The sequence below is a fragment of the Bradyrhizobium sp. SZCCT0231 genome (assembly GCF_018130245.1).
Taxonomy (GTDB): Bacteria; Pseudomonadota; Alphaproteobacteria; order Rhizobiales; family Xanthobacteraceae; genus Bradyrhizobium; species Bradyrhizobium japonicum_F.
The window spans coordinates 281,189-338,859 of sequence record NZ_JAFCKP010000001.1 but is presented as its reverse complement, the minus strand read 5'-3'; the positions used below and the strand labels follow the sequence as shown (position 1 = coordinate 338,859).

Annotated in this window: 46 protein-coding genes and 1 pseudogene (2 of these 47 running past the window's edge); 13 read left to right on the top strand and 34 right to left on the bottom strand. The window is 64.5% G+C overall.

What is annotated here, in order from left to right; translation table 11 throughout:
* From JQ566_RS01560 to JQ566_RS01535, 6 genes are all read right to left on the bottom strand, one after another.
* Window positions 1–1,579, bottom strand: the 5' portion of a protein-coding gene (locus tag JQ566_RS01560; RefSeq protein WP_212368671.1) for a sensor histidine kinase. Its footprint begins 467 nt before the window's first position; only the first 1,579 of its 2,046 coding nucleotides appear in the window; its start codon is at window positions 1,577–1,579; its stop codon lies beyond the left edge, outside the window.
* Window positions 1,580–1,709: 130 nt separating this feature from the next.
* The gene (locus JQ566_RS01555) at window positions 1,710–4,805 is read right to left on the bottom strand and encodes a MexW/MexI family multidrug efflux RND transporter permease subunit (protein ID WP_212368669.1); all 3,096 of its coding nucleotides are present in this window, start codon (window positions 4,803–4,805) and stop codon (window positions 1,710–1,712) included.
* A gap of 69 nt (window positions 4,806–4,874) precedes the next feature.
* Window positions 4,875–6,068, bottom strand: coding sequence for an efflux RND transporter periplasmic adaptor subunit (locus JQ566_RS01550; RefSeq protein WP_212368667.1), 1,194 nt, complete (start codon window positions 6,066–6,068; stop codon window positions 4,875–4,877).
* A gap of 1 nt (window position 6,069) precedes the next feature.
* Entirely contained in the window at window positions 6,070–6,771 is a 702-nt protein-coding gene (locus tag JQ566_RS01545) for a TetR/AcrR family transcriptional regulator (protein ID WP_212368664.1), read from the bottom strand.
* 137 nt (window positions 6,772–6,908) lie between these two features.
* Window positions 6,909–7,499, bottom strand: a complete 591-nt coding sequence (locus tag JQ566_RS01540; RefSeq protein WP_212368661.1) for a thiamine pyrophosphate-dependent enzyme — start codon at window positions 7,497–7,499, stop codon at window positions 6,909–6,911.
* Window positions 7,496–8,038, bottom strand: a complete 543-nt coding sequence (locus tag JQ566_RS01535) for a phosphonopyruvate decarboxylase (RefSeq protein WP_212368659.1) — start codon at window positions 8,036–8,038, stop codon at window positions 7,496–7,498. Before JQ566_RS01535 ends, JQ566_RS01540 begins: the two co-directional genes overlap by 4 nt.
* Before the next feature lie 105 nt (window positions 8,039–8,143).
* Here JQ566_RS01535 and JQ566_RS01530 point away from each other — a divergent pair, with 105 nt between their 5' ends.
* From JQ566_RS01530 to JQ566_RS01510, 5 genes are all read left to right on the top strand, one after another.
* A complete protein-coding gene (locus tag JQ566_RS01530; RefSeq protein WP_212368657.1) occupies window positions 8,144–9,376 on the top strand; it encodes a cytochrome P450 in 1,233 nt (410 codons plus the stop codon).
* A 226-nt stretch (window positions 9,377–9,602) separates the two neighbouring features.
* Window positions 9,603–10,817: an ornithine--oxo-acid transaminase gene (rocD, locus tag JQ566_RS01525; RefSeq protein WP_212368654.1), complete on the top strand. Its 1,215-nt coding sequence runs from the start codon at window positions 9,603–9,605 to the stop codon at window positions 10,815–10,817.
* Window positions 10,818–10,995: 178 nt separating this feature from the next.
* Entirely contained in the window at window positions 10,996–12,225 is a 1,230-nt protein-coding gene (locus JQ566_RS01520) for a fructose-1,6-bisphosphatase (protein WP_283814313.1), read from the top strand.
* Between the two features lie 90 nt (window positions 12,226–12,315).
* Window positions 12,316–13,503, top strand: a complete 1,188-nt coding sequence (locus tag JQ566_RS01515; RefSeq protein ID WP_249139158.1) for a 6-phosphofructokinase — start codon at window positions 12,316–12,318, stop codon at window positions 13,501–13,503.
* A gap of 645 nt (window positions 13,504–14,148) precedes the next feature.
* The gene (locus JQ566_RS01510) at window positions 14,149–15,675 is read left to right on the top strand and encodes a Spy/CpxP family protein refolding chaperone (RefSeq protein WP_349643296.1); all 1,527 of its coding nucleotides are present in this window, start codon (window positions 14,149–14,151) and stop codon (window positions 15,673–15,675) included.
* A 234-nt stretch (window positions 15,676–15,909) separates the two neighbouring features.
* Here the strand turns inward: JQ566_RS01510 and JQ566_RS01505 are convergent, their stop codons facing one another.
* From JQ566_RS01505 to JQ566_RS01480, 6 genes are all read right to left on the bottom strand, one after another.
* The gene (locus JQ566_RS01505) at window positions 15,910–16,362 is read right to left on the bottom strand and encodes a cupin domain-containing protein (protein WP_212368646.1); all 453 of its coding nucleotides are present in this window, start codon (window positions 16,360–16,362) and stop codon (window positions 15,910–15,912) included.
* A gap of 203 nt (window positions 16,363–16,565) precedes the next feature.
* Window positions 16,566–17,765 carry an MBL fold metallo-hydrolase gene (locus tag JQ566_RS01500; protein ID WP_212368644.1) on the bottom strand — a complete coding sequence of 400 codons (1,200 nt, stop codon included), beginning with the start codon at window positions 17,763–17,765 and terminating at the stop codon, window positions 16,566–16,568.
* Between the two features lie 228 nt (window positions 17,766–17,993).
* Complete coding sequence (locus JQ566_RS01495) at window positions 17,994–18,419, bottom strand: hypothetical protein (protein ID WP_212368642.1); 426 nt, start codon at window positions 18,417–18,419, stop codon at window positions 17,994–17,996.
* 248 nt (window positions 18,420–18,667) lie between these two features.
* On the bottom strand, window positions 18,668–20,134 hold the full coding sequence (locus JQ566_RS01490) for a DUF1254 domain-containing protein (protein WP_212368640.1): 1,467 nt from the start codon (window positions 20,132–20,134) through the stop codon (window positions 18,668–18,670).
* Between the two features lie 301 nt (window positions 20,135–20,435).
* Window positions 20,436–21,266: a nucleoside phosphorylase gene (locus tag JQ566_RS01485; RefSeq protein WP_212368639.1), complete on the bottom strand. Its 831-nt coding sequence runs from the start codon at window positions 21,264–21,266 to the stop codon at window positions 20,436–20,438.
* Between the two features lie 21 nt (window positions 21,267–21,287).
* Window positions 21,288–21,956, bottom strand: coding sequence for an ArsR/SmtB family transcription factor (locus JQ566_RS01480; protein ID WP_212368637.1), 669 nt, complete (start codon window positions 21,954–21,956; stop codon window positions 21,288–21,290).
* Window positions 21,957–22,028: 72 nt separating this feature from the next.
* Between JQ566_RS01480 and JQ566_RS01475 the strand changes: the two genes are divergently transcribed.
* Entirely contained in the window at window positions 22,029–22,769 is a 741-nt protein-coding gene (locus JQ566_RS01475) for an MBL fold metallo-hydrolase (RefSeq protein WP_212368635.1), read from the top strand.
* A gap of 4 nt (window positions 22,770–22,773) precedes the next feature.
* Window positions 22,774–24,066, top strand: a complete 1,293-nt coding sequence (locus JQ566_RS01470; RefSeq protein ID WP_212368634.1) for an MFS transporter — start codon at window positions 22,774–22,776, stop codon at window positions 24,064–24,066.
* A 130-nt stretch (window positions 24,067–24,196) separates the two neighbouring features.
* On the opposite strand, the gene JQ566_RS01465 is transcribed toward JQ566_RS01470, so the two are convergent.
* Window positions 24,197–24,433: a hypothetical protein gene (locus JQ566_RS01465; protein ID WP_212368633.1), complete on the bottom strand. Its 237-nt coding sequence runs from the start codon at window positions 24,431–24,433 to the stop codon at window positions 24,197–24,199.
* An 801-nt stretch (window positions 24,434–25,234) separates the two neighbouring features.
* On the opposite strand from JQ566_RS01465, the gene JQ566_RS01460 reads away from it, so the two are divergent.
* Window positions 25,235–26,620 carry an FAD-binding oxidoreductase gene (locus JQ566_RS01460; protein WP_212368631.1) on the top strand — a complete coding sequence of 462 codons (1,386 nt, stop codon included), beginning with the start codon at window positions 25,235–25,237 and terminating at the stop codon, window positions 26,618–26,620.
* Window positions 26,621–27,111: 491 nt separating this feature from the next.
* Here the strand turns inward: JQ566_RS01460 and JQ566_RS01455 are convergent, their stop codons facing one another.
* From JQ566_RS01455 to JQ566_RS01415, 9 genes are all read right to left on the bottom strand, one after another.
* Window positions 27,112–27,975: a sugar phosphate isomerase/epimerase family protein gene (locus JQ566_RS01455; protein ID WP_212368630.1), complete on the bottom strand. Its 864-nt coding sequence runs from the start codon at window positions 27,973–27,975 to the stop codon at window positions 27,112–27,114.
* Window positions 27,975–29,180, bottom strand: coding sequence for a dihydrodipicolinate synthase family protein (locus JQ566_RS01450; RefSeq protein WP_212368628.1), 1,206 nt, complete (start codon window positions 29,178–29,180; stop codon window positions 27,975–27,977). Before JQ566_RS01450 ends, JQ566_RS01455 begins: the two co-directional genes overlap by 1 nt.
* A gap of 10 nt (window positions 29,181–29,190) precedes the next feature.
* Entirely contained in the window at window positions 29,191–30,342 is a 1,152-nt protein-coding gene (locus JQ566_RS01445) for a Gfo/Idh/MocA family protein (protein WP_212368623.1), read from the bottom strand.
* Window positions 30,339–31,736 carry an enolase-like domain-containing protein gene (locus JQ566_RS01440; protein WP_212371444.1) on the bottom strand — a complete coding sequence of 466 codons (1,398 nt, stop codon included), beginning with the start codon at window positions 31,734–31,736 and terminating at the stop codon, window positions 30,339–30,341. Before JQ566_RS01440 ends, JQ566_RS01445 begins: the two co-directional genes overlap by 4 nt.
* Before the next feature lie 168 nt (window positions 31,737–31,904).
* A complete protein-coding gene (locus JQ566_RS01435; protein WP_212371442.1) occupies window positions 31,905–32,732 on the bottom strand; it encodes an ABC transporter ATP-binding protein in 828 nt (275 codons plus the stop codon).
* Window positions 32,733–32,746: 14 nt separating this feature from the next.
* Window positions 32,747–33,739 carry an ABC transporter substrate-binding protein gene (locus JQ566_RS01430; protein WP_212368622.1) on the bottom strand — a complete coding sequence of 331 codons (993 nt, stop codon included), beginning with the start codon at window positions 33,737–33,739 and terminating at the stop codon, window positions 32,747–32,749.
* A gap of 56 nt (window positions 33,740–33,795) precedes the next feature.
* A complete protein-coding gene (locus tag JQ566_RS01425) occupies window positions 33,796–34,605 on the bottom strand; it encodes an ABC transporter permease (RefSeq protein WP_212368621.1) in 810 nt (269 codons plus the stop codon).
* Between the two features lie 372 nt (window positions 34,606–34,977).
* Window positions 34,978–35,685, bottom strand: coding sequence for a TetR/AcrR family transcriptional regulator (locus tag JQ566_RS01420; RefSeq protein WP_212368620.1), 708 nt, complete (start codon window positions 35,683–35,685; stop codon window positions 34,978–34,980).
* Window positions 35,686–35,868: 183 nt separating this feature from the next.
* Complete coding sequence (locus JQ566_RS01415) at window positions 35,869–36,717, bottom strand: VOC family protein (RefSeq protein ID WP_212368617.1); 849 nt, start codon at window positions 36,715–36,717, stop codon at window positions 35,869–35,871.
* A gap of 212 nt (window positions 36,718–36,929) precedes the next feature.
* Between JQ566_RS01415 and JQ566_RS01410 the strand changes: the two genes are divergently transcribed.
* A complete protein-coding gene (locus JQ566_RS01410) occupies window positions 36,930–37,823 on the top strand; it encodes a sugar kinase (RefSeq protein ID WP_212368605.1) in 894 nt (297 codons plus the stop codon).
* 18 nt (window positions 37,824–37,841) lie between these two features.
* The gene (locus tag JQ566_RS01405; RefSeq protein ID WP_212368602.1) at window positions 37,842–38,750 is read left to right on the top strand and encodes a ribokinase; all 909 of its coding nucleotides are present in this window, start codon (window positions 37,842–37,844) and stop codon (window positions 38,748–38,750) included.
* A gap of 4 nt (window positions 38,751–38,754) precedes the next feature.
* On the opposite strand, the gene JQ566_RS01400 is transcribed toward JQ566_RS01405, so the two are convergent.
* Window positions 38,755–39,975, bottom strand: coding sequence for an NAD(P)/FAD-dependent oxidoreductase (locus tag JQ566_RS01400; protein ID WP_212368599.1), 1,221 nt, complete (start codon window positions 39,973–39,975; stop codon window positions 38,755–38,757).
* Window positions 39,976–40,202: 227 nt separating this feature from the next.
* Here JQ566_RS01400 and JQ566_RS01395 point away from each other — a divergent pair, with 227 nt between their 5' ends.
* Window positions 40,203–40,997 (top strand): enoyl-CoA hydratase/isomerase family protein, encoded by a 795-nt coding sequence (locus tag JQ566_RS01395; protein WP_212368595.1) that lies wholly within the window; start codon window positions 40,203–40,205, stop codon window positions 40,995–40,997.
* Window positions 40,998–41,016: 19 nt separating this feature from the next.
* Here the strand turns inward: JQ566_RS01395 and JQ566_RS01390 are convergent, their stop codons facing one another.
* Window positions 41,017–42,729, bottom strand: a complete 1,713-nt coding sequence (locus tag JQ566_RS01390) for an IlvD/Edd family dehydratase (RefSeq protein ID WP_212368591.1) — start codon at window positions 42,727–42,729, stop codon at window positions 41,017–41,019.
* Between the two features lie 97 nt (window positions 42,730–42,826).
* Window positions 42,827–43,651 carry an NAD-dependent epimerase/dehydratase family protein gene (locus JQ566_RS01385; protein ID WP_212368588.1) on the bottom strand — a complete coding sequence of 275 codons (825 nt, stop codon included), beginning with the start codon at window positions 43,649–43,651 and terminating at the stop codon, window positions 42,827–42,829.
* Between the two features lie 92 nt (window positions 43,652–43,743).
* Here JQ566_RS01385 and JQ566_RS01380 point away from each other — a divergent pair, with 92 nt between their 5' ends.
* Window positions 43,744–44,724 carry an SMP-30/gluconolactonase/LRE family protein gene (locus tag JQ566_RS01380; RefSeq protein ID WP_212368586.1) on the top strand — a complete coding sequence of 327 codons (981 nt, stop codon included), beginning with the start codon at window positions 43,744–43,746 and terminating at the stop codon, window positions 44,722–44,724.
* 298 nt (window positions 44,725–45,022) lie between these two features.
* On the opposite strand, the gene JQ566_RS01375 is transcribed toward JQ566_RS01380, so the two are convergent.
* Together JQ566_RS01375 and JQ566_RS01370 are read right to left on the bottom strand one after the other, a co-directional pair.
* The gene (locus tag JQ566_RS01375; RefSeq protein ID WP_212368584.1) at window positions 45,023–46,453 is read right to left on the bottom strand and encodes an aldehyde dehydrogenase family protein; all 1,431 of its coding nucleotides are present in this window, start codon (window positions 46,451–46,453) and stop codon (window positions 45,023–45,025) included.
* A 274-nt stretch (window positions 46,454–46,727) separates the two neighbouring features.
* Window positions 46,728–49,091: a transketolase gene (locus JQ566_RS01370; RefSeq protein ID WP_212368581.1), complete on the bottom strand. Its 2,364-nt coding sequence runs from the start codon at window positions 49,089–49,091 to the stop codon at window positions 46,728–46,730.
* A 133-nt stretch (window positions 49,092–49,224) separates the two neighbouring features.
* Here JQ566_RS01370 and JQ566_RS01365 point away from each other — a divergent pair, with 133 nt between their 5' ends.
* The gene (locus JQ566_RS01365; RefSeq protein WP_028144303.1) at window positions 49,225–49,686 is read left to right on the top strand and encodes an Lrp/AsnC family transcriptional regulator; all 462 of its coding nucleotides are present in this window, start codon (window positions 49,225–49,227) and stop codon (window positions 49,684–49,686) included.
* A 163-nt stretch (window positions 49,687–49,849) separates the two neighbouring features.
* Here the strand turns inward: JQ566_RS01365 and JQ566_RS01360 are convergent, their stop codons facing one another.
* From JQ566_RS01360 to JQ566_RS01330, 7 genes and pseudogenes are all read right to left on the bottom strand, one after another.
* Window positions 49,850–50,929: a zinc-binding dehydrogenase gene (locus JQ566_RS01360; protein ID WP_212368578.1), complete on the bottom strand. Its 1,080-nt coding sequence runs from the start codon at window positions 50,927–50,929 to the stop codon at window positions 49,850–49,852.
* Between the two features lie 60 nt (window positions 50,930–50,989).
* Window positions 50,990–51,931: a DMT family transporter gene (locus JQ566_RS01355; protein WP_212371440.1), complete on the bottom strand. Its 942-nt coding sequence runs from the start codon at window positions 51,929–51,931 to the stop codon at window positions 50,990–50,992.
* Window positions 51,932–52,119: 188 nt separating this feature from the next.
* Window positions 52,120–52,959 carry an aldo/keto reductase gene (locus tag JQ566_RS01350; protein WP_212368575.1) on the bottom strand — a complete coding sequence of 280 codons (840 nt, stop codon included), beginning with the start codon at window positions 52,957–52,959 and terminating at the stop codon, window positions 52,120–52,122.
* An 8-nt stretch (window positions 52,960–52,967) separates the two neighbouring features.
* Window positions 52,968–53,132, bottom strand: a pseudogene (locus JQ566_RS01345) (SMP-30/gluconolactonase/LRE family protein); the annotation flags it as partial.
* 345 nt (window positions 53,133–53,477) lie between these two features.
* Window positions 53,478–56,177 (bottom strand): nitrate reductase, encoded by a 2,700-nt coding sequence (locus JQ566_RS01340; protein ID WP_212368572.1) that lies wholly within the window; start codon window positions 56,175–56,177, stop codon window positions 53,478–53,480.
* A 1-nt stretch (window position 56,178) separates the two neighbouring features.
* On the bottom strand, window positions 56,179–57,396 hold the full coding sequence (locus JQ566_RS01335) for an NAD(P)/FAD-dependent oxidoreductase (protein ID WP_212368569.1): 1,218 nt from the start codon (window positions 57,394–57,396) through the stop codon (window positions 56,179–56,181).
* 10 nt (window positions 57,397–57,406) lie between these two features.
* Window positions 57,407–57,671, bottom strand: partial view of a globin family protein gene (locus JQ566_RS01330; protein WP_212368566.1) — the 3' portion only. The gene runs 164 nt beyond the window's last position; only the last 265 of its 429 coding nucleotides appear in the window; its start codon lies off the right edge, out of view — the gene reads right to left on this strand; it ends in the stop codon at window positions 57,407–57,409.

Sequence of the window (57,671 nt, the reverse complement as noted above, 5' to 3'; positions counted from 1 at the left end):
GATAGGCCAGATTGAGGCTTTCCTCCACGACGGCATTGATGTCGACGGCGCGATGTTCGCCGGAGCCTTCGCGCGAATGCAGCAACATGTTCCGGACGATGGAATCGGCGCGTTTGCCGTGCTGCACCACCTTCTCGAGATTGCCCCTGAGCATGCCGGTCAGCTCGTCAACCTCCTCCTTCGCCTTGCCGTCGAGCGCGGCCGATTGCAGGGTCTCGTTGAGCTCGTCGATCAGCTCCGTCGAGACCGCGGAGAAATTGTTGATGAAATTGAGCGGGTTCTTGATCTCATGGGCAATGCCGGCGGTGAGCTGGCCGAGCGAGGCGAGCTTCTCGGTCTGAATCAAACGGTCCTGCGCGGTGCGCAGCTCGTTGAGCGATTGCCGGAGTTGCGCGGTGCGCTGCTCGACCTTGCTCTCCAGGTCGGCATAGGATTCCTGCAAGCGCGCGCCCATGTCGTTGAACTGATCCGCGAGTCCTTCGAGCTCGTCGCCGGTCTTGATCGAGATGCGCTGGGAGAAATCGCCGCCCCCGATCCGTTCGGCTCCGCTGCGCAGCGCCTGGATCGGCCCCACCATGCGGCGCGCGAGAAATATCCCTGCAAGCACCGCGAAGATCGACGCCGCGAGCAGCACGATCGCGAGCCGCTGCAAGGAGGCATAGAGCGCGGCATAGGCTTCCTCGACCGGCAGCTCGACGAACATGGTCCAGTGCAGCGGCTCGATCGGGGCCGATGCGGTCAGCACCTTCTGCCCCTGGATGTTGCGCGCTTCGGAAAGCACGTCAGGCATGGCGCCGCCGGCCTGCGCCGCACGGACCTGCGCGAGGCCGGACATGTCGGTATTGCGCAGGACGAGGCTGATGTCGGGATGCGCGATCAGGCGTCCCCCCGGGCCGACCACGTAGGCATGGCCGTGCTCGCCGACCTTGATCTGGGACACGACGTCCCAGATCAGCTTGAGATTGACTTCCGCAATGCTGACGCCCGCATCCTTGCGCGCGCCCGCCAGCGCCAGCGTCATGTAGGGCTCGGACTCCCGGCGGAAATAGACCGGCCCGTAATAGACCTTGTGCGCGACCGCCTCGGTGAACTTCGGATCGTTCGACAGGTCTATCCCGCTGTCGAGCGCGTCCATCGCCAGCCGCGAGACCTGCAGCCGCTCCTTGCCGGTCGAATCCACCTGGGCGAGCTCGGTGATAGCCGGCACCTGGCGCAGCAGCCGCGACGCGTCGAACCGGCGCTGCTCGATCGAGCCCGCCGACCAGGGCAGCTGCGTGGTCCAGCCGAGCTGGCTCTCGATCTCCTTGACGAACTGGCCGATCTTGGCCGCGGCCGCCTCGGCCTGCTCGTGCTGGACCCGGACCAGCGAGGCCTTGTGCTCGCGATAATAGAAGAAGACTTCGAACAAGCCATTGGCGAGCAGCGCGATGGCGACGACGGCGACGAACAGCGCGACGTACTTGGCGAAGAGCCGGGTCCGGATTCCGCGGCCCGCCGTTCCGCCGGACGCGACCTCGCCTGGGGCCGCGCTCGGCAGCGTCCCGGCTTGAGGCGTGTCGGGGTGGAGGGAAAGGCTCATCCCGCGGAACCTAGCAAGAAGACCGGACCTTGTCTCTCGCAAGCGCGGCGAAGGGCTTGCCCGAGGCACAACGAAAAAGGGCGGCAGCGGGTGACCGCTGCCGCCCTCGGGGCCAGCTTGCCTTGCGGCCTCAGGTCGGCCGCAGCACCTTTGAATCAAGGTCGAGTTCGTTGACCTGCTTGTTCCGCTCGGAATCGGCCACGGCGCGGTGGTCGGTCGCCAGCACCACGTAGACCGCCGGCAGCACGAACAGGGTGAACAGCGTGCCGATCGACATGCCGGCGACGACGACCAGGCCGATCGAGAAGCGGCTGGCCGCGCCCGCGCCGGTCGCGGTCAGGAGCGGGATCAGGCCGGTGACCATCGCTGCCGTCGTCATCAGAATCGGCCGCAGGCGGATGCGGGCCGACATCTCGATGGCCGAGCGGCGGTCGAGCCGCTCGTTGACCTGGAGCTCGTTGGCGAACTCCACCATCAGAATGCCGTGCTTTGTGATCAGGCCGACCAGGGTGAGCAGACCGACCTGGGTGTAGATGTTCATGGTCGCCACGCCGAAGAACAGCGGGATCAGCGCGCCGACGATCGCCATCGGCACCGAGATCATGATGACCAGCGGATCGCGCAAGCTCTCGAACTGCGCAGCCAACACCAGGAAGATGATGATCAGCGCGAAGCCGAAGGTGATCGCGAGCTGATTGCCTTCCTGCACATATTGCCGGCTATCGGCCAGATAGTCGTGACTGAAGCCCTGCGGCAGCTTCTTGGCCTCGCCTTCGAGGAAGTCGACCGCCGCACCGACTGTCACGCCCGGCATCGGCACGGCCGAGAACGTCGCCGAATTGAGCTGATTGTAGTGAGTCAGGGAATTCGGATCGGTCTTGGTCTCGATCGACACCACCGTCGACAGCGGAAGTTGCTGCCCGGTGTTGGTGGTCACGTAGAAGCCACCGAGCGATTCCGGTGAGAGCCGCTTGGCACGAGGCACCTGCGGAATCACCTGGTAGGAGCGGCCCTCGAGATTGAAGCGGTTGATGTAGTTGCCGCCGAGCAGCACCGCGAGCGTGGCGCCGAGGTTCTGCATGTTGACGCCGAGATCCTGCGCTTTGCTGCGGTCGATCGTCACCTTCACGTTCGGCTGGTTATAGGCGAGGTCGCTGTCGGAGACGATGAACATGCCGCTCTTGCGCGCAGCGTCTTTCAGCTTCTCCATCTGCTCATAGACCGTCTGGAAGCCGGCGGTGGAGTTGATCACCATCTGCACCGGCAGGCCGCCCGGCCCGCCCGGCAGCGGCGGCAGGTTGAACGCAAAGGCCTGCACGCCCTCGATCTTGGAGAGCTCGGCCTGCACCAGCGGCTTCAGCTGGATCGACGATCGCTTGCGCTCGTCCCAGGGCTTGAGCAGCATGCCGGCGATGCCGCCCTGTGGGCCGTTGATGCCGTTCAGCACGAAGCGCAGATCGGTCTCGGGGAATTTCTGGAATTCCCTGTCGAGCTTGTCGCCGTAGAAATCGACATAGTCGATGTTGGCGTATTTCGGGGCCTTGGTCACGGCGAACACGATGCCCTGGTCTTCCTCGGGCGCAAGCTCCTTGGAGGTGTGCATATAGAGGAAGCCGACGAGGCCGAGGATCGTCACAGCGAACAGGCCGGTGATGGCTTTGTAGTCCAGCGAGCGGTCGAGCTTGCGCCCGTACCAGCGCGTCATGGCGCCGAACACCCGGTTCACGAGCTTGGCGAACCGGCCTTCTTCGGTGTTCTTCAGCAGCACCGAGCACATCATCGGCGACAGCGTCAGCGCGATCACGCCCGACACGATCACCGAGCCGGCGAGCGTGAAGGCGAATTCGCGGAACAACGAGCCGGTGAGGCCGCCGAGGAAGCCGATCGGCGCGTACACCGCGGCAAGCGTGATCGTCATCGAAATGACCGGACCCACGATCTCGCGCGCGCCTTGCAGCGAGGCCTGGACCGGTGTCTTGCCCTCCTCCAAATGGCGGTGGATGTTCTCCACCACGACGATGGCGTCGTCGACGACGAGGCCGATCGCGAGCACCATCGCGAGCAGGGTCAAAAGGTTGAAGCTGAACCCCAGCGCGAGCATCAGGGTGCAGACGCCGATCATCGACAGCGGGATGGTGACGACGGGAATGATGACCGAACGCAGCGAGGCCAGGAACAGGAAGATCACCACGATCACGATGATCACGGCTTCGCCCAGCGTCTTCTCCACCTCGTCGATCGAGGACTGGATGAACTTGGTCGAATCGTAGGCGACCTTCATCTTCATCGACGGCGGCAGATTGCGCTCCAGCTCGGGGAACAGCGCGCGCACGCCCTTCACCAGGGTCAGCGGGTTGCCTTGCGGCGTCGCGTTTACGCCAATGAAGATCGCATGCTCGCCGTTGAAGGCGACGCTCGCGTCGGTACTTTGCGCGGCAAGCTCGACTGTCGCGATGTCCTCCATCCGCACAAAGCCACCGTCCTTGGCCTTGACGATCATCTTCCTGAACTGGTTGACGTCGGTGAGGCTGGTGTTGGTCGAGATGTTGGAAACGATCAGATAGCCCTTGGTCTGGCCCGCCGCGGACTGGAAGTTGTTGGCGGTGATCGCGGCCGCGACATCGGCCGGCGACACGTTGCGGCCGGCCATCTTCATGGGATCAAGCCACAGTCGCATCGCAAAGGTCTGGCCGCCGAGAATATCGGCGGAGGCGACGCCGTCGACCGTCGACAGCACCGGCTGGACCACGCGCGTCAGGTAGTCGGAGATCGCCGAGCCCGACAGCTCCTCCGAGGAGAAGCCGAGATACATCACGGCCGTGGTCTGGCCCGTGGTCTTGGTGACGATCGGGTCGTTCGATTCCTTCGGGATCAGGTATTTGACCGAGTTCGTCTTCGCCAGCACCTCGGTGAGCGCCTGGTTCGGATCGAAGTTCAGCTTGATGTAGACCTGGATCGTCGAGGTGCCGAGCACCGAGGACGAGGTCATGTAGTCCACGCCTTCGGCGGAGGCGACCGCCTGCTCGATCGGCGTGGTGATGAAGCCCTGGATCAGGTCCGCGGACGCGCCGGGATAGACGGTCGTGATGTTGATGACCGTGTTCGACAGCTTCGGATATTGCCGGATCGGCAGCACCATGGCGGCGCGTAGACCGATCAGCAGGATCAGCAGGCTGACGACGACCGACAGGACCGGACGCTTGATGAAAATATCGGTAAAGGCCATCGCGGCGATCTCGATTTCTTTTGTCTCAAGATGCGTGATCCGGCCGGGCCGGATCACGCGAGGATGTTGTCAGTAGCGCGGGGGCTGCGCCGGGATCTGGGGAGTCGGATCGGTCGAAATCGACACCGGAGCGCCCGATTGCAGCTTCAGCTGGCCGACGGCGACGACCTTGTCGCCCGCCTTCAAGCCCTTGATGATTTCGACACGGCCTTCGACCCGGTTGCCGGTCTGCACGAAGGTGCGCACCGCCGAGAGGCTGGTCTTGCCGTCCGCTTCCTTCTTCTCCGTGATCACGAACACGGAGTCGCCGTACAGCGTGTAGTCGACCGCCGTTTCCGGAACGGTGATCACCGCTGGCTTCTCCGGCAGCACCACCGTGGTGGTCACGAACATGCCGGGTTTGAGGATCTTCTCGGGATTGGCGATCGTGGCCTGCACGCGGATATTGCGGGTGTCGGTCGCGATCTGCGGCTCGATCGTGGTGATCTTGCCCTCGAAGGTGCGGCCCGGATAGGCGTCGACCTTGAGCCGGACAGTCTGGCCGACCTTGAGGCTGCCGGAATCCTTTTCCGTCACCGTGAAGTTGGCCCACAGCTCCGACAGGTCGGTCAATGAGACGATCGCCGTGCCGGCCGTCAGATACTGGCCGAGCTCGACCTTGCGCATGCCGAGATCGCCGGAGAACGGCGCACGCACCAGCTTCTGCGAAATCAGCGCCTCGGTCTTGGCGATGCCCGCCTGTGCCTGGTCGTAAGCGGCCTGCGCCTGGTCGACGGTCGCCTGCGGGCCGAACTGGCGCGAGGCCAGCTGCTTGGCGCGATCGAGCGAGAGCTGCGCGACGGTCGCCTGCGCCTTGTAATTGGCGAGGTCGCCCTGCTCGGGCGTGTCGAACATCTGCACCAGCGGCGTGCCGGCTTCGACACGCGTACCCGGCTCGAACTTGATCTCGGTGACGCGGCCGTTGACGTCGGCGCTGACGTCGACCTGGTGCACGGCGACGAGGCTGCCGACCGCGGTGAGCAGGTTCGGCACCACCTCGGACTTCGCCTCGGCTGCGCTGACGGCCGTCGGCGGCGGCTTGTTGTTGGCGAAGAACTGCTTGATCATCTGGCCGCGGAAGTAATTGAACCAGACGAGGCCACCGACGAGTACGGCCAGCAGCGTGCCGACGATGATGAACCAGCGTACCGGCCGGACCGGACGCTTGGGAGCCTTGTTGTCGATCGGTTCGCCCGAAATCTTGTGTTCGGCTACGATGTTCATGTCATGCACTTTCTGCAATCGCCGCCTTGCCAGCATCCACGGCCTGATTGCGGCCCAGATGCGAAGCAATTGCGGCGTCGTTAAGTCCGATACCCCTCAGGAGAAACTCACAGAGCTGCCGCTCGAGGTCGCCAGCCTTGCCGTAGGCGAGGCAAGGCGTGGCCGGCAGCCTGGTCAGCGCCACGGTCATCACCGTGTGATGCGCAAACCAGAACAGGTTGAGCGGATCTCCGCTGAATGGCCGCGCGTCACCGCTGGCGACCGCTTGCTCGAGCGAGGCGACGAAGACCGCCCCGATCAACTTTTCGATTTTGGCATATAGCAGACGGGCGAATTCGCCATCATCCAAATGACTCGTGGCCATCAGTCGCAGGCGCTGCGCCTCTTCCTGGTCGGGTCCGTCGGCGATGTGGAGGAAGTGCTGGACCATGCCGCGGATCAGCTCGACCAGGGTGGCGGTCGACGGCTCCCGCTCGAGCAGCTCCATCAACGCCGGATCTGCCTCGCATTCGTCGCTGAGGATTTCGGCGTAGAGCGCCGCCTTGGACGGGAAATGCTTGAACAGCAGCGCCTCGGAAATGGCAGCGGCGGCCGCCACGCTCTTCGTCGTGGTGCCGGTATAGCCGTGTCGGGCAAAGCAGCGTTTCGCGGCACCGAGGATCAATTGACGCCTCAGGTCGCTCGTCATACGCAATGAGCTCATGCGGGGTGAGTAAGCACTCACCCACGCAGAAGTCAAGCACTATGTTGCATCGCAACCTGAATGCGTTGCAAATTCAGGGGAAATTCGTCCCGCCACCCGGCCTGCGTGCAAGGTGCCCTTCGAGGAGCAGCACCGGGCTAGATCGGCTGGAAGCCGAGGTCGCCGCGGATCCGGTTGAGGATGTAAGTCCCGTCCCGGCTTGGCAAAATCCGCTCCAGGCTGGCGCTGTCGATCTTCACATTGGCAAAGCGCGGCCCGGCCGAGATGTCGTGGACGGCTTTGGCGAAAGCCTCGACCTCAGCCATGGTGGTGACCGCCCGGCTGTCCGCAATGCCACACGCCTTGGCGACGCCGACGAGGTCGGCGGCGACGGAGGTGTGGCTGGTCTGGCCGCCGGTCTCGCCATAGGCCTCGTTGTCGAGCACGGCGATCGACAGGTTGGAGGGCTTCTGCAGGCCGATGGTGGCAAGGCTGCCGAGGCCCATCAGCATCTCGCCGTCGCCGGTGATGACCAGCACCGGCAATCTTGGCTGCGCCAGCGCGAGACCCAGCCCGATCATCGCGGCGCCACCCATGCCGCCCCAGAGATAGAAGTTGCGGGCATGGTCGCCGGCCGCGCACATGTCGTTGGTGGAGGCACCGAGGCCGCCGATCGCGACCACGTCCTTGCGGTTCGCAAGCAGGGTGGAGACCACCTGCCGGCGGTCGAGGAGATTGGCCTTGCTCATTTGGTGAAAACCTTGGCGCCGATCAGGCGCTGCGACAGGAGGACAGCGGTGGGCGTGAGCGCGTTGTACGCTTGCGATGCAGCGGCTTCGAGCACGGCAGGAACCTCTGCCGCACTGGAGGCGCGCAGCACCTGGACGCCCGAGAGCTCGAACACGCCCTGCGTGGTCGATCCCATCGGCACCTGCCACGGATTGAACTCGCCCCACTCGCCGCGCATGGTCACCAGCGTGAGGAACGGAAAACGGAGGATCGGGATCAGCGACAGCATGTTGATGCAATTGCCGACGCCGCTCGACTGCATCAGCAAGACGCCGCGCTGGCCGCCGGCCCACGCGCCGGCGAGAAGCGCCACGCCCTCCTCCTCCGTCGTCAGCGGAATGCCGCGCATGGTGGAGGAGTCCAGCACGCGCTGGATCAGCTTCGAATGACCGGCGTCAGGCACATACGGCACCTGGCGAACGTCGAAGCGCTGCAATGTCGCGAAAATATCGTCGGGCCAGTTCGGCGCCGTGTCGGCAGCGTCAGCGCGTGCGTGCATTTTCCTGTCCGGTCGGCTAGCAAGGTGCAAAGACTGTAGACGCATGCGTGCGCCGACCAGAACAACAAAAACGGCATAACGGCTTTAACCGGCGAGTATAACGGGATGAACGCAGGTGCGAAGGCGCTGGCGGCAAGCTTCGATCTCGAGAAGCTGACGCCTGAATTCTACGACAACCCCTATCCGACTTATCGTGCGCTGCGGGAGAACGAGCCGGTCAAGCGCCTGCCGAACGGCACCGTGTTCCTGACCCGCTACGACGATCTCGTCACCACCTACAAGAACACGAAATCCTTCAGCTCGGACAAGAAGCGCGAGTTCGCGCCGAAATACGGCGACACCCCGCTCTACGAGCACCACACCACCAGCCTCGTCTTCAACGACCCGCCCTCCCACACCCGCGTGCGCCGCCTGATCATGGGCGCGCTGTCGCCCCGCGCGATCGCCGGGATGGAGAGCGATCTCATCAAGCTTGTCGACGGCCTGCTCGACGCCATCGCTGCCAAGGGCGATTGCGAGCTGATCGAGGACTTTGCCGCTTCCATTCCCATCGAGGTCATCGGCAATCTGCTCGACGTGCCTCACGAGGAACGTACGCCGCTGCGCGACTGGTCGCTGGCGATCCTGGGCGCGCTCGAACCCGTGGTGTCGACGGAAGCCGCCGCGCGCGGCAACAAGGCGGTGACGGACTTCCTCGCTTATCTGGAAACGCTGGTCGCGCGGCGGCGCGCCAAGCCCGGCAATCCCGAGCGCGACGTGCTGACGCGCCTCATCCAAGGAGAAGGCAATGGCGAGGAGAACGGCGAGCGGCTGACCGAGAAGGAGCTGCTGCACAATTGCATCTTCCTGCTCAATGCCGGCCACGAGACCACCACCAACCTGATCGGCAACGGCCTCGTCGCGCTGGACCGTCATCCCGACCAGAAGCAGCGCCTGATCGACCACCCGGACCTGATCAAGACCGCAGTGGAGGAGATGCTGCGCTACGAGAGCTCGAACCAGCTCGGCAACCGCATGACCACCGAGAAGGTCGAGCTCGGCGGCGTCATGCTCGAGGCCGGCACGTCGGTGACGCTCTGCATCGGGGCTGCCAACCGCGACCCCGCGCAGTTTCCGGACCCCGAACGTTTCGACATCGCGCGGACGCCGAACCGGCATCTCGCCTTCGCCACCGGCGCGCATCAATGCGCCGGCATGGCGCTGGCGCGGCTGGAAGGGGCGATTGCGATCTCGCGCTTCCTGGCGCGCTTCCCGGACTATGCCGTGAGCGGGCAGCCGGTGCGGGGCGGACGGGTGCGGTTTCGCGGCTTCTTGAGGGTGCCCTGCACGATCGGCTGACGCCTCCAAACAAAAAAGGCGAAAACAACCCCATGCACAGTAGAGGTCGGGTCGGCGAACGATGCCCTGTGGATCGGCAGAACCATCTGACGTTTCAGGCAGATCGGGCTGCGCCACGCCATCGGCACACGAAGGCTTCCAAGACGGCTGGCTGATACCCAAATCAAGCTGAAGGCCGCCGGTGCAGTCGGTGACGCCCCCGCGCGCCGCAATGGAGTGACGACAGATGAGCGCGTCGGTCATTGATTTCATCGCAACGGAAGCCCGCTTCGGGGCCCGCAATTACGAGCCGATCGGGGTCGTCCTGTCGCGCGGCGAAGGTGTCTGGGTCTGGGATACCGAAGGCAACCGTTATCTCGATTGCCTCTCGGCCTATTCGGCGGTCAGCCAGGGCCACTGCCACCCCAAGATCCTGGCGGCGATGGTCGAACAGGCGCACAGGCTGACGCTCACCTCGCGGGCCTTCCACAACGACCAGCTCGCCCTGTTCTATGAGGAGATCGCGGCGCTCACCGGTTCCCACAAGGTGCTGCCGATGAACAGCGGCGCGGAGGCGGTCGAAAGCGCCATCAAGTCGGTGCGCAAATGGGGCTATGAGGTGAAGGGCGTGCCGGACGGCCAGGCCGAGATCATCGTCTGCGCCAACAATTTTCACGGGCGCACGCTGGCCATCGTCGGCTTTTCGACCGACGCCGAGACCCGCGCCCATTTCGGGCCGTTCGCACCGGGCTTCAAGATCATCCCGTTCGGCGACGCCGCGGCGCTGAAGGAGGCAATCACCCCAAACACGGTCGCCTTCCTGGTCGAGCCGATCCAGGGCGAAGCCGGTGTCATCATTCCTCCAGCCGGCTATTTCACTGAGGTGCGCGAGCTCTGCACCGCCAACAACGTGATGCTGGTGCTCGACGAGATCCAGACCGGGCTCGGCCGCACCGGCAAGCTGCTCGCCGAACAGCACGAGGGTATAGAGGCGGACGTGACGCTGCTCGGCAAGGCCCTGTCCGGCGGCTTCTATCCGGTATCGGCCGTGCTCTCGAACAACGACGTGCTCGGGACCTTGAGACCCGGCCAGCATGGCTCGACCTTCGGCGGCAATCCGCTTGCCTGCGCGGTGGCGCGCGCGGCGCTGCGCGTGCTGGTCGAGGAAGGCATGATCGAGAACGCGGCGAGGCAAGGCGCGCGCTTTCTGGAAGGCTTGAAAGACATTCGCGCCAATACGATCCGCGAGGTGCGCGGGCGCGGCCTGATGCTGGCGGTCGAGCTACATCCCGAGGCCGGCCGCGCCCGCCGCTACTGCGAGGCGCTTCAGGGCAAGGGCATCCTCGCCAAGGATACCCATGAGCAAACCATCCGCATCGCCCCGCCGCTGGTGATCACCAGCGACGAGGTCGACTGGGCGCTGGAGCGGCTCGCCACCACCCTGACGCAGGATTTCTCCTGAGCCTGCCTGCGTCGGAAGATCGCTATGCCGGCCGTGGCCTATGACAGTTGGGCGGCCCGGCCAGAACCGGACGCGTGCAGCGCAGCAAATAGTGACGCATGGTTCTAAGGCAAAACTCTGCATGATCCCGGCAACCGGATGAACGGGGTGCGTGGAACCTATCGGAGCGACGGACGTTTTGTCCGCGAATGAGCAGCGCCGTGCCCGGCGCAGCAAGCGCCGAGGCCGGAGGCGCAGGGCTGCGCGGATCGGAGAAATGCTCATGAGACTCACTCTTTCAGTCATCAAAGCTGACGTTGGCTCCGTTGGCGGGCATACGAAACCGTCTTCACGCATGATCGCGACTGTCGAGGGCGAGGTTGCCAAGGCGATCTGCAATGGTCTGCTGATCGACGGCTTCATCTGCCACACCGGCGACGACATTGCGATCATCATGACGCACACACGGGGTGAAGGAAGCTCCGAGGTCCATCAACTCGCCTGGAAGACGTTCCTCGCGGCCACCTCGGTCGCGAAGACCTCCGGGCTCTATGGCGCTGGCCAGGATCTTCTCGCCGACGCGCCTTCCGGCAACATTCGCGGCGCCGGCCCAGGCGTCGCCGAGCTCAGCTTCGACCACAGCCTCTCCGGCGTGCGACCCGCGGAGTCATTCATGGTGTTCGCGGCCGACAAATGCGGCCCCGGCGCCTACAACCTGCCGCTCTATCTCGCCTTTGCCGACCCCATGTACTGCGCTGGGCTGATGCTGCCTCCAATGATCAAGGGATTCCGTTTCCATATCATCGACATGGACAACACAGCCGGCGACAGCCTGCTCGAGCTCGACGCACCCGCCGACAGCTACCACATTGCCGCCCTGCTTCGCGACAACGAGCGCTTTGGCATCGATCGCATCATTTCTCGAACCCATGGCGAGGTCGTCGTGGCCGTTTCGGCACAGCGCCTCCACGCGATCGCAGGCAAGTACACCGGCAAGGATGATCCAGTCGCGATCGTCAGGAACCAGGGGATTTTCCCAGCTCCGGAGGAAATCATCTCGCCGTTCGCCAAAGCGCACTTCGTGGGCGGCGATGCACGCGGCTCGCATGTGATGCCGCTCATGCCGGTGCCACTCAACACCCCCGTTACCGGCATGTACTGCCTGCCGATCGTTTCTTGCGTCGGCTTTTCGATCGACAGGGAAGGCCGCTTTGCCGAGTCCTACACCGATTTCTTCGACAACCCGGCATGGGATGAGGTCCGCCGGCGCGCCCAGCGCAAGGCCATCGAGATGCGCAGCCAAGGCTGGTCTGGCGCCGCCATGCTACCCTATTCCGAACTGGAATATGGCGGCTTCCGCGACACCGTGTCCGGACTGCTGAAGCGTTTTCGACTGCGCGACGACCGCAAGCCGGAAGCGGCCGAGTAGCGACCGCCTTCAATCGGAAGCTGGAGCGACGTTCGCCGTTCAATCGACAGATGCAGGCGCTATGACGACATGCCGATCCGGGAGGTGGATATGGCCAAGAAACGCATCGGCATTCTCACGGGCGGCGGCGACGTCGCCGGCCTCAATGCAGTCATCAAGAGCGTGACTTATCGCGGCAGTGAGGACGACATCGAGGTTGTCGGTCTGCGCCGTGGTTGGGAGGCCCTCACGCACCTGAACCTCGACGACCCAAACAGCAGGTCCCACTACGTCATCCCGCTGAACCGTGAAAACACTCGAACCATCGACCGGCGCGGCGGCACCGTGCTGCACTCGAGCCGCGTCAATCCCTCCAAAATACAAAAGCTGCCCGATCATCTCGTCGGCAATGATGTTCCGGTCTCGCTGAGCACCAACGGCGGCATCGCGACAAAGACGTGGGACCTCACCAGCCGGGTGCTCGCTAACCTTTCGGGACTTGGCATCGAACACCTGATCGCCATCGGCGGCGACGACACGCTCAGTTATGCGGCCAAGCTCAACGAGCTCGGCGTCAAGATCATCGCCATCCCGAAGACGATGGATAATGACGTCCGCAACACCGAGTACTGCATCGGCTTCTCGACCGCGATCACCCGCGCCAGCGATGCCATCCAGCGGCAGCGCACGACCGTCGGCTCGCATGAGCGAATTGGCATTTTCCGCGTCTTTGGCCGCGATGCCGGATTTACGGCACTATACACCGCGTATGCGACCTCGATACGATGCGTCATACCGGAGTATAAGGTCGACCTCGACAAGCTGATCCGGTTGCTCATCGAGGACAAGCGCGCCAATCCAAGCAACTACGCGCTGATCGTGCTCAGCGAGGGAGCTCAGTGGGAAGGCTACAAGCTGCGGCAATACGGCGAGCCTGACGCCTACGGTCACCGCAAGAAGGCCAACGTGGCGGAATCGCTTGCCGACGAGATCAAGCAGCGCACCGGCGAGGAGACGATCGTCTCCGATCTCACCTACGATTTGCGATCGGGCGATCCGGACTTCATCGACAAGCTTGTGGCCTTGACTTTCGGTAACATCGCCTACGATGCCATGCTGGAAAGCAAGACCGGCCTCATGTCGGCGCTGGTCGAAGGTCGCTACGACCTCGTGCCCATCCCTGACGCCAAGCTCGGGCCGCGCAAATTGGACGTTGCGAGCAGCTACAACACGGAGCGCTACCGCCCCATCTACGCCAACAAGCGGGGGCTGCCGATCTTTCTCAACCGCGCGTCCTAGCGTGCCGACTGGGCGCTGGAGCGGCTCGCCACCACCTGACGCAGGATCTCTCCTGAGGCTGCCTGCGTCGGAAGATCGCTATGCCGGCCGCGGCCGAGAACGAACGATTCCGCCGGCTGTGCGTTGAATGTCGTGGGCGATTACGAGCTGGGAGCGAGGATCATGCTTCCGCGTGGCATTTGCCTGACGGCTGTTTTCGTTGGTGTCTCGATGCTGACCGCAAGCATCGGTGCGTTCGCCCAAGGACCCGGCCAGGGACATGGCAGGGGCGGGCCACCGGGTCCAGCCGCAGCGCCGGCAGCACGGCCAGCGGCACCACCGGCCATGGCCCGTCCGGCGGCGCCCCCAGCCATGGCCCGTCCGGCAGCGCCGCCGGCCATGGCACGTCCCGCCGCGCCGGCATCTCATCCCCCGGCCATGCCGCAGCGACCAGCCATGGCGCCGCATCATCCGGCGCCTCGCATGGCCTCACCGCCGCCGCGCCCAGCCCCACACATCGCTACGCCGCCGCCGCGGGCGGCGCCGCACGTCGCGGCACCGCGGCCTGAACCCCATCGGGCGCCGGCAGCTCCGCAACGTCCGGCGATGGCACCGCGGCCGACACCGCATATCGCCGCCCCCTCGCGCCCAAGTGGACCCCCGGCCGTGAGCGAGCGAGCGGGACCGCCGCGCGAGATGCTTTCGCGCCAATCCGCGGAACGCCAAGGCCGCATCGACCGCTTGCAGCAGCGCGTGCAACAATTGCAATCGCAGAAGCCGGAAGGCGCAAGGGCGCAACATCAGCAGCAGCGGTTGCTGCAGTCGCAGAGCCGCCTGCTTGAGCGCGAGCAACGTATCCAACAGCGCTCGCAGCAGGTCGAGCAGCGGCAGCGCGAGATGCTGTCGCGCCAGACGACGGAGCGTCAGACCCGCATCGAGCGCCTCCAGCAGCGCGTGCAGCAATTGCAGTCGCAAAAGCCGGAAGGCGCGCGCGAGCAACGCCTGCAGCAACGGATGCTCCAGACCCAGAACCGCTTGCTTGGCCGTGAGCAGCGCGCGCAGCAGATTGACCTGGCGCGCCAGCAGCGGCTTGGCCTCCAGGCTCCCGCCGAGCGCGCCCCGACCAGCACGGCCGCGGCGCAGGCTGCCGAGCGCGGACGGTTTGCGGAGCGCTTCCGTGAGCAGGCCACTGCGCAGACCCAAGCGGCCCTCCTTACCCGCGAGAGCGGCTGGGCGCCCCGGCAGGCCTGGCGTCACCGCCATCCCGCAGTGTTCGTGGCATGGCTCGGGCCGGTGTTCTGGCCGTACGCTTACTCGGACATCTTTGACTACACGTTCTGGTCCTATGCCTACGAGCCCGGCTATTGGGCGTATGCGTATGACGACTTCGTCGACACCGTGTTCTGGGGCGGTGACGGCCCCTATTCCGCCTTTGCCAGCACCACCCCCTATGACTATCCGCAAGCCGGCGGCGGCCGCGCGCGTCCGCGCGCCAGCGTGAGCCCGCAGACGCTACGGCAATTGTGCGGCACACCGGACAAGGGCGTGACCGCCTGGCCGCTTGACGATATCGCGCGAGCCGTGCGGCCGACGCCGGAGCAACGCGCGCTGCTCGACGAATTGAAGGCCGCGGCGGCCAGGGCTGCCGATGTCTTCAAGGATTCCTGCGCGGAGACCTATGCACTGACGCCGCCTGGCCGCCTGCGCGCGATGATGAATCGCGTCAATGCGACGCTGGAGGCCGTCAAGATCGTGCGACCGGCACTGGAGACTTTCTACAACTCGCTCAGCGACGAGCAGCAGGCTCGCTTCAACGCGCTCGGCCCCAATGTCGGCGACCGCTCGTCCCAGCAGCAGGAGGCGAGTAGCGAGGGCTGCGGTGATCCGAAGGCGGGCCTGACCCAGTTGCCGATCCAGAGGATCGAGGCCGTGCTCCACCCCGCAGGCAGGCAGAAGGATGCGCTCGACCGCCTCAGCGAAGCGACAGCCAAGGGCGTCGAAGGCCTGCAGGCGGCGTGCCCGAACGATGTACCGCTGACCCCGGTCGGACGGCTGGAGGCGATGCAGCACCGGCTCGAGGCCATGCTGACGGCCGCCAGGCTGGTCGAGCCCGCCCTGGATGAGTTCTACGCCACGCTGAGCAGCGAGCAGAAGGCGCGCTTCAACACGCTGCAACAGGTCGCAAGCCCGTGAGGGCCGCGTCGCGTTGTCTCGTTGCGGTTTGCGCAGCTGTCGAACGAAGCGAGACGACTAGGGGATGTGCTCATTAAGCGGCTGGCCGACTGGCGTCGGGTTAACCCCAACAGCGGCCCAAGAGCGGACATTCTCCGAGATCGCAGATGGGCCAACAGCGGACATCGCGGCTGTGCGGGCTGACGAGGCCGCCGATTGAGGCGCCCCTTTATCGGTTGTGCTTCGGCGCTTCGTTTACTTCTTACGCGGATCGTCGGTTGGATCGATGAACTCGATGCCTCCTGGCCCGGTGAACACAATCTGGACGACCGTTTCTTCGTCTGTCGTCCAAACATAATGGGGGTGCTTCGCCGGCAGCGCGAAGACGGAGCCCGGCTTCAATGTCTCGCCCTTCGAGGGATCAAACTTTTCCCCCATGGCGTTCCCAAAGCTGCCACTCATCACGGTGACGACCTCGGCGTAGGGATGAGTGTGCGGCGGAACTTTATAATTCGGCGGGAATTTCGTCCGCTGGACGATCATCTCGGCCTTTGTTGGGTCACCGATCAGGATGGCGGTTTGCGCGCCCCTGAAGACCGGATGCTCTTTCCACATCAGCCCATCGGGCTTGACCACCTTCATCGCATCTTGAGCCATTGCAGAGCTTGCCAACGCGATCAAAGTGGCGGCGACAAAGGACTTGGTCATCCTAACCTCCTCCCAAATGTTGCGAAGCTGGAAGGCCCACCAGGATACAGCAAAAACTCAAACTGAGGCGCATCCATTTTCGGGGCGGCTTGAACCGTCATCGCCAGCGAAGTCCGAATTGGGTGGTCACAAGCGGACATCGCTGCGCGGCCAATCGATGTCAGCCTAAAGCCGCGAACCGACATTCACTGGTCAGGCTATGCTCACGGCTCGAAAACCAAGCGAGTTCCCGTGTACGCGCGTACGAGCTTCGTCGGCATCGCAGCCCGTGCGATTTCGTAAAAGGGTTCGCCCGTACAATGCAGGGGAATCACGTAAGTCGGATCGATTTCCTGCAGTGCCTTGACGGTATCCCGGACGTAGTCCTCTTGATAGGGCGCGAGATGAAAGCCCCCGATCACCACATGAATTCTTTCCACACCGAACGCGGCTTGAGCTTGCCTGATCGCGTTGACCACGCCGCGATGGCTGCATGAAGTCAAGACGACAAGCCCCCGTCCTTTCAGGTTGAACGCCGTCGCGATCTCGTGCTGAAACTGATCCGGTACGACGGGCGCACCACGCTCCGCCTCGCTGAGGCGCTCGGGATAACAGCCGACGCCTCGGTCGAAACCAATAGTCATTGCGCTCGGTGATAGTACCTTCTCGAATGTCTTCTGACCGATCTGCCCTGTGACCATGGCGTGATCGACTATCAGGGCAGGTCTCTCCGCGACGGTTACGGCCACGTCGGCCGCCTCGAGTGCCTTTCGGTCGATGACACCGAAGCTGCCGCGCACCGGAGGCGCAGTCCACTCGCGTGCGCAGAAGCATCCTTCGCCGCCGACAAACAACGGTAGTTTGGGCTTTAGCTTGCCACTATGCGCCTGCAAGAAGCCGACGAGGCCGCCAAAGTGGTCCTGGTGCCCGTGGCTGAGCACAAGTGCGTCGATGGCCGCAGGATCAATGCCAAGCAGGTTCGCGTTGTTGAGAAGGGCCTCCGGCGTGAACCCGAAATCAACCAGGATATTGCGCGTCTCATCGCCGCGTCGCGACTCGACCTGCATCGCAAGGCCGAATTCGCTGACTAACGTTCTGCGCGGCGGCTTGTCGCTGAGGCCCCAGCCAAAGTGCTGGACGTCGAGGTTGGGTAGCTTTCTGCTCGGGGCGACAGCGAACTGATAGCTATCGATCACTATCCGGACTGCCACGCGGTCGAGCTCCGGCAATGATCCAGTGACGGCCTCCGCCCTGACCGGCTTCGAGCCACCGAGGAGCGTGGCAAGTATCACGCTTAAGACACTTGCGCCTCCGCCGCAGACAAATTCTCGCCGCCCAACCTCGTCGCAGAAGAACTGCGGCCGAGGCGCCTGAGGACCTCCTTGTGATAGCGCGATTGGAGCTGAGGTGTAATCGATAGCCATTGCTAACCTCCCGTTCTGCCAACCATGAGGCCATAAACAGAAGGCGCGGGACCGCACGGACATTCGCTCCGGAAGGTCGGGCGTCTTAACTCGACTACGATCCTATCTACTTCCTACTCCGTCAAGAGAAATGCCGGCCTGAACGCTGACTTCGCGATCTGGCAAAGTTGCTGTCATTCCCGACGGGTCGCTTCGAGTAGTGGCTCCCGGCAGGTCCGGTCAGGGCCACTAGCGGAAGTCACACCTTTCGCTAGTCTCCGGCAACAATGCACTTGGCTCCATGAAGCCTGCATCATCTTCGTGGAAGAAGAGGCCGCCTCCTATAACAAACCCTCGCCATCCTGTTCCAAGCAACGCGTAAACTTTGAGACCGACATCGAGCATATCGATCGGCTTACTTGGAAAGTCATCTAAGACGCTTGGCTCGACCTCAGTTATTTCAATGCCCTCAAACCAAGATCTAATTTCGAGCGCGCGAACGTCCTTAATCAAGACGTCGAGGCGCAGGTCATGCTCGTCGGACCTTCCGCTTCTCAGCAACAGCGTGCCATGGCTGATGCTGTAGCCGATAACGGAGAATTTTCTGGCTGATTTGAAAGATGGAAGTCCTGATCTCATGGGGGCGCACAGGCAGCCATTGTTTTGCTCATACAATGACCGCTCGTGCTTACGTCCGCAATGGGTCAATTGCAGACATCAACCGTTCGTCAGTCGGGTTTGTTAGAGGTGGCGTCACGACATTCGGGCTGGCTCGGCTGCACGACGTCTCGGGCCGCATCCGGCCGATACGAAACCGGGGCACTAAAGCGCGATGAGATTGGGATGAATCGTCATCGCGCTTTAGGTTATTGCTTGAGCATGATCTTTCCGGAAAACCGCTGCACACTTTTCCGGATCATGCTCTAGGACACGCGCTTGAAGCCCGGAGGTTTCCACGTCCCCTCGCCAGCCGGCAGGATCGATGGCGGCGTGGTTTTCGGCCAGTACAGCCGCATGACCACATAGACCGGACCGTCCGGCGCCGGCAGCCAGTTGGCCTCCTTGTCGGCGCCGGGCGACTTGTTCTGGATGTAGATCGTCAGCGAGCCGTCGGAGCCGAGCTTCATGTGCGGCAGCATCGGGGAGTTGATCAGGTAGCGGTTGATCGGGTTCTTCACCAAGAGCTGCGTCTTGCCGTCATACATCGTCACCGACCAGAAGGCGTTGACCGGCGGCAGCTGCCCCGCCGGGAAGGTCAGCGTGTAGCTCGACTTCGAGCAGTCGAGTTCCTTGCCATCGGCGTCCACTTTACCCAGAGGGTACATGGCCTCCACCGCGTCGTTGCCATAGATGCCGGCCTTCGCGGCTGATGCGCGCAAGAGCCAGTCGCCATGAAAGAATGCGGCATCACCGAACGCCGCGCTGACGCGCCAGCCGTTGATGTCCTTGCCGAGGCTCGCAACCGCCTCGGTGACCTTGCGCTCGCCCTCCTTCATGCCAAGCAGGATCTCGGCCTTGTCTTCCAGCGACAGGCTGCGGAAATCGAAGCTCTTGCCCGGCCCCACGCCGATCCGCGCCAGTTGCTCGCGGATCCAGCGTTCCTCCGGCAGCGCCGGCGCGAATTGAAGCGCGAAATCCAGATATTCGAAGAACTCGGTGCGGACGAGATCCTTCTCGAATTTGGGGAAAGAAAGCGCCGACGCGGGCGCGGGCGCCGGCTGGTTCAGGAAGCTGGAAAGCGGCTGCGCCTTGTAGCCGGCCTGAATCTTCTTGACGGCCTCGATATCGGCCGGGTCGAACAACTGCGTGCGGAGCAGTCCCAAGCAGAAATCGGTGGTCGACCGGAACACCTTCTTGATGCCGGCCGGTGTCGAACCAGTCCATCGCGGGCCGGCGACCATATAACTTCCCGCATCGCTGCCGGTGGCGCGCGTGCCGACATAGCCAAAATTGTACGTATTGAGGTCGTTCAGCTGCAGCGAATAGTAGCGCTTGGGATCGATCGCCGGCACCGAAAAGACGAGGGGCTCGGCCCGCAGGTCCAGCCATGCGAACGAATACGGCGTGTCGCTGTTGGGCGTGATGACGGCAGTATCTTCGTAGGTGAAGACGCGCGCTTCGTTGAACAGCGTATTGAACGGCGCCTTGTACTGGCCCGACGACTTGTCGACAGCGTACTCATTCATGACGCCATAGGCCATCACCATTGGCAGGCCATAGATGAAGCCTGCCTCGGCGATGTCCTTGGCCTTGAAGAATCCTGGACGCTCGGACTGAGCCCAGGCCTGGCTCGAACCTGCGGCAGTTGCCGTAATCGTCGCCAACGCGGCAGATCGCAGAAAATCGCGCTTCGTCAGCCTGTGCGGACTCTGGGTCGATCGCTTTTGCATCAAACACCCTCCTTCCATGGTTGAACGGGCCTTGGCACGCCAAGCCTCTTCGGCAACTCAAAATAGCACACTGAGAGGCTCTGATGGGAGGCCCGCCACGTCGGCTTCGGAGTCAAACGCGACCTGTCCCGCCGGTCCTATCCACCCCTCCACTTCCGCTTCACCCCGTCAGCGACCGAAATCGCGCGGCGGCGCAATATGTCGCGAAGGGCCAGAAGCGGACCTGAAGTTCAGTCATGCTCCTGGAATTTTACCAAGGGCCGTGAGGCAAGTGATGTTTCGGCCGAGTTGCCTTCCTGATTCAGCTTGCTGAAGTCGCCGACCAGCCGCGAGCTGCAGCGGCGACGACCGCGAGCGTCGCCTTCGCGCCGTCGGCCTCGCCCTTCTCGAAGTCGCCCTCCGTCTGCGCCATCGCATTCGTGACGTGCGCGAAGCAGACGACGGGACGGCCGCTCGCTGCGCTGAAGGCATAGAGAGCAGCCGCTTCCATCTCGACGGCGAGCGTCCCCAGATCGCGCGCACGCGCGATCGCCGCTTCGGTTTCGCGGTAGGGCGCATCGGTCGTCCACGTCGCACCCCGATGCAGCGTGATGCCCGGCAGAGCCCGCCCGGCCTGCTCGACCCGCGCGAGAAGCGGCGCGTCGGGTGCTTCGGCGAACGTGGAGCCGGGCAAATAGTGATAGCTCGTCCCTTCGTCGCGCAGGGCACGGTCGATCAGGACGAAGTATGGCGTGGGTCCGATCGGGGTGATTTGTCCGGCGGACGTCACGCTGACGAGCAGGCGGCAGCCGGACGCGAAGAGCTGCTCGGCGACCAGGACTGCGAACGGAGCGCCGACGGCGCAGCCGACGATGCCGACCTCGCCGATGCCGCCGAGATCGAAAGCAAGCAGCTCGGTGTGATAGCAGGCCCAACCTTCATGGATACGGCCGGCGCCGGTCCGCTTGAGGTGACGGACGACATCACCGTCCGGATCGAGCACGCAGATTTCGGGGACAGCGAAGAGCGGCAACTGCCTCTGCCGACGCGCCTCCCTCAACAGGGCTTCGGGCCGAAACACCGAGGGCGCGTTGTGGTCCTTCAGGCCAACAATCGGCCACGCGGCTTCTGCGCGATGAGGCTTATCATCCATGATGCACCAGATCCGCTTGTCTCAAGCGACGGATTCGACCGGCAGGCCGGCGGCTTTCCATTCGGGATAGCCGTCCTCGAGCCGGCGGACGCGATAGCCTCGCGTCCGGAGCGCTGCGACCGCTTCGAACGAAAGGACGCACCAGGGACCGCGGCAGTAGGCGATCACCTCGCGGCCTCTAGGAAGTTCGCCGAGGCGTCGCTCCAGTTCGGCAAGCGGGATGTTGAGCGCGCCCGGCAGATGGCCAAGAGCGAACTCGTCTTCGGGCCGCACATCAAGCACCGTGACCAGATCGTCGTGCAATCTCGCGACCAGATCATCTCGCGAGACCGGTTCGAGCGCGTCGCGGGCGTGGAAGTAGTCGGTCACGACGCGGCCGATCTCTGCGATGTTTCGCTCGCCGACGCGCCCCAGCGCCCTGGTCAGCGCGACCACTTCCGTCTCGCCGGCCAAGCGATAGAGAACGTGTTTACCCCGCCGTTCCGTCTCGACGAGACGCGCGCGCCTGAGGATCTGCAGATGGCGGGATGTATTGGCGAACGTCAGATGAGCGCGGGCCGACAGCTCCTCGACGCTGCGCACTCCCTGGGCGAGGTGCTCCAACAGCTCGAGCCGATGCGCATGGCCCAACGCCTGCGCCACCTCGGCGAGATTTTCATAGATCGCGTGTTTCGGTCCGGTACTTGACACGGCAGCTCCTGAATATATCATTCAGCAGATTGATTGAATGTTCTAGCTGGTCTCGGAGAGGAGTGCAAGCCCATGATCCTGCGCCAGTTCTTGCATAGCGATCCCGTCGGCATCTCCTACCTGTTCGGCTGCGGCGGCAAGGCAGCCGGCGCGGTCGTAGATCCCGTCGGCGATATCCAGCCCTATCTGCAAGCCGCCGACAATGCCGGCATGCGGATTCACTTCGTCATCGATACGCATGTCCATGCCGACCACCTCTCGGTGGGCCGGGCTCTCGCCGAGGCGGCAGGGGCGCCCTACGTGCTCTCGTCGGCAGCGAGCGTGTCGTTTCCGTTCAAAGGTGTGGGCGACGGCGAAGTCCTTCCGCTCGGCAACGTCACGGCGACCGTTCTCCACACGCCGGGCCACACGCCCGAGCACATCTGCATTCTTGTGACGGATCGGACGCGCGCCGACGAACCCTGGTTCGTCCTGACCGGCCACACCCTGATGGTCGGGGATCTCGGCCGTACCGAACTCGCGGTCAGCGCCGAAGAAGGCGCAAAACAACTGTTTCGCAGCGTGCGCAGGCTGAAGGGCCTGCCGGACCATGTCGAGGTCCTGCCCGGCGCCTATGCAGGATCGGTCTGCGGTCGCCGGCTGAGCGGGAAACCATGGTCGACCATCGGCTTCGAGAAGCGGCACAATCAGGCATTCGCGATCGAGGACGAAGCCGAGTTTGTTCGGTTCATGGTCGCCGAGATTCCGCCGGCGCCGCCGGAAGCTGCGAAGATCAGGGCTGCCAATTCAGGCGTCACGGCCGCTGCTGCCTGACGCCATGAGCGACGCGGCAGCTGCCCCGGGAGGTCCGCCTTCGGTCAAGTTAGGGCTGACGGAAAACTGGCCACAGTTCGCTCTCCTCGTCCTCATCAACGCCTTCGTAGGCGGGATGGTCGGAATCGAACGAACCGTCGTGCCGCTGATCGGTGCCGAGGAGTTCAAGATCGGCTCCACAACTCTTGTCGTCTCCTTCATCGTCAGCTTCGGCGTCGTGAAGGCGTGCGCCAACCTGATCTCCGGCCAGCTCGCCGACGCCTGGGGACGCAAGTCCGTTCTGATCCTCGGATGGCTCGTCGGCCTTCCGGTGCCTTTCATGCTCATCTGGGCGCCAAGCTGGGAATGGGTGATCGCCGCCAATGCCCTTCTCGGGATCAACCAGGGCCTTGCCTGGTCGATGACCGTGATCATGAAGATCGATCTCGTCGGACCGAAATCGCGCGGCTTGGCGGTGGGCCTGAACGAGTTCGCCGGATATCTCGCGGTCGGCGTGACGGCCTATCTCACCGGATATCTTGCGTCGAAGTACGGGCTGCGGCCGGCGCCGATCTACCTCGGTGCGGCCTATGCGATCTTCGGCGCAGCGCTCTCGATCCTCTTGGTGCGCGACACGCGCGAGCACGTCCGGCTGGAGACTGCGGCGCATGCGCGTCAGGCGTCTCCGGTCAGCTTCCGGGAGATCTTCGTCCTCACCTCGTTCAGGGATCGCAATCTGTTCGCCGCGTCGCAAGCGGGGCTGGTGAACAATCTCAACGACGGCATGAGCTGGGGCATCTTTCCGCTGTTTTTCGCCTCCTTCGGCCTGGCCGTCGATCGGATCGGCATATTGAAGGCCGTCTATCCGGCGACGTGGGGCATCCTCCAGGTCGCCACGGGTCCTCTGTCCGACCGCTGGGGCCGTAAGGGCCTGATCGTAGCCGGCATGTGGGTGCAGGCCGCAGGTTTGCTCCTGACTGGGGCGACCAGTCGTTTCGAGTGGTGGCTCGTCGGCAGCCTCCTGCTCGGACTTGGCACCGCCATGGTGTATCCGAGCTTGATCGCCGCCGTATCCGATGCCTCGCACCCAAGCTGGCGCGCGCGCTCGCTCAGCGTCTACCGCTTCTGGCGCGATCTCGGCTACGCGATCGGAGCGTTATCGGCCGGCATCATCGCGGATCGATTCGGACTTTCGGCGGCCATAATCTCGATCGCCGTCCTGACGTTCCTCTCCGGCGCCGTCGTAGCGGTGTCGATGCGAGAACGCGCCGCGGATCCGATTGACCTCGCGCAAAAAGCGAGCCGGCCGGCGGAGTAGATTCAACGATGGAGCAAGCCGATGCAGAAAGTCTCGGTCCAAGTGATCGCAGCCCTTTCCGTCATACCTGCCGCGCACTCTCTGTGAGGGTGCAGCGGACGCAACGCAAACGACAGCCTCGTTTCTGACCTCACGCGGAGGAAATCGTGTCCGGCCCAGCATCATTCGTGTCTGTGATCGATTGAGACTGCTCTACCTCACTCGGGACAATCGCGTTGCATTGCTCGAAGTGAGACGACAACTCGAGATCAGCCAGATGATCCCAGTATTCTGCTTCAGCCAGCAGCTTCCACTTGTTCATGCTGTTGTACGCGGCCTGTTGGCGGCACAGTGAGCCCATCGCACGCAAGCGTCGCACCTTCTCCACTGCGAACCTCCCTTCGCGCCTGCTTGTTGCAAGCGCATCTGTGTTGTTGCAGCTTCGCAGATCGAATTGACGAGTGATAGTCCGGGATTCGACGGTGAATCGATGATTGCGCAATCGTCTGACTTTTCGCCGCACAGTCGGGCCCGGCGAATTTAATCGCAAAACTGGTTTGGCCCGGCGCATTGAATCGCAGGATCGTTCCTGGCGCCCTTTCGCCGCAACAAAGCACGCCGGTGCCCTCGGCAAAGCTCACCATCCTTGTCGCGCCGATCACAACAATGGCCCCGACGGTTGCACGCCGGGGCCATTCAAGATCAACAGGCATGGGTACATCCGCCGTGCCTGCTGATCGTTGATGCCACTGATTACCGCATCCGATCTGGCACAGACTGTGGCGCGGCTGCAGCATCTGGATGATGATATTCTGCCTGAAAGCTGATGGCAGTCCACCTCATCATTGGTGGTACTCCGACCAGCTCGCTGCTTCGCCTGTGTTCTGGCTCGCAATGGGGCATTCGCGACCGAGGTCGAGCGGGCAGCAAGTCCATTCTACCGCCGAAAGCGGAGGTACACCACCCTTCCTGTACCGTTCGATGCAGGTGCGAAGCACCTTCTCCATCGGCTTGCCCACCAGTCGTTGGAGAAGATCTCGATCTCCGAATAGACGCATACGCGTAGTCGATTTGCGATGGCTATCGCGCTGCGCTTGATCTATCTTTTCAAAACGGGCGGAGAACGCTCGATGAGCCCTGCGAGCAACCTCCGCCCAATGACCGATCACGGGTAGAATAGGAGGACATCATGCAGAGCATGGCCACCGAAACCTTCATCGGCAATATGCGCGGCCCGGTTATCAGGCGAATGGATGCCGACTATGATGCCGTGCGCAGCCTCTACAACGGAATGATCGACAAGAGTCCAATGATGATCGCGCGATGCGCCGACGTCGCAGACGTCGTCGCAGCGGTCAATTTTGCAAGGGACAATGATCTCCAGGTCGCGATCCGCGGAGGCGGCCACAATGGGCCGGGCCTCAGCAGTGTCGAAGACGGACTGATGATCGACATGTCGATGATGAAAGGCGTGCGGGTCGATCCCGGCGCTCGTACCGTCCGCGTCGGTCCCGGCTGCTTGCAAGGCGATGTCGACCACGCCACGCACATCTACGGGCTTGCCGTGCCGGCCGGCATTGTATCGACCACTGGGATCGCCGGCCTTACGCTCGGCGGCGGCACAGGATACCTCACCCGCAAGCATGGCCTCACCATCGACAATCTCCTCGAGGCTGATGTCGTGCTCGCCGATGGACGCATCGTCACCGCCAACAAGTCGGAGAACGCCGACCTTTATTGGGGCCTGCGCGGGGGCGGCGGCAATTTCGGCATCGTCACGAGCTTCCTGTTCCAGGCTCATCCTGTGAAGATGGTCTATGCCGGTCCGATCTTCTGGGATCTCGAAAATGCCCGGACCGTGATGCAGAAGTACAGGGATTTCATCCGCAGCGCTCCCGAGGAGCTCGGGGCTTTTGTCGGCTTGAAGACCGTTCCGCCGATGGACCCGTTCCCGCCGGATCATCAGGGCAAGCGTGCCTGCGCCATCATTGCCTGCTACAATGGTCCGACAGAAGACGGCAAGGCGGTCATAGCGGGGTTGCTTGGTGAGCTGCCCCCGCCGCTCTTCAATTGGATGGGCGAGATGCCCTATCCGGCGCTCCAGTCCATGTTCGATCCGTTCTTCCCGAAAGGTCTGCAGTGGTACTGGCGCGGCGATTTCGTGAAAGAACTGACCGACGAAGCAATTGACGCCCATATCGAGCAGGCCCGGAAAGCACCGAGCGCGCTGTCGCTCATGCATCTCTATCCGATCGATGGCGCCGTCCATCGCGTCGGCAAGAGCGACACCGCCTGGAACACGCGCGACGCGACCTGGTCGATGGTCATCGCCGGCATCGATCCCAATCCGCAAAAGGCAGGCGAAATCACGCGCTGGACCAAGGGCTATTGGGAGGCCGTGCATCCTTACTCGGCCGACGGCGGCTATGTGAATTTCATGATGGAGGATGGAGACGACAGCAGACTCAGGGCCACTTACGGCGACAACTACGACCGCCTCGCCGCCTTGAAGGCCAAGTACGATCCGACGAACTTCTTCCACATGAACCAGAACATCAGACCGCTGCACTCGTAGACGATCACACCTGCTGTACGGGTTCGGTCGCGCCCAATGACTTGACGGAGCGCTCTCTCGCATCGAGGATCGAGGGAGCGCTCTATCCCCCGTTCATCGCAGGGCTATCGCATGTGACTTGTGGCGGCGGCCTGCGCGCACGCCTCGTCCTTCGAGACGGCGCTGACGCGCCTCCTCAGGATGAGGCTAATCAGCATCAGTGCTCGTTGAAACTGCTGCCGCGCACTCCGCCCTCATCCTGAGGAGCCCGCCCAAAGCGGGCGTCTCGAAGGATGGCCGCGGGGAAAAACTCCCAGATGCGATAGCCCTGCCGTTCATCGCGGATCACGCGATGCGTTCGCCGTCGTTATTCGGCAACGAGCTCCCCGAGCCACCGGGATCTCAAAGCGGGATGAGTTTTGGTTGAATCGATGCCCGCCCAGAACGTGAATCTCCGCTCCCGCAGGGAGAGATGACGACAGACAGCCGGCCAAACCTAATTTCATCGTGTTCTAAACCACCGTCCTGTGACGCGCGATGCAGGTGCGCAGCACCTCGTCCATCGGCTTGCTCCACCAGTCATTGGAGAAGATCTCGATCTCCGAATAGCCGGCAAAGCCCTGCGCTTCGACGGCCTGACGCACCGATTTGATGTCGATGACGCCGTCGCCCATCATGCCGCGGTCGTTGAGGATATCTTTTGTCGGCACCAGCCAGTCGCAGACGTGGAAGGCGAGCAATCGATCCTTGCCGGCGCGCGCGATCTGGCCCATCAACTCCGGATCCCACCAGATGTGATAGACATCCAGCGCGACGCCGAGCATGCCGCTGCGATCAGGGTCGAGCCGGTCGCAGATGTCGAGCGCCTGCTTGGTCGTGTTCACGCAAGCACGGTCTGCCGCATAGGCGGGATGCAAGGGCTCGATCGCCAGCGGCAGCTTTGCCTGCCTCGCATAGTCGAGCATCTCGGCGAGAGCTTCCTCGACCTGCCCGCGCGCTGCCCCGAGATCCTTCGAGGCCTCGCTGCCCGGCCGCGAATATTGCGGCAGGCCGCCGACGACGAGGACGATACAGGAGGCGCCCAGCGCCTTGGCTTCATCGACGCAGCGGCGGTTGTCGTCGCGCACCTCGCCCCGGCGCGAGACGTCCGAGGTGAACATGCCGCCGCGGCAATAGCCTGAGAGATCGAGGCCGGCATCGCGCACTGCGCGCACGGCGCGGTCGAGGCCGACGGCGGCGACCTGATCACGCCAGGGATCGATGGCGCGGATGCCGTGCCTCGCACAGGCATCGATGATCTCGACGAGATCACCCTGCTTGCGGACGGTCGCCGTGTTCAGCGACAGCCAGCGATGATCGGACGAAAAGTCGCGCATCAGGATTCAAGTCCATGCGAGGCCAGCACGGTCTTCATCCGTTGCGTCGCCAGTTCGGGATTGGCGAGCAGACCGGCCTTGTCGGCCAGACGGAACAGTTCGGCGAGATGCAGCGTCGAGCGGGTGCTCTCCTGTCCGCCGACCATGGTGAAGTGATCCTGGTGTCCGTTGAGATAGGCCATGAATACGACACCCGTCTTGTAGAACCGCGTCGGCGCCTTGAAGATGTGACGCGACAGCGGCACCGTCGGGCCCAGCACGTCGTGGAAACCGGCTTCGTCACCGGCCGCCAGCCGCGACAGCGCGTAGGACGCCGCCGGCGCGATGGCATCGAAGATGCCGAGCAGCGCGTGCGAAACTCCTTGGCTGTCGCCGGCAATCAGCTCCGCATAGTTGAAGTCGTCGCCGGTGTACATCTTGATGCGCTTGTCGAGGCGACGGCGCATGTCGATCTCGCGCTGCTTGTCGAGCAGCGAGACTTTGACGCCGTCGACCTTGGCGGCATTGCCGTTGATGATGGCGACTGCCGTGTCCATCGCCTTGTCGAGATCCTTGGTGCCCCAATATCCCGTCAGCGCCGGATCGAACATGTCGCCGAGCCAGTGGATGATGACGGGCTCACGGACTTGCGACAGCACGCGATCATAGACTTTTGCGTAATCGTCGGCGTCGCGGCCGAGTTTCGCCAGAGCGCGCGAGGCCATCAGGATGATCCGGCCGCCGACCTTCTCGACCGCCGATATCTGCTCCTCATAGGCGCGGATGACATCGTCGATGGTCCTGGCGTCCTCCACCGCGAGATGATCCGTGCCTGCACCGGAGAACACCAGCGCGTTGCGGCGCTTGGCGGCGGCGACCGAGCGCGTGATCAGCTCCAGCGAGGTCGGCCAGTCCAGCCCCATGCCGCGCTGCGCGGTGTCCATGGCTTCGGCAACGCCGAGGCCGAGGTCCCAGATGTGCTCGCGGAAGGCGATGGTCTTGTCCCAGTCGACCGCGACCGAGAGCCAGGGATCGTTGTCGGCGAAAGGATCGGTCACCGTGTGCACGGCCGAGAACGCAATGCGGTTCAGCGGCCCCTCGAGCTTTGCGGGGAACGTGCGCGAGGCCGCAAGCCGGTAGGTCTCGATCGAGCGATCGGCCTTCGGCAGCTTGAGCGACAGGGATGACATTGAAGGGACAGGCTTGGGCTGGACGGGCTTGTTCATGCGTCCCTCCTCAGACCTTGATCGGGGCGACGTCGATCCAGCGCCGCTCCTTCCAGCTCTTCAGCGCGCATTCGGCGAGCTGCACGCCCTTGGCGCCTTCCAGCAGCGTGAACTTGTAGGGGGCGTCCTCGTAGACGTGGCGGATGAACATCTCCCACTGTTCCTTGAAGCCGTTGTCGTAGGTGACGTTGTCGGGCAGCTTCTGCCAGTCGCCGTAGAAATCATGCAGCCGCTTCTCGTCGGGATTCCACACCGGCCTCGGGGTTGCCTGCCGCGCCTGGATCATGCAATCGGTGAGCCCTGCGACCGCCGAGCCGAGCGTGCCGTCGACCTGGAAGGTGACGAGGTCGTCGCGATAGACGCGCGTCACCCAGGACATGTTGATGTGGGCGATGATGCCGCCCTCGAGCTGGAAGGTCGCGTAGGCGGAATCGTCCGCAGTCGCCTTGTACTTCTTGCCCTGCTCGTCGAAACGTTCGGGGATGTCGGTGTTGCCGATGCAGCTGACGCTCTGGACGTTGCCGAAGAGGTTGTCGAGCACGTAGCGCCAGTGGCAGACCATGTCCAGGATGATGCCGCCGCCGTCCTCGTCGCGATAGTTCCAGGACGGCCGCTGCGCCTCCTGCCAGCCGCCTTCGAACACCCAATAGCCGAACTCGCCGCGCACCGAGAGGATGCGGCCGAAGAAACCGGAATCGCGCAGGAAGGCGATCTTCTTCAATCCCGGCAGGAACAGCTTGTCCTGCACCGTGCCGTGCTTGACGCCCTTGGCGTTGGCGAGCTTCACGACCTCGACGGCTTCCTCGAAATTGGTCGCGATCGGCTTCTCGCAATAGACGTGCTTGCCGGCATTGATGGCCTGGGTCAGCAGACCGGGGCGCGCCTGCGTGGTCGCGGCGTCGAAGAACATGGTGTCGTTCTTGTCGGCGAGCGCGGCGTTGAGGTCGGTGGTCCAGCGCGTGATGCTGTAACGTTTCGCGAGCGCCTCGACCTTCTCGGCGCTGCGGCCAACCAGGATTGGATCGGGCATCACGCGATCGCCGCTCTTCAGGCGGACGCCGCCCTGGTCGCGGATGGCAACGATCGAGCGGATCAGATGCTGGTTGAGCCCCATGCGGCCGGTGATGCCGTTCATGATGAGGCCGAGGCGTTGGGTGGTCATGCTAATTGCTCCCAGAGTGATCTTGGCTGTTCGAGCGGGCGAAGCGCCGACCAGTCCGGATGGACCGACGTCGCAAAGCCCGTTGCATGAAGCGATCCCGTCAGGAGATCGCCGTCGTGAATGGAGAGGCGGATGCCCTGCCCGGCATCGGCGTAGAGATCGGGATGCGCGGCCGCGAAGGCCGCAACCTCGGCGGCCGGCGTGTCGCCGAAGCCGTCGACATAGTGATGGCCGTTGCGCTCGGCATGGGTGACGCCGATGAAGGCGCCGAGCGCGAGATCCTGCTGCACGGCAAGACCGGCCTGGCAGGTCAGGTCCTCGCCGGTCACGAAGAAGGTCCCGCCTTCCGCGCTCCATTTCGCCGCGCGCGTGGCATTGACAATGGACTTGTAGAGGCCCTTGCAGGATTTCGAGGAGATGCCGCGATAACCAAGCGCCCGCGCTGCCGGGAACGCATGGTAGGAATCGTCGGCCTCGTCGATGATGAAGCCGCGCGCGGCGAGCGAGCCGAGCGGCGATTGCCGCGTGATGTCGCGCGGCATCGGCTGTTCGACGTAGAGCAGGCGCGTGGCGATCGGGCGCAGCGTGGCGTCATGATCGAGTCGGTCCATCAGCGCCTGCAATGCGGCGAGGTCGGCATATTGCTCGTTGGCGTCGAGCGTCACCTTGTAGTCATGTCCCAGCGTATCGAGCTCCGCTCCGATCCGCGCCAGCCGTTCTGCGTCGGCTGCGGGATCACCCGACAGCTTGAGCTTGAAGTAGCGCGCGCCGGCGTTCTCGCGCGGATCGGCAACGCCGCCCTCGCCTTCGACGGTATCATCAAGGCCGACGGTATGCCTGATGGCAACCCGCTCCAGCGGCACCCGGCCGGAGAGAAACGTCCTGATGTCCCGCTCGCTCAAATCAGGAGAAAGCCGCGCATCGATACCCGCGATATTGCCGGCCATCCCGTCGAAGAAATTGGTCTCGACGGCGCGGAGCAGCGCATCGAGAATGGCCTTGTCGATCTCCGCGGGGCCATAAGCCGCAGCAAGCGCCGGAATGTTCTTCTTCGCGCAGGTCGCGATCTGGGCACCGATGCACGAGGCGTGCAGATCGAACGCCGTCTGGAAGCCGGTCCGTGCCAGATAGAGCCCACGTGCGATCTCCAGCGAGCGGCGCAACGCGTCGACCGTCTGCACCGGCGACAGCTCCGGCCGCTTGTCGAACCATTTCGGCACCAGCAGCTCGGCGCTCGCGCCGACTGCGCTCCCCCTGCCCTCGACCTCGATCTCGGCCCGCACGAACAGCTGCGGCGTCGCGTTGATGGTAACAGCGCCAAAGCGGAACGGCCGTGCGAACTGCACGGGACGTTCGAAGAAGGCGATGTCTCGCAGCTTCAGGCGCACCGAAATAGTCCCATGAAGGTCGTCATGCCCGGGCTTGTCCCGCCTGCGTGGCCGAAGCCGCTTCGGCGAGGCGAAGGCCCGGGCATCCACGTTCTTTGTCGCACGAAGCAAGACGTGGATGGCCGGGTCAAGCCCGGCCATGACGCTCTGAAAGCTAGAGCTACTCCCATCGCTCTAATCCAACGCACCTTGCGAGAAGAAATGCTTGCGGATGCGTTGCACCAGCTCCGTGAACACCGGATCGGCCATCACGTCGAGCGAGCGCGGACGCGGCAGCGGCACGTCGTAGATCGCGGCGACTGCGCCGGGGCGCTCGGTCATGACCAGGACGCGATCGGCGAGGAATACGGCCTCCGGAATCGAATGCGTGATCAAGAGCACCGTCTTCTTCGTCTCGCGCTGGATCCGCATCAATTCGACGTTCATGCGCTCGCGCGTCAGCGCGTCGAGCGCGCCGAACGGCTCGTCCATCAGCATGATCCTGGGATCGTGCACCAGCGCGCGGCAGATCGAGGCGCGCTGCTGCATGCCGCCGGAGAGCTGCCAGGGCAGCTTCTTCTCGAAGCCTTCGAGCCCGACCAGCTTCAGCAGTTCCTTGGCGCGGACCAGGTATTTGTCCCGCGGCAGGCGCTTCATGTCGATCGGCAGCATCACGTTGCCCAGGATGTTGCGCCATGGCAAGAGCAGCGCGTTCTGGAACACGATGCCGACATTGCCGTGCGGCGTCGTCACCTTCTCGCCCTCGACCAGGATCTCGCCAGTGGTCGGCGGCAGCAGGCCCGAGATCAGCTTGAGCAGCGTGGACTTGCCGCAGCCGGAAGGGCCGACCACGACGAAGAACTCGCCGTCATTGATGTGGAAGTCGAGCGGCCGCAGCGACGGCACATCGCCGTCGCGCGTCCGGTAGGTCTTCGACACGCCTGACAGCTTGATGCCCGAGGCATCGCCGGCCCGGTCGCTCACCAGTCTCAGATGTGCGGCCGGCTGCGCGGCTTCGTTCATGACTGTCGCAGGTTTCACGAGCCGCTCTTCGGCAGGTAGTCGTTGGTGTAGAACGCCTTCGGGTTCTCCTTGGCCTTGGCATCGAGGCCGCCATACTCGACCAGCAGGTTGACGGTCTCGGTCATGTTCTGGTCGGTGACCTGGAACGGCCGCTTGGTCTTGGTCTCCGCGGTGCGGTACAACGGGATGGTCAGCTCAAAACCTTGCGTCAGCGTGTCGATCTTGCCGCCCTTGGGATTGGCATCGAGGATCGACTGCGCTGCGGCCTTCGGCGCCTTCTCGGCGGCTTCCACCGCTTTCGTCGTCGCCGACATGAAGCGGCGGACGAGATCGGCGTTGGCCTTCACATAGTCGGTGTTGGCGATGATGCCCGAGGACACCATGTTGATGCCGTACTCGGCGAACTTGATCGGATAGACGTCCTTGCCGGTGGCGTCCTTGATCTTCATCGACTGGTCCATGACGTAGCCGAGCAGGAGATCAGCCTGGCCGTTGATGACGGCATTGAGCTTGGTCTGGCCGTCGCCGGCGACGGTCTTGAAGTCGCTTTCCTTCAGGCCGGTCTTCTTCAGGAACAGCGGCCAGATCTGGGTCATGGAGTCCGCCGGCGTGATCGCCACCGTCTTGCCCTTGATGTCCTCGGGCTTTTTGATGTTCTTGTCGGCGAAGCCCATCGCGGACATCGGTGAGGTCTGCAGCAGCACGCCGGCCGCAACCACGGGTGCGCCCTTGATCGCGGCGCGCATCATGGTGGGCACGTCGACATAGCCGAAATCGGCGGTCTTGGCCGCGACGGCCTGCGTGGTCGCAGCCGAGCCGCGGCCTTCCTGGATTTCGAGGTCGATGCCTTCGGCGGCGTAAATGCCCTTGGCCTTGCCGTAATAGAACGGCGCGTGCTCGCCATAGACGTACCAGTTCAGCATCAGCACGACCTTGTCGGCCGCCTGTGCCGGCACGGCCGCAAACGCCATCAGCGCCACTGATGCAACCCCAATCCACCGCTTCATCGTCACTCTCCCTTGCCGTTGTTGCGCCGGCCGTTGGTGGCCGCTCGTTGCTTGAGTTAAGAGGCGAAAATCACGTCCTCGCGCTGGCTGACATGCCAGGGAATGACCAGCTTCTCGATGCGGTCCACGATCCAGAACAGGATCACGCCGAGCAGCGCCAGGATCACGAGCGCCGCGAACATCGTCGGCAGGTCGAAGGTGCCGATCGAGCGCTGCATGACGTAGCCGATGCCGGAATTGGAGCCGACGAACTCGCCGACCACGGCGCCGACCACGGCGAGCGTCACCGACACTTTGAGGCCGGAGAAGATCGCCGGCAGCGCATGCGGCAGGTTCACCGCGCGAAACACCTGCAGGCGGCTGCCCTGCATGGCGCGGGCGAGATCGACCATGTCGGGGTCGACCGATTTGAAGCCCTGCACGGCAGATACCACCACCGGGAAGAAGCCGAGCAGGAAGGCCGAGATCACCTTTGGGATGATGCCGAAGCCGAACCACACCACGAACAGCGGCGCGATCGCGATCTTCGGCACGGATTGCGAGAACACCAGCAGCGGATACACGTAGCTCTCCACCGTCTTCGAGCCCGCGATCAGCATCGCCACGGGAATGCCGAACAGCGCCGACAGCAGGAAGCCGCAGACGGTCGCATAGGTGGTCGGCCAGGACTGGCGCAGCAGCTCCGGCCACTCGGTGCGCAGCACCGCGACGACGTCGAGCGGCGACGGGATCTGGTAGGCGGGAATCCTGAACAGACGGATCGCAAGATCCCAGGCGACGACGATGAAGACCAGGAACAAGAACGGCCGAACCCAGGCCGCATTCAGCATCTTGGAAACAGCGTTTTGCGGCTTCGGCTCGGCCAATTTTCACTCCCGGCATTTTCTTCGTTGCGGAGAGAAATTAACCCGTTGGATAAATACTGTCCAGAGCTTTCCCTGTGACGTTTTGCGGCGGTTCCGGGCCTCCTTTCGTGTCCCGGACACGCTGTAGCGTGCAACGCTGCTGCGCAGAGCCGGGCCCCAGAAAGCGGCACGGTACATTGCGGGCCCGGCTCAGCAGCGCATCACTACGTGCTGCGCTGCGTCCGGGTCACGAGAGCGGAGTGAGGTGCGCGCCCGCCTCCACGTCGTCATTGCGAGCGCAGCGAAGCAATCCAGACTGTCTCCGCGGAAAGATTCTGGATTGCTTCGCTGCGCTCGCAATGACGGAGCAAGTCGCTTTATCTGGGCTACGGACTACACCGTCTGCGCCACCGCAGCCCGCGACTTCGGGGCCTTGGCGATCTCGAACAGTGCCACGGACTGCCCCGTCAATGCCGCCAGCACGAGGCCCACCATGTGGGCGAGCCGCTCGTCCTTGGCCTTCTTGTCCAGGAGATCGCGGCCGAAGATCACGCTGAGCGTCGCCGAGTTGGAGAGATAGAAGAAGCTCAACGCCGCGATGGAGATGTAGAGCTGGACCGGATCGACCGCGACCTGGAAGTCGCCGGACTCGACGCCGCGCCGCACCACGGTGCGGATCATCTCGACGAAGGGCGAATGCATCGACTTGACCTTGGTCGATTTCTTCAGGTGCTTGGCGCGCGCGAGGTTCTCGGTCTGCAGCAGCGACAGGAATTCGGGATTGCGCAGGAAGTAATTCCAGGTGAACTCGATCAGGCGCCGGATGGCCTCGGGCGGATCGAGATGCTCGAGATCGAGCCCCCGCTCCTCGCTGCGGATCTTGTCATAGGCGCCTTCGAGCACGGCGAGATAGAGCTCGTCCTTGTTGCCGACGTGGTAGTAGAGCATGCGCTTGTTGGCGCCGGCCTTGGCCGCGATGCGGTCGACGCGCGCACCGGCGAGACCATGGGCGGAAAACTCCTGCTTGGCGGCTTCGAGAATGCGCAGCCGCATCCCCTCGGGGTCGCGCTGCCATTTCAGAGTTCGCTTTGCCTTCGCCAAACCGGGTGCTCGCTGGGTGGTCTCAAGTCAGCGTGTAACACGCGGGTCGGCGTTTGAGAATGTCCCGTGTCCCGGACGCAGTTTCGTAGGGTGGGCAAAGGCGCACTTGCGCCGTGCCCACGTCTTCTCATCGAGCAGCCAAGACGTGGGCACGCTTCGCTTTGCCCACCCTACGGGAGTCCCTCACTCCACCGGCTTCGGCGAACGCTCCAAGAGCACGGTCTGGATCCCGCAGGTGCCGCTCCGCACGGTCATGATGCGCGTGCCCGGCTTGCGGCCGTTGCGGACCTCGCTGACGTCGAGGCCGGCAGCGATCAGGCGGGCGCGCGTGGCGTCGATGTCGGCGACCCGCCAGCTCAGGCCCCAGAGCCGGTCATGCGCGGCATCGCCGCCCGCCACGGGCCGGCGCACCACCTCGACGATGAGGTCGCCGCAGCGGAAGAACATCAGCTGGCCCCAGTCCTGGTGGGAGCGGTCGAGCGCGAGGTCGAGCCCGAGCCGCGCGCCGTAGAGCGCGGCGGCGCGCTCGGAATCCTCGGTGGTGATCACCACGTGGTCGAGCCCCTCGATCGGCGCGATGTCGGTCGCGACCGATTTGGGACGCTCATCGGCCAGCTCCAGGAAGAACATGCGCACGCCGCGCGTCAGCTCGGTGGCGGCCCGCGTGCGCTTCCAGTGCAGGACGGCATCGGTGACGGCGTCGCTGCTTTCGACCTCCGCGACCGGGTCCGGCCTCAAGGCCACCCGCTCCAGCCGGCGGTGCATCTTGCCGATGTCTGCGACACGAAAGCACAGGCTGGCAACCACGCCCTCCTGGCCGTCGAGCAGTGCGCGCATGCGGTCGGCGGTGACGCTGAAGCCGCTCGGCGCCATCAGCTCGATGGTCATGTTGTCGAGGGTGAACAGCACCCGGTCGGCGCCCTCACCGGAGTTCTGCCAGGCCGGCGCGCGGGCGAGCAGCGTCTGATACGCCGCCTTGGCCGCACCGATATCGCTCACCAGAACGACGATGTGATCGAGGCCGGTGATCATCCTGCACCCTTTTGATCGACTTGGAACCCACGGACCGAAAGACGGCGCTTGTCCGGGCTTGGCATTGGCCCGACATGGTCGTATTCCGGCACCATGCCGACCTCAAGCGCTTCGGGCGGCAGTTTTGCGAATAATTTCAGCGTCCCTCCGGAGCGGAACCGGTGCTAGAGTAATCCCGCCGGCCGGGACCACAAGCGCATCACGGACAAGCAATGCAGGCTCTCTTCATCGGACAGACCTATATCGACGTCGTCTTCATCACCGACCACATGCCGACCGGTGACGAGAAGCACGTAGCCTCGGACTACGCGGTCTCCTTCGGCGGCAATGCGGTGACGGCAGCGTTCTGCTGTGCCAAGCTCGGCATCGTGCCGGATCTCATCGCGACCGCAGCCAATGACTGGCTGGGGCGCATGTTCCAGGACATGTGCGCGAAGTACGGCATCTCGCTGCACGGGCGCAAGGTCAACCAGTCCTCGCTCTCCTTCATCATGCCCAAGGACGGCAAGCGCGCCATCGTCCGCTGCCGCGACGACGCGCACATCCACCCCTTTCCGATGCTCAATCTCGGCGGCTGCCGCGCGCTGCATGTCGACGGCCACCAGCCGGATGCCGCAATCCACTACGCCAAGGTGTGCCGCGAGGCCGGCATCCTGACCTCGCTCGACGGCGGCGGCCTGCGCACCAACACGCATGAGCTGCTCGAATTCATCGACGTCGCGATCGTTGCCGAGCGGCTGTGCGAGCAGATGGACCTGACGCCGGAGAAGATGCTCGACTACCTCAAGGGCCGCGGCTGCAAGATCGGCGGCATCACCATGGGCGAGAAGGGCCTGTTCTGGTACGACGAAACAGGGACGGTGCAGGTGATGCCGGCAATGCCGATCCCGCGCGAGCGCGTCATCGACACCAACGGCGCCGGCGACGTCTTCCACGGCGCCTATGTCTACTCCTACCTCGCCCATCCCGGCAAAAGCTGGCGTGAGCATTTCGATTTTGCCCGCGCCGCCTCGACCTTCAAGATCCAGCGCCTCGGCAACGAGGCCGGGCTGCCGACGCTCGTCGACATCGCCAAGGTCAGGCACGAGTTCGAGGTCAGGGTCTAGCGGTCGCTGAGGTCTGCTATGGGACGCGTCTTCGTCGCCGGCAGCATCAACATGGATGTGGTGGCGACGGCCGATCGCCATCCACGCGTCGGTGAGACCGTCGCGGGCAAGCAGGTGCTGTATTTTCCGGGCGGCAAGGGCGCGAACCAGGCGGTGGCGGCATCGCGGCTCGGCGCGCGGACGACGCTGATCGGCCGGCTGGGGAAGGATTCATTTGGAGGCGAGCTGAAGGCCTTTCTCGGCGAGCAGGGCATCGACCTCGGCTATGTCCAGGAGACGGCGGAGGCCCACACCGGCACCGCCATCATCACGGTGGCGGAGGCCGACAACACCATCGTCGTCATTCCCGGGGCGAACGGGCTGGTCGGCGCTGACGACGTCGAGGTCGTGCCGCTGCTGGCGGGCGACGTCGCCGTCAGCCAGTTCGAGATTCCGCTGCCGACGATTGCTGCCTTTTTTCAACGGGCGCATGCGGCTGGAGCGACGACGCTGCTCAACCCCGCGCCGGCACAGGCAATGCCCGGCGAGCTGCTGGTGCTGGTCGACACCCTCGTGCTGAACGAGACCGAGCTCGGCTTCCTCGCAGGCAGCGAGCTCTCCGAGAGCGACGAGGCCGCAAGGATCATTGCTGTGGCGCGGCAGTTTCAAGCGCGCGAGGACCAGACCATCTGCGTCACGCTCGGCAAGCGCGGCGTGCTCGCGCTGGCGGGACGCGAGGAAATTGCCGTGCAGGGGCGCGCGGTGAAGGCGCTCGACACCACAGGGGCCGGCGATTGTTTTGTCGGCGCGCTGGCCGCACAACTGGCCGAGGGCGCAGCCTTGCGCACCGCCCTCGCCTTCGCCAACGCTGCGGCCTCGATCAGCGTGCAGCGCATGGGCGCCGGGCCGTCGATGCCGAGGGCGGCGGAGGTGGCGGCGGTGTTGTAGGGGCCTATGCCAGCGCGCTCTTCAGGTCAAAACTCTCGTCCGCGGCCTGCTCCGGCGTGATGGTGCGGTCCATGGCCTGCAAGCGGCGGCCGAACATGTGATCGCCGGCGCGGTTGATGGACTCGATGCCGAGCAGCCTGTCGCCGTGATAGCAGAACGCCGAGAACGCCTTCCTGGCGGGATCGCCGCGCAACACGACACGGTCGTAGCCGGTGGTGAGGCCAGCGATCTGGAGCTTGTCGTCGCCCTGGTCGCTCCAGAACCAGGGATGACTATCGTAAGCCTTCTTGTCGCCGGTCAGCCGCGCCGCGAGGCAGCGGGCGTGATCGGTGGCGTTCTGCACCGATTCCAGCCGCAGCGAGCCGCCGAAGCGCGGGCTTGCGAACAACGCGCAATCGCCGATCGCGGAGATGTCTGGATCGGCCGTGGCAAGATATTCGTCGACGATGATGCCGGCCGCGACCGGAAGCCCGGCCTCGGCCGCGAGCTCGATGTTCGGCAGCACGCCGACGCCGACCACGACGAGGTCGGCCGGCAGATGCCGCCCGTCGCTCAAGGAAACGCCGGTGACCTTGCCGCCCTCCGCTTCGATGGAGGTGGCCTGCACGCCGAGATGGATGCGGATGCCGGCCTCGCGATGCCGTGCCTGGAAATAGTCCGAGACCTCCGCTGTCACCGCCCGCGCCATCACGCGCGGAGCGAGCTCGAGCACGTCGACCTCGAGGCCCTTGATCCGGGCGGTCGCGGCGAATTCGAGGCCGATGAAGCCGGCGCCGATGATCACGGCGCGCTTCTTCGACGGCATGATCTGCCTGAGCGACTCGCTGTCGTCGAGGATGCGCAAATATTTCACATCGGGCAGATTGGCATTCGGCAAATCAAGGAGCCGATTGCGCGCACCGGTCGCCAGCACGAGGTGGCCATAAGGCAGCGTCTCGCCGGATGCGAGATGCACCTTGCGTCCCGCGCGGTCGATCGAAACGGCGCGGCCCGCGATCAGCTCGATCTTCTGGTCCTGGTAAAACTTCTCCGGCCGGAACATCAGGCTCTCCGGACCCGCGGAGCCCTTGATGTAGGCCTTGGACAACGGCGGCCGCTGATAGGGCAGATGCGCCTCGTCGTTGATCAGGCAGATGCGGTCCGAAAAGCCGGCCTGACGCAGCGATGCCGCGACCTGGTAGCCGCCATGGCCGGCCCCGACGATGATCACCGGACCGCCGCTCATTGGACAGCCCATTTCCGGAAGACACGAGCGTGACCCATGCCGTCTCCTCTCTCGCTGATTTTGGTTGCTGGCCTTGCGAGGAGCCGGCGCTCGTGTCCGTCCCTTGGCGAAAGCGCCCCCATTTGAGCCTATCGTTCCGCCCGGCGCAAGAGCGGCGGCCGGGGATTGTCACCCCCGCCCTTCTGCGATTTAGTTCGAGCCTCGACCTCCTGCCGGAGATTTTCCAGATGACCGCTCCCGTCTCAAAGCCCGATGATCCCGCCCTGCTGCGGATCGACGGCCCGATCGCGACCATCACGCTGAACCGCCCTGCCGCGTTCAACGCGATCAACCTTGCGATTGCACAGAAGCTTGAACAGCTCGCAGCCTATATCGACGGCGCGGACGAGATCCGCGTCGTCGTGCTCGAAGGCGAAGGCCGCGCGTTCTGCGCCGGCGGCGATTTGCAGACGATCGGGGCCGCCGCCGAAGCCGGCACGGTGACGCCCGTCGTCGGCGAGCTCCTGAAGCACTATCATGCCTTCATCGAGATCGTCAGGCGCATGCCGAAAATCTCGCTGTCGAGCGTGCACGGCTCGGCCGCCGGCGCCGGCATGGGCCTCGCCTTCGTCACCGACCTCTGCATCGCGGCGGAGGATGCCAAGTTCACGCCCGCCTATGCCAAGATCGGGGTATCGCCGGATGGCGGCTCGACGGTCGGCATCGTCGGCACGGTCGGCTCCCGCCGGGCGCTGCAGATCTTCCTGTCCGAAGACAATTTTACCGCGCAGCAGGCCTATGAATGGGGCTTGGTTGCGAAGGTCGCTCCTGCCGCCGAGCTGAAGACCGCCACGCGAAAACTTGCCGAGCGTCTCGCGCAGAATCCGCCGGCGGCGATCGCCGGCACCAAGCAGCTGGTCTACCAGGCCGCCACGACGCCGGTGAAGCAGCAGCTCGATGCCGAGGAGCACAAGATCATCATGGCGATGAACACGGACGCGTTCCGCGCCGCCGTGAAGAAGTTCACCAGCAAGGGGAAGTAGCGGCCACGCGGTCGGTGGCTCAGCCCTTCGCGGGCCCATTCCTCTGCATGAAATCGAAGTCGCAGCCCTCGTCGGCCTGCAGGATGGTCTCGTTGAACAGCCAGGCGTAGCCGCGCCTTGCTTCCTCGGGCGCGGCAACCGGCTTCAACGCAGCACGGCGCCGCTCCAGCTCGGCCGCATCGACCAGCAGCTCGATGCTGCGCCTGGCAACGTCGAGGCGGATCATGTCGCCGTTCTGCACCAGCGTGAGCGGCCCGCCAACGGCGGATTCCGGCGTGATGTGCAGCACGATGGTGCCGAACGCGGTGCCGCTCATGCGCGCATCCGAGATGCGCACCATGTCCTTGGTGCCGCCACGCGCGAGCTTCTTCGGGATCGGCAGATAGCCTGCTTCCGGCATGCCGGGCGCGCCCTTCGGGCCGGCATTGCGCAGCACCAGCACGTCGTCGGCGGTGACGTCGAGATCGGGATCGTCGACCCGCAAGGTCATGTCCTCGACGGATTCGAACACGACGGCGCGCCCGGTGTGCTGCAGCAGTTTTGGGCTCGCGGCCGACTGCTTGATGACAGCACCGCGCGGCGCGAGATTGCCGTGCAGGATGGCGAGACCGCCCTCGTTCTTGATCGGATTATTGCGCGGGCGGATCGCATCCTGGCCCGGCACGTCCTCCGCATTCGCCGCGACATCGCGCAGCGTCTGGCCGGTGACGGTCCTGGCATCGAGATCGATGAGATCGCCGAGCTGCGCCAGCAGCTTCGGCACGCCGCCGGCGTGGTGGAAGTGCTCCATATAGTGCTCGCCGGACGGCTTCAGGTCGACCAGCACCGGCACCTCGCGGCCGATCTGGTCGAACGCTTCGAGATCGAGCCGGTGCGGCGAGCGATGCGCCATCGCGGTCAGATGGATCAGGCCGTTGGTCGAGCCGCCGATGGCCTGGAGCACGACCTGCGCGTTCTTGAATGACGCTGGCGTCAACACTTCGCTCGGCTTCGGCCCCCTGGCCTTCGCCATCTTGGCCGCGACCTTGCCGCTCGCCTCGGCGAGGCGGAAGCGCTCGGCATGCGGCGCCGGAATCGTCGCGCTCATCGGCAGCGACAGGCCCATCGCCTCGATCATGCAGGCCATGGTCGAGGCCGTCCCCATCACCATGCAGGTGCCGACCGACGGCGCGAGACGCCCGTTCACCGCCTCGATCTCTGCATCGTCCATGTCGCCGGCGCGATATTTCGCCCAGAGACGGCGGCAGTCGGTGCAGGCCCCAAGCACCTCGCCCTTGTGATGACCGACCACCATGGGCCCGACAGGAATGACCACGGTCGGCAAATCGGCGCTGATCGCCGCCATCACCTGCGCCGGCAGCGTCTTGTCGCAGCCGCCGATCACGATCACCGCATCCATCGGCTGCGCGCGGATCATCTCCTCGGTGTCCATCGCCATCAGATTGCGCAGGTACATCGAGGTCGGATGCGCAAAGCTCTCGGCGATCGAGATGGTCGGGAACACGAACGGCATCGCGCCCGACAGCATCACACCGCGCTTGGCGGCTTCGATGATCTGCGGGACGTTGCCGTGGCAGGGATTGTAGTCGCTATAGGTGTTGGTGATGCCGACAATCGGGCGCTGCAGCGCGTCGTCGGAATAGCCCATCGCCTTGATGAACGCCTTGCGCAGGAACAGCGAGAAGCCGGCATCGCCATAGCTCGTCAGACCTTTGCGCAAGCCGCTCGTCATCATGCCGCTCCTTCGACGTTACGCTTGTGGTACAGGGCGCGCTCTGATTGTCAATAAGAGCCGAGCACGATAGCGCACCTGCATTGCAACCACATTATTATCTCTTGTTCCAATCAATGATCCGGCTCGGATCAGCGTCGAACTCCATGCTGCAGAACGTGCCGCCCTGGAAATAATCGCCGACCGGATCCGGCTTCAGCTTCGCCTGCTCGGCCATCGCATGCTCGCGGAAATCTTCGGCGCGGCCAGTGGGACGATAGCCGAACTCGTAGGCGCGATGGTTGTCCCACCAGGCGCGCTCGTTGAAGGAGGCGCCGTAGAAGACCTCGAAATGGATGTCGGGATGCTCGAGCCCGATGCGGCAGAGCTGTACGAGGTCGTCCGGCTTGAGCCAGATCGAGAGCCGGCGCTGGTCGAGCGGCATGTCGCCGAAATTGCCGATGCGCAGGCAGGTCACCTTCATCCCGTGCTTGTCCGCGTAGAGCGCGCCGACGGCCTCGCCGAACACCTTGCTGACGCCGTAGCGGCCGTCCGGGCGCGGCGTGACGTCGGTGCCGATCTTGTGGTGGCGCGGATAGAAGCCGACGGCGTGGTTCGACGAGGCGAACACCACGCGCTTGATGCCCTTGCGGTACGCGGCCTCGAACAGATTGTAGCCGCCGATGATGTTGGCCTGGAGGATCTGATCCCAGGTGCCCTCGACCGAATAGCCGCCGAAATGGATGATGCCGTCGACGCCCTCGCAGATCGCCTCGACTTGCGCGAGATCGGCGAGGTCCGCCGCCTTGAATTTTTCGTTCGGGCTGAGATCGGCAGGCGGCTTGATGTCGGAGAGCAGGAGATCCGGATAGATCGGCGGCAGCAGCTTTCGCAGGCTCGTGCCGATTCCGCCCGAAGCTCCCGTCATCAAAATACGCGGCATGTCTTTCCTCACCTGTGCTGACCGATTTGCGGTCACATGTCTCTAATGATAGCAGGTTTGTCCAGAGGGAACGCAAACAAAGAGACCTGCACATGAACGATGCATCGTCCCACTCCCCGGATGGCCGTCAAGGCTGGCGGCCGGCGACCTATTACCCCGACCCCGCGATCAAGGCACTCGATCCCCGCTTCGAAAAATACTGGCTGAAATTGTCGGCGGTGGAGCGGCTCGCGACCGGCCTGCGCTGGGCCGAGGGGCCGGTGTGGTTCGGCGACGGGCGCTATCTCTTGTGCAGCGACATCCCCAACCAGCGCATCCTCAAATGGGAGGAGGAGACCGGCGCGGTCAGCGTGTTCCGCAAGCCTTCCAATTTCGCCAACGGCAACACGCGCGACCGGCAAGGCCGGCTGATCACCTGCGAGCATGGCGGGCGGCGCGTGGTGCGCACCGAATATGACGGCAGCATCACCGTGCTGATGGACTCGTTCGACGGCAAGCGGCTGAACTCGCCGAACGACGTCGTGGTGAAGTCCGACGGCTCGATCTGGTTCACCGATCCGACCTTCGGCCTGCTCGGCAATTACGAGGGCTACAAGGCCGAGCCCGAGATCGAGCCGAACGTCTACCGGCTCGATCCCGCGACCGGCAAGGCGACCATCGTCGCCGAAGGCGTGCTCGGGCCGAACGGGCTGTGCTTCTCGCCGGACGAGAAGATCCTCTACGTGGTGGAATCGCGGGGCGTGCCGAACCGCAAGATCCTCGCCTATGACGTTTCGCCTGAGGGCACCACGATCTCGAACAAGCGCGTTCACATCGATGCCGGCCCGGGCACGCCCGACGGCATGCGCTGCGACATCGACGGCAATCTCTGGTGCGGCTGGGGCATGGGCGACCCCGAGCTCGACGGCGTCGTCGTGTTCGCGCCCGACGGCGTCATGATCGGCCGCATCGCCCTGCCCGAACGCTGCGCGAACGTCTGCTTCGGCGGCGTCAAGCGCAATCGCCTGTTCATGGCCGCGAGCCAGTCGATCTACGCGCTGTATGTGAACACGCAGGGCGCGGTGGGGGGATAGGCGCTGCTTTCCCGTAGCCCGGATGGAGCGCAGCGTAATCCGGAAAAGTGTCCCCGCATTTCGCTTCGCTCCATGCGGGCTACGATTCTTTTTCCACCGTGAGCACGGTCTCGTAGGGTGGGCAAAGCGAAAGCGTGCCCACCAATTCTTGTTCGTCGTGGAATGGTGGGCACGTCGCGCGAAGAGCGCGCCTTTGCCCACCCTACGAGATCCCTCTTCCGTCATTGCGAGCGAAGCGAAAAAGCGCCGGAGCGGTTGCCCGCTCCGGCGCTTTGTTTGTTCGTTCGGACGCTAAAACTTACGCCGCGTTGAAGCCGGCGACGGCCTTCACTTCGAGGAAATCCTCGAGGCCGTACTTGCCCCACTCGCGGCCGTTGCCGGACTGCTTGTAGCCGCCGAACGGCGCGGTGCGGTCATTCGGCACGCCCTGGAGGTTGACGTTGCCGGCGCGGATCTGGCGCGCGACGCGCTTGGCGTCATCCACCGTAGCGCCCGAGACGTAGCCGGCGAGGCCATAGGGCGTGTCGTTGGCGATCTTGACCGCGTCGGCTTCGTCCTTGGCGCCGAGGATGGTCAGCACCGGTCCGAAGATTTCCTCGCGGGCAATCGTCATCTCAGGGGTGACGTCGGCGAAGATGGTCGGACGGACATAGAAGCCCTTGTTGACGCCCTCGGGCAGGCCCGGGCCGCCGGCGACGAGGGTTGCGCCCTCGTCGATGCCCTTCTTGATCAGCGCCTGGATCTTGTCCCACTGGCCGCGATTGACGACCGGGCCGATGGTCGTGCCTTCGCCGCGCGGATCGCCGGCCTTGGTCTTGTCGGCGACGGCCTTCGCGATCGCGGCGACTTCCTTCATCTTCGAGGCCGGCACGATCATGCGCGAGGGCGCGTTGCAGGACTGGCCGGAGTTGTTGAACATGTGCATCACGCCGCCGGTCACCGCCTTCGTGAGGTCGGCGCCTTCGAGGATGACGTTCGGCGACTTGCCGCCAAGCTCCTGGCTGACGCGCTTCACGGTCGGCGCTGCGCGCTTCGCCACGTCGATGCCGGCACGGGTCGAGCCGGTGAACGAGATCATGTCGATGTCGGGGTGCTCGCTCATGGCGGCGCCGACCTCGGGGCCGAGGCCGTTGACGAGGTTGAACACGCCCTTCGGCACGCCGGCTTCGTGGAGGATTTCCGCGAAGATGAGTGCCGAGGTCGGGGTGAATTCCGACGGCTTCAGGATCATGGTGCAGCCGGCGGCCAGCGCAGGCGCGACCTTGCAGGCGATCTGGTTCAACGGCCAGTTCCAGGGCGTGATCATGCCGACCACGCCGATCGGCTCGCGCAGCACCATGGCGGTGCCGACCGGCTCCTCGAAATGATAGTTCTTGAGCACGTCGAGCGTGGTCATGAGATGGCCGAGGCCGGCGCCGGCCTGGAGCTTCTCCGCCATCGGCAGCGGCGCACCCATCTCGTCGGAGACGGCCGCGCCGATCTCCTTGAGACGGCCCTTGTAAACCTCGATGACTTTCGTGAGCAGCGCGACGCGCTCCTCGCGGCTGGTCTGGGAGAACGTTGCGAAGGCGCGCTTGGCGGCGGCAACGGCCTTGTCGACATCGGCCTTGGAGCCGAGCGCAACCTCGTACATCGCCTCTTCCGTCGCCGGATTGACCACGGCGGTGGACTTCTTGACGGCGGGATCGACCCAGGCGCCGTCGATGTAGAATTGCATGCGATTGACCATCGTTAACCTCTTCTTGGGGGCTTGGAGGGGGCGTTTCGGCAGGCATCCTTGCACGAAAGCGCCGGCAGTTGAACCCGCCATATGCGGGGCCAGCGTTGCGGCGGACGGAGGTATATGAGCCGATGGCGGGAACGTGGCAAGGTTCTCTCAGCCGTCATTCCGGGGCGCGACAAAGTCGCGAACCCGGAATCCATTTCACCACCTGCCCTGACGCCCAATGGATTCCGGGCTCGACGCTCCGCGTCGCCCCGGAATGACAGGATGGTTACCTCGACTACACCGCCATCTTCCGGTGCAGCACCGGCGCGCCGGTGGTGAGGCTTTCAGCTGCATCGATGATGGCGTTGGCATCGATGCCGTAGTGACGGTAGAGGTCCGCGATGCTCCCGGTCTGGCCGAACTGCTCGACGCCGAGCGCCTCGACACGATGGCCGCGGACGCTGCCGAGCCAGCCGAGCGCGGAGGGATGGCCGTCGATCACGGTGACGATCCCGCAGTCGCGCGGCAGCGGCGCCAGCAGCTTTTCGATATGGCTGAGATGCTGCACGCCGCGCCGGTCGCGCCGCAATTTCCGTGCGGCGGTCCAGCCTGCATGCAGGCGATCGGCCGAGGTGATCGCGAGCAGGCCAACGTCGCGGCGGCTTTCGCCGATGAAGCCGGTCGCCTCGATCGCCTCCGGCGCGACCGCGCCGGTATAGGCGATCACGACCTCGGCATTCGGGCCCGGCTTGCGCAGCCAATAGGCGCCGTCCGTGATGCCCTGCTGCAGGTCAGGCGTCATGATCCGCTGCGCCTGCTCGATGCTGCGCGTCGAGAGGCGCAGGTACACGGAACCGCCCTCGCCCGGATCGCGCTGCATGTGCTGGAAACCGAAAGCCATGATCACGGCGAGCTCGTCGACGAAGGCCGGCTCGAACGAGGAGAGCCCGTCCTGCGCCATGCCGATCAAGGGCGTTGCGATCGACTGATGCGCGCCGCCTTCGGGCGCCAGCGTGATGCCGGACGGCGTCGCCGCCACCATGAAGCGCGCATCCTGGTAGCAGGCATAGTTCAGCGCATCGAGGCCGCGCTCGATGAAGGGATCGTAGAGCGTGCCGACCGGCAGCAACCGCTCGCCGTTGATCTGGTGCGACAGGCCGAGCGCCGAGAGCATGATGAACAGGTTCATCTCGGCGATGCCGAGCTCGAGATGCTGCCCCTTTGGCGAGGCATCCCAATTATAGGTCGACGGAATTTTCTCGCTGCGGAATAAGTCCGCTTTCTCGGCGCGCGCGAACAGCCCACGCCGGTTGACCCAGGGGCCGAGATTGGTCGAGACGGTGACGTCGGGCGAGGTCGTCACGATGCGCCTGGCCAGCTCGCTGTCGCTGCGCGCGATCTCGTTCAGCACGAGGCCAAAGCCCTGCTGGGTCGACATCTGCGGCGACGGCTTGAAGGCGAGCTGCGCGGGCACCTCGACGACGGGAGCGCTCAAGCGGCGGCCGTCCTGGTTGAACGGCACCCGCGCGAGGAAAGCTTCCAGTTCGGAGGCATCCTGCGACAGCCCTTCGAACTTGTCCCATTCATGGCCGGGACGGATGTTCTGGCTGTCGCGGTACTTCTCCATCTGCGCGACCGTCATCAGGCCGGCGTGGTTGTCCTTGTGGCCCTGGAACGGCAGGCCGACGCCCTTGATCGTGTAGGCGATGAAGCAGACCGGACGATCGTGATCGATGGCGTCGAAAGCCTCGATCATGCTCGCCATGTCATGGCCGCCGAGGTTCGACATCAGCGCCAACAGTTCCTCGTCGCTGCGCTTGTCGATCAGCCTGGTGATCGGGCCCTGGTCGCCGATCTCGTCATGCAGATGTTTTCTGAAGGCCGCACCGCCCTGGAAGCACAGCGCCGCGTAGAGCGCGTTCGGGCAGTTGTCGATCCAGCGCTTGAGCGCCTCGCCGCCCGGCTCGGCGAAGGCCTCGCGCATCAGGCGGCCGTATTTCACGATCACCACGTCCCAGCCGAAATTGCGGAACATGGTCTCGAACTTTTCCCAGAGCCCCTCGCGCACGACGGCATCGAGCGACTGGCGGTTATAGTCGACCACCCACCAGGTGTTGCGCAGGCCGTGCTTCCAGCCCTCCGCGAGCGCTTCGAAGATGTTGCCCTCGTCCATCTCGGCGTCGCCGACGAGCGCAATCATCCGCCCTTCGCGGCGGTCCTTCATCCAGCCGTGTGCCTTGACGTAGTCCTGCACCAGCGAAGAGAACAGCGTCTGCGCGACGCCGAGGCCGACCGAGCCGGTGGAGAAATCGACATCGTCGACGTCCTTGGTGCGCGAGGGATAGGACTGCGCGCCCTTGAAGCCGCGAAAGTTCTCCAGCTTCTCGCGGCTCTGCCGGCCGAACAGATACTGGATGGCGTGGAACACCGGGCTCGCATGCGGCTTCACCGCGACGCGATCCTCTGGGCGCAGCACGTGGAAATACAGCGCCGACATGATGGTGGCGAGCGAGGCGGAGGAGGCCTGGTGGCCGCCGACCTTGAGTCCATCCGCATTGGGGCGGACGTGGTTGGCATGGTGGATGGTCCAGGACGACAGCCACAGCGCCTTGCGGGCCAGTGCAGTCAATGTGTCCAGACGGGCGGAATCAACGGGCATGGCAATGCTCCCGGAAACAGGTGGAGCGATGATACGCCTGCGGACGGCCCCAAACTTCTCAATTTTTCGCGCCATACCTGACGATATTGGGATATTTTACCAACGAATCACCCCAAGGACAGGTTTCATCCCAATGCCCGAGCTCGACGCCATCGACCGCAAGATCCTCGCGCTGCTCCAGGCCGACAGCCGGCTGACCATGCAGGAGCTCGCCGACAAGGTCGGTCTCTCGGTCTCGCCCTGCCATCGCCGGGTCAAGCTCCTGGAGGAGCGCGGCGTGATCTCGCGCTACGTCGCGACCGTGGACCAGAAGGCGCTCGGCCTGCATGTCAGCGTCTTCATCTCGATCAAGCTGGCGCGGCAGAAGGAGGAGGATCTCAACCGCTTCGCGCGCGCGATCTCGAAATGGGACGAGGTGCTGGAATGCTATCTGATGACCGGCAACCGCGACTATCTGCTCCGCGTCGTCGCCGCCGACCTCGCCTCCTACGAGACGTTCCTCAAGACCAAGCTGACCCGGCTCGACGGCATCGCCTCGATCGAGTCGAGCTTTGCGCTCAGCCAGGTGAAGTATTCGATCGCGCTGCCTGTCTAGCGCAACGCGGGCGTCTCGAGGGATGGCCGCAAGCTCCGGTCTCGTAGGGTGGGCAAAGCGTAGCGTGCCCACCATTCTCACCATGAACGCGGATGCATGGTGGGCACGGCGCTTCGCGCCTTTGCCCACCCTACGGCACCCTCGCTCCTCGCAATGACGAGCGTCACCGCCACGGCTGCACGATGATCTTGGTGTGGGCTTCGGGATTGGCGAGATCGGCGAACGCCTTGGCGACGCCGTCGATGCCGACCTCGGCCGTCACCATTGCCGCGGCATCCACCTGCCCTTCCGCGATCAGGCGCAGCGAGCCTGCAAATTCCTCCGGCGTGTAGCCGAGCACGTATTGAACGTTGAGCTCCTTCATGATGCCGAGCATGGGCTCGCTTCTGTCGGTCTCCATGCAGACGCCGACCACGACGATGCGCGCATCGCGCGGCGCGCCCTCGAACACCTGCTGAAGCAGGCCGGGCACGCCGACGCATTCGAAGATGATCGCAGGCTTCAGCGCCGGCAGCATGGCCTGGAACGGCGGCCGCGCCCCCTTCTCGGCCTCCGACATCTGCGCGTGCTCGGCCCAGGTCGCGTAGGGCTGCGACACCCTGGGATCGACGACGATGTCGGCGCCAAGTTTTGCGGCGAGCGCGCGCCGCGCCGGCGAATAGTCGGCCGCGACGATCGGATGCAGCCGCTTGAGCTTCAGCGCAGCGATCACCGCAAGCCCGACCGGTCCGCAGCCGATCACGAGCGGCACCTCGCCGCCGCTTATATTGGCTTTCGCGACGGCGTGGACGCCGACCGCCAGCGGCTCGGTGAGCGCGGCGTGCTCCGGCGCAAGACCGTTGGGCACTTCGAGCAACAGCGCTTCGCTGAGCAGCATCGCCTCGGCGTAGCCGCCGATATTGTCGTTGGAATAGCCGATGCCCTCGATACCCCCAGGCGTCACCAGCGCGGGAAGCGAGCAGACGTGGGTGCCCGGCTTGAGCTTGCGCGATGTGCCGGGGCCGTAGTCGACGATCTCGCAGCAGAACTCGTGGCCGAACACGACATCGCGGCTGAGGTCCATCGGCTTGCGCCCTGTCCTCCTCGCCATCTCCACCATGCGATGGGCGTGCTGGCGCGCGTGCAAGTCGGAGCCGCAGATGCCGCAGGCGAGCGTCCTGACCAGCACCTGGCCTGGGCCCGGCGTCGGCTCGGCCATCTCGCCAACGACGATCTCGCCGTTCCTGAAAATCGCAGCGCGCATCCGGCTCCTCCCTGATCGTTGGAGCCATTGATAGCACGAAGTGGGAGTTGCGATATTGCGTCAGGCGTTCGGCGAACGCTCTTCCAGCACCAGGAGCTGGGCGCGGCGGACACGCTCGCGATGGGCGATGTAGAGGCCGCTGGCGACGATGAAGGCCGCGCCGACGATGGTCCAGATGCTCGGCACCTCGCCGAAGATGAAGAAGCCGAGAATGCTGACCCAGAGCAGCTGCGAGTAGGAGAACGGCGCCAGCACCGAGGCATCGCCGTAGCGGTAGGCAAGCACGACGATCCACTGGCCGGCGGTCGAGGCGACGCCGATGAAGATGCCGAGTGCGATCGCGGTCCAGGACGGCGTGACCCAGACGAACGGCACGATTGCGGTGAGGATCGCAAGGCCGGTCAGCGAGGAATAGGCCATGGTGGTGACGACGGCTTCCCGCCCGCTCATCATGCGCGTCAGGATCAGCGTGCCGGCCCAGCACGCCGCCGAAACCAACGGAAAGAATGCGGCGGGGTGAAACGCGCTGGTACCCGGGCGCAGGATGATCAGCACGCCGATGAGGCCGAGCGCGGTGGCGAGCCAGCGGCGCACGCCGACCTTCTCGCCGAGGAACACGATCGAGAGCGCCGTGACGAACAGCGGCGCGACGAAGCCGGTGGCGGACGCTTCCGCGATCGGCAGGAAGCCGAGGCCCGTAATGAAGAATAGCGAGGAGCCGAGCAGCGCCGCCCCGCGCATCACGTGAAGGCCGGGACGCTTGGTGCGCATCGCATAGAACGGCGAGGCGGGCAGCATCACCGGCGTGAACAGCAGCGTGAAGGTGAGGAAGCGGATCCAGGTGATCTCGATCGAAGGCAGGCTGGTCGAGAGATATTTCGCAGTGACGTCGGAGCAGCCGAGAAACACCGTCGAGAGCAGGATCAGTGCGATGCCCTTGAAGGGATGATCGACGCGCGCAGGCGCGCGGCGAGCCTGCTGCTTCTTCTCCGGCACGGGCATGGGAATACTGTCGAGCCTTGCGGCTACGGCGGGCGGCGGTGTCACGGCTGGGAACCCGGGCAAAACGCGAATCGAGAACAGCCGTAAAAAACGACAAATGTGCCGCGTTCACAACTTCCGAAAACAGGATGCCGATATGCGCGGGCCGCCGCGCGCGTCAATGCTCCGTTAATAATGCCCGTTGTGCACTACAGCATGGGCAGGCTGCGCGGCTTCGGCCCACGCGGAAACGCCGCATCAAGCGCAGCGATTTCGTCTTTCGTCAGCACGAGATCGCCTGCCGCCGCATTTTCGCCGGCATGTTCCGCGGATGAGGCCTTCGGGATCGCGAACACCGTAGTCGCACGGGTGAGGAAGCTCAGCGCGACCTGACGCGGCGTCGCACGGCGCACCTCCGCGATGCGCGCCAGCACGGCGCCGCCCTTGCTGCTGCTTGCGGGGAAATCGTCGTGGCCGAACGGCGAGTAGGCAACGACGGCGACACCGTGCCGCTCGCACCACGGGATCACCGCATGCTCGATTGCGCGCTCCTTGAGATGATAGAGCACCTGGTTGCAGGCGATCCGCCCCTCGCCGGCGACTTCGAGAATCTCAGCGAGATCGTCGGCGTCGAAATTGGAGACGCCCCAGGATTTGATCTTGCCTGATTTCACCAGTTCCTCGAATGCGGCGACGGTGTCCTCGAGTGGATAGGAACCGCGCCAATGCAAGAGATAACAGTCGAGCCGGTCGGTCTTGAGTCGCTTCAGCGAGCGCTCGCAGGCGGCGATGGTGCCACGGCGCGAGGCGTTGCTCGGCAGCACCTTTGACACGAGGAACACCTCATCGCGACGGCCCGCAATCGCATCCGCGATGACAAGCTCGGCATCGCCATACATCTCGGCGGTGTCGATATGGGTCATGCCGAGATCGAGCCCGCGCTGGAGCGCGGCAACCGCACGCTTGCGGTCGCCGTGGTCGAGATACCAAGTGCCCTGCCCGATGACGGAGACGTTGGCGCCGGTCTTGCCGAAAGGATTTGTGTTCATGTTAGATCTCACAGTCCGCTGATATCCGCCACCAGCACACTGCCAGTTGCAGACTCCGTGATATAGAGGCGATCCTTGTTGGCGCCACCGATCGCGACATTCGTGCAGTTCGGCCCCGCGCACGACTTGATCCGCGCAATCAATTCGCCGTTCGGCGCGAACACGAAGACGTGGACCCGGCCGGTTGGCATCGGCCCAATCGGTTCGCACGCCCTTGCGGCGAAACTTGTCGGGCATGGCGGAGAACATCCTGGTCTCGATCAGGCGCGGCGGCGTTTCCAGGTACATCATTGTTGTTGTGATTGTTGAGGGGGAGCGCGGCAGCATAGGGCACAATCGAGGGCGCGTCGATTGGGGCGGGGGCATGGCTCCTCGCCCCAACTGTCATTCCCCGCGAAGGCGGGGAATCCAGTACGCTGCAGCTTCTCGATGACCCACTGCCGTCTCGGAGTACTGGATCGCCCGGTCAAGCCGGGCGATGACAGCCAAGTATGCGGCGACGCCCAGGAACGTCGCCTCTACCCCGCAGCGACTTTCGCCTGTTTCACTGGCGCCACTTCCGTCGTCGCAATCAATCGCTTCAGCTCGGGGATGCAGGAGCCGCAATTGGTGCCGGCCTTGAGCTTGGCGCCGATCTCGGCGGCGGTGCGCGCGCCGGCTGCGATGCTGTCGCAGATGGTGCCGCGGCCGACGCCGAAGCAGGCGCAGACGATCGGGCCGCTCGAGGCCACGCCTTCGCTGGACTTGCCCGACAGCAGCATGCGGCGCTGATCGTCGGTGACGTGGTCGGCCACGAACAGGCTCTTCACCACCTCCCAATCGCCGGCATCATGTGCGGGGCCGACGAACAGGCAGGTTTCGATTCGATCCCCAACAAACGAAGCCGCGCGAAAAACGCCGCCGCCGAAATCGCGGTACTCGGCAACGTCCTCGCCGGCGATGCTCTCGAGCCAGGCCGGCCAGCGGGCGAGGTCCGCGTTGTCGGCGAAAAGGTAGCCGAAGCCGCCGGCCACCGTGACGCGGGTCCACAACAGGTTCGACGGCAGCTCGAGCTGCTTGCGCGCCAGCGCAAAGCCGCGGAAGACGAATTCGTAAGGCGCGATCACGGCCGGCGTCGCTTTCGATTCCGGCTGTCCCGAGAACGGATCGGTGAAGGACTGCACCAGCGCACCGACGCGGCCATGCGAGGTGTTCATCGCGCTCCAGTGGATCGGCACGAACAGGGTGCCGCGCTGCTGCCGCTCGCTGACGACGGCCTTCAAGATGCACTGACCGTAATCGGTGGTGATGCGGGCATAGCCGTCATGGGCGATGCCGTATTTGCTGGCGTCATCGGGATGGATCTCGACGAACGGCTCGGGCAGATGCGCGCCCAGCCGCTGGCTGAGACCCGTGCGCGTCATGGTGTGCCACTGGTCGCGGATGCGCCCGGTGTTGAGCCGCAAGGGGCGCGACGGACCGGTCTCGCCGCGCAGCGTCGGCACCTCCGGCGCGACGAAGCGGCCCTTGCCGTCATTGGTGAAGAAGCCGCCTTGCGCGAAGAAGCGTTCGCCAGGCATCCCGCCTTCGCGCGCCGGCCACTGCACCGGCTTCAAGGCGTCGAACCCGTCGTCCGACAGCGAGGTCAGCGCGCCGATGTCGAAATCGCGGCTGCCATTGTTCTCGAAGGCCGAGAGCGCGGCATGCTCGCGGAAAATATCCGCGGCCGATTTGTAATTAAAACTGTCGCCGAAGCCGAGGCGCTTTGCGGTCTCGCTCAGGATCCACCAATCGGGGCGCGCCTCGCCGGGCGCCGGCAGGAACGAGCGCTGACGCGAGATGCGCCGCTCGGAATTGGTCACCGTGCCCGACTTCTCGCCCCAGGCCAGCGCCGGCAACAGCACATGGGGGCCGGCCTCGACCGTGTCGTTGGAGAGCACGTTCTCGGAGACGACGAACAGCTCGAGCTTCTTCAGCGCATCGCGAACCATGTCGGCATCGGGCAGCGACACCGCGGGGTTGGTGCCCATCACCCAGAGCGCCTTGACCTCGCCGCGGTTGATGGCCTCGAACAGCTGCACCGCCTTCAGCCCCTCATGGGTGGCGATGCGCGGCGCCTTCCAGAACCGCCTGACACGATCGATGTCGGGCGGCGTGAAACCCATATGGGCGGCGAGCATATTGGCGAGGCCGCCGACCTCGCGGCCGCCCATCGCGTTGGGCTGGCCGGTGAGCGAGAACGGCGAGGCGCCCGGCTTGCCGATGCGCCCCGTCGCAAGATGGCAGTTCAGGATGGCGTTGACCTTGTCGGTGCCCTGCGCCGACTGGTTGACCCCTTGCGAATAGAGCGTGACGACCTTCTCGGTGTCGCGGAACATCTTGAAGAAGGTCGCGACGTCCTGCTCCGACAGGCCCGTGGCGAGCGCGGTCGCAGTGACGCTGCCGGCGATGTTGCGCGCGCGCGCCAGCGCGTCGTCGTATCCGCTGGTGTTCTGCGCGATATAGTCCTGGTCCAGCGCGCCGTTGTCGGCGAGATGCACGAACAGGCCGGAGAACAGCGCGGTGTCGGTGCCGGGCTTGAGGCCGAGGAACAGATCGACGTCGCTGGCGGTGTCGGTGCGGCGCGGATCGATCACGATCATGCGGGCGCCGCGATCCTGCCTGTTCTTGAGCATGCGCTGGAACAGCACGGGATGGCACCAGGCCGCGTTCGAGCCGACGAAGACGAGCAGATCGGCCTGGTCGAGATCCTCGTAGCAGCCGGGCACGGTGTCGGCGCCGAAGGCGCGGCGATGGCCGGCGACCGAGGACGACATGCAGAGCCGCGAATTGGTGTCGACGTTCGCCGTGCCGACAAACCCCTTCATCAGCTTGTTGGCGACGTAATAATCCTCGGTGAGGAGCTGGCCGGAGAGATAGAACGCAACCGCGTCGGCGCCGTCGCGCGCCACGATGTGCTGCATGCGATGGGCGACGTGATCGAGCGCATCGCTCCAGGCGACACGCTCCAGCACGCCCTTGCAGCGGATCATCGGATAGAGCAGCCGGCTTTCGAGCCCGACGGTCTCGCCGAGCGCCGAGCCCTTGGAGCACAGCCGGCCGAAATTGGCGGGGTGGTCAGGGTCGCCCGCGATTGCTGCGCCACCCTTGCCGTCGGGCGTCGCCAGCACGCCGCAGCCGACGCCGCAATAGGGGCAGGTCGTCTTGGTGGTGCGGAGGTTTGGATCGATCGCCGTCATATCAAGCCGCTTTCGAAGGCTGCGCCAGCGCGCGGCCGAACATCATGTCGGTACGGATCGCTGCGACCTTGTCGCGATTGCGGATCAGCTCGAGGTACCAGAGCGCATCGACGGTATCGCCGATCAGCACGGCCCCGGTGAGCCGGCCGTCGGCGATCACGAGCTTCTTGTAGGTGCCGCGCCTGCGGTCTGACAGCACGAGGCTCTCGCTGCCCTCCCCGCCCATGAAGTCGCCGGCGGAGAACACGCTGACGCCGGAGACCTTCAGATTGGTCGAGACCACGCTGCCCTGATAGGTGGCGGGGCGGCCGGCCAGATGCCGCGCCAGCACGCGCGCCTGCTCATAGGCCGGCTCGACCAGGCCATAGCAGGTGCCGCGATGCTCGGCGCATTCGCCGAGCGCGAAAATGTCGGACGAAGCGGTCTGCATCACGTCGTTGACGACGACGCCGCGATTGACCGCAATCCCCGCCTCTTTCGCCAGCGCGACGTTCGGCCTGATGCCGGCGGCGAAGATCACCGCATCGGCCTCGATGCGGCTGCCGTCGGCGAGCTCCACGGCCTCGACATGACCGTCGCCATGGATGCACTTCGTGCTGGCGTTGAGCAGGATGCGGATGCCCTTGCGCTCGACCAGCGTCTTGAGCAGATCGGCGGCAGGCCCGTCGAGCTGGCGCTCCATCAGCCGGTCCATCAGATGCAGCAGCGTGACCGGGGCACCGGCCTTGGCGAGGCCGTAGGCAGCTTCGAGCCCAAGCAGACCGCCACCGACAACGACGACGCGCTTCTTCGCAGCCGCCAGCGTCAGCAGCAGATCGACGTCCCGGGTGTCGCGAAAGGTGTGCACGCCCCCAAGATCGGCGCCCGGCACGTTGAGCCGCAGCGGCGTCGATCCCGTGGCGAGCACGAGCTTGGAATATTCCATGCTCTCCTCGCCGGCGATCTTGAGCTCGCGGCGGCCGACATCGATCTCGGTGACGCGGTAGCCGTAGCGCACCGTGACGCCGCGATGGCGCCACCAGTCGGCCGGCCGAAGCTCGATCTCGTGCGAGCCGGTCTCGCCGGCCAGCACGGAGGAGAGCAGCACGCGGTTGTAAGCGAGCCGCGGCTCTTCGCCGATCACGGCGACCGCGTAGCGGCCGAGCGCGGTCTTGGCGAGCTCGTCGACCAGACGCGCGGCCGCCATACCGTTACCGACGATGACCAGCGGTTCACTCACAAGGCATCTCCTATTCGGCGGCCTGCGCTTGTGCGCCGTAGGCCTCGGACATCATGTAGCCGGACAGCACGCCGTAGGCGTCGGTCCAGGCCGTAGCGAGTTCGGGCGTCCAGGCCTCGCCAAGACCCTTCTCCAGGGTCCACAGCAAGGTCGCGCCGACCACGGGGTAGTGCTCGGCCTTGGCGCCATAATCGACGTGACGCTTGGCGAGCGCGGAGGCCGCGGGAAGAATCGACTCCAGGTTCGACAGGCCGCCGACCACGGCGGCGAGCATG

Excerpts from the sequence above, each read along its gene's own strand:
- JQ566_RS01400 (WP_212368599.1), bottom strand. The coding sequence starts at position 39,975 with ATGAGCGGCGGTCCGGTGATCATCGTCGGGGCCGGCCATGGCGGCTAC.
- JQ566_RS01395 (WP_212368595.1), top strand. The coding sequence starts at position 40,203 with ATGACCGCTCCCGTCTCAAAGCCCGATGATCCCGCCCTGCTGCGGATC.
- JQ566_RS01415 (WP_212368617.1), bottom strand. The coding sequence starts at position 36,717 with ATGATCACCGGCCTCGATCACATCGTCGTTCTGGTGAGCGATATCGGT.
- JQ566_RS01550 (WP_212368667.1), bottom strand. The coding sequence starts at position 6,068 with ATGAACATCGTAGCCGAACACAAGATTTCGGGCGAACCGATCGACAAC.
- JQ566_RS01375 (WP_212368584.1), bottom strand. The coding sequence starts at position 46,453 with ATGGTCAATCGCATGCAATTCTACATCGACGGCGCCTGGGTCGATCCC.
- rocD (WP_212368654.1), top strand. The coding sequence starts at position 9,603 with ATGAGCGCGTCGGTCATTGATTTCATCGCAACGGAAGCCCGCTTCGGG.
- JQ566_RS01500 (WP_212368644.1), bottom strand. The coding sequence starts at position 17,765 with ATGGCTATCGATTACACCTCAGCTCCAATCGCGCTATCACAAGGAGGT.
- JQ566_RS01380 (WP_212368586.1), top strand. The coding sequence starts at position 43,744 with ATGAACGATGCATCGTCCCACTCCCCGGATGGCCGTCAAGGCTGGCGG.
- JQ566_RS01365 (WP_028144303.1), top strand. The coding sequence starts at position 49,225 with ATGCCCGAGCTCGACGCCATCGACCGCAAGATCCTCGCGCTGCTCCAG.
- JQ566_RS01555 (WP_212368669.1), bottom strand. The coding sequence starts at position 4,805 with ATGGCCTTTACCGATATTTTCATCAAGCGTCCGGTCCTGTCGGTCGTC.
- JQ566_RS01505 (WP_212368646.1), bottom strand. The coding sequence starts at position 16,362 with ATGACCAAGTCCTTTGTCGCCGCCACTTTGATCGCGTTGGCAAGCTCT.
- JQ566_RS01475 (WP_212368635.1), top strand. The coding sequence starts at position 22,029 with ATGATCCTGCGCCAGTTCTTGCATAGCGATCCCGTCGGCATCTCCTAC.
- JQ566_RS01410 (WP_212368605.1), top strand. The coding sequence starts at position 36,930 with ATGCAGGCTCTCTTCATCGGACAGACCTATATCGACGTCGTCTTCATC.
- JQ566_RS01445 (WP_212368623.1), bottom strand. The coding sequence starts at position 30,342 with ATGACCACCCAACGCCTCGGCCTCATCATGAACGGCATCACCGGCCGC.
- JQ566_RS01545 (WP_212368664.1), bottom strand. The coding sequence starts at position 6,771 with ATGAGCTCATTGCGTATGACGAGCGACCTGAGGCGTCAATTGATCCTC.
- JQ566_RS01530 (WP_212368657.1), top strand. The coding sequence starts at position 8,144 with ATGAACGCAGGTGCGAAGGCGCTGGCGGCAAGCTTCGATCTCGAGAAG.
- JQ566_RS01515 (WP_249139158.1), top strand. The coding sequence starts at position 12,316 with ATGGCCAAGAAACGCATCGGCATTCTCACGGGCGGCGGCGACGTCGCC.
- JQ566_RS01435 (WP_212371442.1), bottom strand. The coding sequence starts at position 32,732 with ATGAACGAAGCCGCGCAGCCGGCCGCACATCTGAGACTGGTGAGCGAC.
- JQ566_RS01470 (WP_212368634.1), top strand. The coding sequence starts at position 22,774 with ATGAGCGACGCGGCAGCTGCCCCGGGAGGTCCGCCTTCGGTCAAGTTA.
- JQ566_RS01490 (WP_212368640.1), bottom strand. The coding sequence starts at position 20,134 with ATGCAAAAGCGATCGACCCAGAGTCCGCACAGGCTGACGAAGCGCGAT.
- JQ566_RS01455 (WP_212368630.1), bottom strand. The coding sequence starts at position 27,975 with ATGCGCGACTTTTCGTCCGATCATCGCTGGCTGTCGCTGAACACGGCG.
- JQ566_RS01430 (WP_212368622.1), bottom strand. The coding sequence starts at position 33,739 with ATGAAGCGGTGGATTGGGGTTGCATCAGTGGCGCTGATGGCGTTTGCG.
- JQ566_RS01355 (WP_212371440.1), bottom strand. The coding sequence starts at position 51,931 with ATGCCCGTGCCGGAGAAGAAGCAGCAGGCTCGCCGCGCGCCTGCGCGC.
- JQ566_RS01390 (WP_212368591.1), bottom strand. The coding sequence starts at position 42,729 with ATGACGAGCGGCTTGCGCAAAGGTCTGACGAGCTATGGCGATGCCGGC.
- JQ566_RS01350 (WP_212368575.1), bottom strand. The coding sequence starts at position 52,959 with ATGAACACAAATCCTTTCGGCAAGACCGGCGCCAACGTCTCCGTCATC.
- JQ566_RS01405 (WP_212368602.1), top strand. The coding sequence starts at position 37,842 with ATGGGACGCGTCTTCGTCGCCGGCAGCATCAACATGGATGTGGTGGCG.
- JQ566_RS01370 (WP_212368581.1), bottom strand. The coding sequence starts at position 49,091 with ATGCCCGTTGATTCCGCCCGTCTGGACACATTGACTGCACTGGCCCGC.
- JQ566_RS01485 (WP_212368639.1), bottom strand. The coding sequence starts at position 21,266 with ATGGATGATAAGCCTCATCGCGCAGAAGCCGCGTGGCCGATTGTTGGC.
- JQ566_RS01340 (WP_212368572.1), bottom strand. The coding sequence starts at position 56,177 with ATGACGGCGATCGATCCAAACCTCCGCACCACCAAGACGACCTGCCCC.
- JQ566_RS01385 (WP_212368588.1), bottom strand. The coding sequence starts at position 43,651 with ATGCCGCGTATTTTGATGACGGGAGCTTCGGGCGGAATCGGCACGAGC.
- JQ566_RS01450 (WP_212368628.1), bottom strand. The coding sequence starts at position 29,180 with ATGAACAAGCCCGTCCAGCCCAAGCCTGTCCCTTCAATGTCATCCCTG.
- JQ566_RS01535 (WP_212368659.1), bottom strand. The coding sequence starts at position 8,038 with ATGCACGCACGCGCTGACGCTGCCGACACGGCGCCGAACTGGCCCGAC.
- JQ566_RS01540 (WP_212368661.1), bottom strand. The coding sequence starts at position 7,499 with ATGAGCAAGGCCAATCTCCTCGACCGCCGGCAGGTGGTCTCCACCCTG.
- JQ566_RS01460 (WP_212368631.1), top strand. The coding sequence starts at position 25,235 with ATGCAGAGCATGGCCACCGAAACCTTCATCGGCAATATGCGCGGCCCG.
- JQ566_RS01360 (WP_212368578.1), bottom strand. The coding sequence starts at position 50,929 with ATGCGCGCTGCGATTTTCAGGAACGGCGAGATCGTCGTTGGCGAGATG.